Raw genomic sequence first — 56,664 nt, 5'->3', positions numbered from 1 at the left:
TGACGGAGATGGCGTGGCCCACGCGCATCGTCTTCGGTGCCGGTGCCCTCCAGCGCCTGCCCGCGCAGGTGGCTCGGCTGAAGATGACGCGTCCGTTGGTGGTGACGGATGCGGGCGTGGTGAAGGCGGGGCTCGTCTCGCGCGTGTTGGAGACGCTGAAGTCCGCGGGCGTGACGTGCGCTGTCTTCGACCGCGTGGAGCCCAACCCCACCGAGGCCGATGTCTTCGCGGGGCTGGAGGCCTATCGGCAGAATGGCTGCGATGGCGTCATCGCGCTGGGAGGTGGCAGCGCGCTGGACGCGGGCAAGCTGGTGCAGTTGCTCACCACGCACGAGCCGCCGCTCAGCCGCTATGACGACGCGACGGGCGGCGACCAGTTCATCCGCGAGGATGTGCCTCCGCTCATCGCCATTCCCACCACGGCGGGGACAGGCTCGGAGGTGGGGCGCTCGGGTGTGGTGACGCTGAAGGACACCGGCCGCAAGACGGTCATCTTCAGTCCGCACCTGTTGCCGCGCGCGGCCGTGGTGGACCCAGAGCTGACGCTCGGGTTGCCTCCCGCCATCACCGCCGCCACGGGCATGGACGCGCTCACGCACTGCGTGGAGGCCTATGTGGCGCAGGGCTTCCATCCCTTGGCGGATGCGGTGGCCGTGGATGGGATGACCCGCGTGGGGCGCTCACTCGTCACCGCGGTGCGCGAGGGCGAGGACCTCGCCGCCCGCACGGACATGATGGTGGCCGCGATGGAGGGCGCCATGGCCTTCCAGAAGGGCCTCGGGGCCTGTCACGCGCTGGCGCACGCGCTCACGCCCATCTCGGGTGTGCCGCACGGCCTGGCGAACGCCATCTGTCTGCCGGTGGTGATGGAGTTCAACCGCGCGGTGTGCACGGCGCGATTGGCGCGCGTGGCGGTGGCGCTGGGAGACACCACTCAGGCTCGCGAGGAGGTGCTCGCGGGCAACGCCGTCGAACGCGTGCGACAGCTCAACGCGGCGGTGGGCTTGCCCTCACGCCTGCGCGACGCGGGCGTGCGCGAGGCGGACCTGCCGCTCATCGCGACGAAGGCGTTCCAGGACGCCTCGCATCAGGGCAATCCGCGCAAGGTCACCGAGGCGGACCTGCTCGCCCTGGCGCGCGAGGCCTACTGAGCCCTCGCGCGCTCCGGTGACTCAGTCCTCCTCGGGCTCGATGGGGAGGACGGTGTCGGCGCCCGCGTCGGCGCTGGCGGAGGTGCCGCCATCGGACAGCACCACGCTGCCCGAGCCGCGCTCGTGGCCCGCGTCACCGCCGTCGTGCGGCGTGAACTCCAGCGTCTCCACGAAGACCTTGCCCGGCAGCCGCAGGTCCATGGCGCTGATGCGGTCCTGGTTGCGCAGGTCGAAGAGCTGCTGCGCCACCGGGCCCGCGGGGATGGGGTCATCCGTGAAGAAGACGAAGAGGCGCACCTTGCCTTCCTGCACTGGGATGCGGAAGCGCGTGTGGCCGATGGGCTTTTGGGGCTCGCAGCGCACGGACTGATTCTCGCGCGTCATGGTGAGCTGGCGGATGACGCCCTTCTCGGACATCGAATACAGCAGGCAGTAGGGGAGCTGTCCCTCCGCGGGGAGCACCTCTACCTGCGCGCCCTGGATGGCGCGGACCTGGGCCCGCGCCGAGCGCTCCGGTGGCTTGTTGTTGGTGCAGCCCGTGGCCAGCGCGGCCAGCGCCAGCGCGCCTGTCCAGCGCATCATGTGTCTCTCCTGGCCCGAGGGGTTCCGGGCGGTCGTCGCGAGCCTACTCGCGGTCCTCGGGTCGCTGGTAGACGACGACCTGCGGCGTCTCGTCCACGTACAGCCCCGTCACCGGCGTGCGCGTGCCGAAGGCCTGCCACGTGAGGAACTCGTGCTCGCGGAACTCCTGATGGTACTGGTACGCGACGATGTCCGCCTCGGCCGGTGAGCCCACCGCGCGCAGGTCCTCGCGCAGCATCCCGTTGCGCTGGTAGTCGCGGAACGAGAAGCCATTCACCTCGTGCAGGTAGAGGCGCGCGCCGGACTTCGCGTGGGCGTTGATCCACGGCAGCACGCCCGTCACGTGGCTGGACCAGAACTGTCGCTGCATGCCCAGGGTGGCCGCGCCGGGCAGTCCGCCCGCCAGCTCCGAGTAGTACGCCGTCCCGTAGGGGAACACGCGCGTCAGCGCCCACAGCGCGGGCGCGAGCAGCAGGGCGAACACCGGCACCAGCACCGCCACGCGCGGCACGGTGGGGCGGCGCTCCTTCACTTGTTCCCACAGCGCATCGCAGCCCCGCACCACGGCCGCGCCCGCGAGGATGCCCAGGAACGGCATGGAGGGCAGCCAGTGCTTCACGCCGCCGAAGTGCGGCACCTCGGGATGGCTGATGACGAGGATGGACAGCACCGCGTTGACGCCCACGAGCCCCTCGGCGGGAGTCGGGACGCGCACCCACTCACGGGCGCGCGGTGAGCAGGACAGCACGGCCCGACCGACGAGCGCGGCCAGTCCCGTCACCATGGGCGCGAAGAGGCTGGTGGGCACCGTCAGCGCCGTCTTCACCACGACATAGGTGAGCGGGAAGGGGGGCGCGCGCATGAGCGTGCCCAGATAGAACCAGGCGTAGTGGTTGTGCGTCGCGTGGAACGCCAGGTACCACGCGGTGCGCTCCACCGGCTGGTGCCAGAGATAGGGCCAGTGCAGGTAGAAGATGACGGGCCCGAACACCGCCATCGCCGCGAGCGGCACCAGCGCGCGCGTCACGCGAGGGTTCACCGGCTCCAGGTCCTTCAAGAGCCACGCGCCGCCCGTCGCCATTCCGACGAACAGCATCGTGTGCGGACTGAGCAGGAAGAACTTGCGCTGGAAGCCATCCAGTCCGCCCAGGCTCACCACGAGCAGGCCGTAGAGTCCGGCCACCGCGGCGAACAGGCCCACGAAGCGGAAGAGCCGCGCGCGGGCCTCGGGCTGGGATGCGCTCTCCGTCCAGGCGCGCCACAGCGCGAAGGGCGCCAGCGCGAAGGGCAGGAAGAGGGCGTTGTGCTTGGTGGCCAGCGCGAGTCCAAAGGCCACGCCGCAGCCCACGCCCCACCGCGCGTCCTCCAGCGCGCGCCAGAAGCAGTACACGACCAGCAGCCACATCGCGGCCACGGGCATGTCGAAGCACGCCAGCTCCGCGTTGAAGTACTGCCGTGGCACCAGGAGGAACGAGAGCGCCGCGAACAGGCCCGCCGCGCGGCCATACAGCGCGCTGCCCAAGAGGAAGCTCAGCGCGGGAATCATCGCCGCCAGCGCGAAGGCCGGCAGGCGGAACGCGGTCGCGTCGCGCATGAGGCCCAACGTGTCGTGGAAGAGCAGGTGGCTCAGCCCGAACAGCGTCTTCATCAGCGCGGGGTGCTCGTGGTTGTAGTCCCACGCGCGCACGATGGCCGCGTCCGAGAACGCCTGCGTCGGCGCATGGAAGAGCAACCGGAACCAGCTCGCGTAGCCCTCCGCCGCCGCGAAGTAGACGCTCTCGTCGCGGGTGAAACCCACCGCCAAATCGGTGAGGCACAGCGCCACGAAGGCCAGCGCCCACAGGGCCCACGCCAGTCGCTTCTCGTCGCGCGTGGCCGCTCGCCCCGTCATCCCCGTCCTCCCACCGCCGGCTCCAGCGCCATCACGTCCAGACACACCTGCCGCGAGTCCGCGTTGTCCGCCTGCACCCAGACCTTCACCGTGCGCGGCGCGCCGGGCGGGAGGATGATCTCCGAGGCCTGCACACCCTCACGCCCGGGAGGAATCGGCACCTCCAGCAGGCGCGCGTGGCTCGCGGCGTCGTCCACGCCCAGGTACGCGGTGCTCAGCCGCGGATCCTTCGAGTGCGCGAACTCGAAGATGATGCCGCCCTCGAGCCGCAGCCCGAGTCCGCCCGGAACGTCGTCGAACTCGGCCACCAGTCGCTGCGGCCCGCCCGGGGCGTGCATCCACAGGCAGTGGCGCGGCTCGTAAAGAATCTCGTGCCACTCGGGCGCGACGTAGAGGTACGGCGGGCCGGGACACCGGTGCGCCTGTCCGTCGAAGGGGCATTCGTGGCGCGAGCCGTCCTGCTGCTCCAGGTACACGCGCGCCCGCGCGAAGGCCTCCGAGGCCACCCATCGGCGCGGTCGGTATCGCCCGTTGTCGTAGAGCCCCAGCGTCAGCGTGCCCGCGTGCGTGGTGGGGCCCGCCGCCTTGCGTCCAGGAAGGAACGCGGCGTCGAACGCGGCGGCATCCGAGCGCGGAAGCTCCGGCTGGCCCAGCACCCAGATGCGCGGGTGCGCGGAGAGGTCCGCCTTGTCCGAGGCGAGCCAGCCGTAGATGGGAATCTCAGGGGGAAGGTAGAGGCGCGCGCGCTCGGCCCACCAGGGGAAGAGCAGCACCGCGTCCCCAGGTCGGGCCTCGGCCCGCAGTCGCTCCGCCACCGCGCGGTAGTCCGCCTCCGAGGGAAGGCGGCCCGGCAGCCGGAAGTGGAAGAGCAGGCACAGGAGCGCGACGAGAAGCAGGCCCCCCAGCTCCACGAGGGGCAGCGCGCGCGTCAGCCTAGGACTTCGCAAGGCGAATCTTCTGCTCGCTCTTTTCCCGGCAGAAGGTGCAGAAGATGGGCTCGCCCTGGCTGAACGACGGCGTCCAGGGCGGGTACATCGAGCACCGCGGGTCCAGGCAGTGGTGCAGCTCCCAGAGGTGGCCGAGCTGGTGCAACGCGTGCCGGGCCAGGCCCTTGTAAGCGCTCTCCAGGTCCTTGTGCGGATGGATGCTGAGCACCGCGCGGTCCTTGCCCTGGCGAGCAAAGCCCACGGTGGGCGCGGTGCCGCTCGGCAGCTCGCGGTCCTTGAGCTTGCGCGTGGTGAGCAGCAGGACCTTGTCGTCCGTGTAGGCGCGGATGCCCTTCACCGCGTCCACGAGCTTCTCCGCGTCCAACGGCTCGGACATGCCCGCGGGAATCTCCGCGCTGCCGCTGTGCTCGCTGCCCACGCCGAACGCCGTGTAGAGCGTCCGGTTGAACTTGGCGAGCTGCTTGTCGTCGATGGGGTCCAACGTCACGACGCGAATCACGGGGCGTCACCTCGGCGGAGGAGGGGCGGGGAGGCCATCACGTCACTCGCCCTCCGGTGGCTTCACCTTGGGCGGGCGACCGCGCTTCTTGGGAGCGGCGGGCGCGGCGGCCTCGCTCTCCGGCGGCTTGGGCTTGGGCGGGCGGCCCCGCTTCTTCGGCGGCGGAGGCGGCTCGGTGGACAGGACCTCGGGCTTGGGCTTGGGCGGACGGCCGCGCTTCTTGGGCGCAGCCGGGGCCTCGCCCTCGGGAGGCTTGGCCTTGGGAGGACGGCCGCGCTTCTTGGGCGCGGACTCCTCGGAGGAGGACTCTTCGGACTCCTCGCCTTCGCCTTCGCTCTCGCCCTCGGCGTTCTCCTCGGGCTCGGCGGGGGCCTCCTCTTCGGAGGGCAGGTCCAGCTCGCCGCCGTCCAGGCCCATGAGGTCGCCGTCGAGGTCCATGTCGCCGTCCTCGCCTTCGGGGCGAGCGAACTCGGCGGCGGTGCGCTTGGGGCGCTCGCGGCCGGGCGGGAACAGGACGATGTCGATGGAGTCCTCGGCGTTGACCTCGGCGGTGCCCAGCGCGGCGGCCACTTCCGAGACCAGCAGGTGCCGAGCGGAGTCGTACAGCTCACGCTCCTTGGTGGGCAGCGGGCGCAGCTCGCTCAGGACCTGCAGCGCCTTGACGACCTCGGCCAGGCCGAGGATTCCGCCCTGGGTCATGCGGTCCAGGTTGGTGCGCGCGCGCTGCTTCCAATCCAGGTCCGCCTTGTCGCTGTCGGAGCGCAGGAACGCATAGATGCGCTCGACGTCCTCGGCGGTCGCGACCTTGCGGACCCCGATGGCGACGACCTTGGCCTCGGGCACCATGACGACTGCACCGTCTTCCTCGCGGCGCATGGTGACGAACGTGAGCTTCTGGCCAGCGACTTCCTTGACGTCAATCGCCGTGACGCGACAGACCCCTTGGTTCGGGTAGACGACCCGGTCGCCGACCGCGAGCTGGAGTGCAGCGGACCCTTCAGGCATGTCCCCCTCGAGGGCGAGTGAGAGAAGAACCGACGCGGACGCCGGTCGTAGCATTGAGCCACGCCGGACGCCACGAGATTACCGGGGGAGGGTGGCCATCCGTTCTCCGGCGCGCTGGGACTCCAGCAGCCGGCCCAGCACCTCGTGCGTCTGCGCGTCCAGGGCCGCCTCGACCTGGGCATCGGTCGGACCCTCGCCCGCCCCAGACTGCTCGGTGCGTGCATCCACGCGGGACGAGAGCCCCGCCGTCGCCACCACCGCGAACACGATGACCGCCATCAGCTTCTTCATGTTGAGTCCTCCGTGGCGACCCAGGGTAGGGGGAGCGCCCGGTGGATCAACTTTTCGGCAACAGGTCGCTGCACCGCTGTAGCGCCCGGTGGCTCACGGGGACGGTGGCGGCTTGCCCGCAAGCGGCATCAGCACGGACACGTGCAGCGTGAGGCTGCCCGAGTTGTCGTCCGCCGCGTCGTCCGGGAACAGGAGCTGCAACCACCGCGCGCCGTGCACCAGCGTGGGGTGGTTGACCTCCAGCACCTCCAGCGAGTCTGGATCCTCGCCGTTGCCGTGCAGCGTGAGCACCTGTCCCACGGGCTCGCTGCCGGGGCCGCGCGTGCGGGCGGGCTCGGCGCCCTGGCGCACGAAGACCTCGTAGGTGGTGTCCGGATCCAACGCCCGCAAGGTGAAGCCCTCGGCGGGCATGGGCGTCACCGTGTTGCGACGCGAGTCCAGGAGCAGGGTGGTGAGGGCGCCGGTGGCCTGCTCGCGCACATGGACCTGGAGGGCGCCGCGGTTGTCGTCCACGCGCCCGTCCAGGAGGAAGACGTAGAGCACGGCGGCCTGGCTCACCTCGACCTCTTCGTCGGGGCCCACCACGCCGAACGTGCGACGCGCGGGCAGGGCGGTGCTGCCCTCGACGAACCACGCGGCCTGCGCGGTGGGGACGGGACCTCCCAGCGACACGCGGCCCTCGGTGCGCAGGCCATAGGTTCGCGATGGGTCCAGCCGCACGCGCGCGGCGGCCGAGGGCGGTATCAGCAGGACCTGGGCCGCGGCGGACAGCGAGGGCGATGCCGAGGGCGAGAAGGTCGCCTCGTGGGACGCGGCCTCCAGGGCCTGCGCATGCGACGCGGCCGGCGAGGCCGTGGGGGGAGTGCGTCGCCGCAAGCGGGCATGGACGGCCAGGGTCGTGCCTCGCTCGGCGTGCAGCCGCTGGCTCCACGGCACCATGCCCGGCAGGGTCACCTCCACGAGGTGCTCGGTGTCCGAGTCCAGATGCGTCACCAGGGTGGGCGTGGTGTCGGAGATCGGCCGGCCATCGACGCGCAGGGCGGCACCCGGCGGTGACGAACTCAGCTCCACGGAGAAGCTGTTCGTGCCTCCCAGGAACAAGCCCAGGCTGGTGGCCACCAGCGCCACGCCCACGGGCGCGAGCCACACGGCGCCCCGACGCAGCCGGATTCGCTGGGGCGCGGGGGTGGGTGTCTCGGGGATGGGCTGGGTGGTGCGTTCGCCTCGGGGGCCGGGAGTGAGCGGCTCGGCCGGAGCGGGTCGCGGCGAGGCGGGCTCGGGCGCGCCGTCGGCGGGGCGTGACCAACGGGAGACCTCGGCGAGGAACTCTCGCGGCAACTGGACGGGGCGACCCTCGGTGACGAGGTCGGGCTCGAACAGGTAGCCCATGAGGTGCGCCAGCGCGCTGGACGACACGTCCGGGGCGGCGAGGTGGAGGAAGCGCGCCAGGGCCTCGGCGAACGACTGCGCGGTGGGGAAGCGGCGCGCGCGCTCGGTGGCCATCGCTGTCAGCAGGATGCGCTCCAGCGCCGCGGGGATGCTCGGGTCCAACGCGCGGGGTGGGGCGAAGTCTCCTTGGACGATGCGCTGGAGCACCTGGTCGCGCGGACCCTCGAACGGCAGGTGTCCGCAGAGCAGCTCGTAGAGCACGGTGCCGGCGGCGAACACGTCCGAGCGGGCATCGAGTGCCTCGCCCCGGGCCTGCTCGGGCGAGAAGTAGAAGTACTTGCCCTGGGCGGCGCGGGCCTCGGCTTCGTGGTGCCCGGCCAGCCGCGCGCGGGCGATGCCGAAGTCCACCAGCTTCACCTGCCCCTCGTAGCTGAGCAGGACGTTCTGGGGGCTCACATCGCGGTGGATGATGTGCAGCGGGCGGCCGCCTTCGTCGAGGCGCGTGTGGGCGTAGGACAGACCCCGCAGCATCTCGATGCCCACCAGCACCGCGAGCGGCTGGGGCAGGGCCCGCAGGCCCTTGTCACGCGCGCGGCGAAGGACTCGCGACAAGGGGTGGCCATCCACCCATTCCATCGCGAGGAAGTACTCCCCCTCCACCTCGCCGAAGTCGAACACCTGCGCGATGTTCCCGTGACTCAGCCCCACCGCGATGTGCGCCTCGTTGATGAACATCGAGACGAAAGCGGTGTTTCCCGCGTAGTCCGGGAGAATCTTCTTGATGACGACAGGCTTGGTGACGCCGGCGGCAGCGGTCATCCGGGCGCGGAAGATCTCCGCCATGCCGCCCGTCGCGATGCGATCGAGCAACGTGTACTTCCCGAATGGCTGGCCCGCGGGAGGCGGCGGCACGTTCGATTCGGCTCCTTCGTTGGGCAGCCCTCACGAAGACCGAGGAACGCTATCATGGACCCTATTAGACGCCATGGTTGAAAAATTCCGTTGAGCACATCCATTCGACACTTGACTGTTGCGATGTTGTTGGTGTCCCCAGCCGCCCTGGCAGGTCCGGCCGTCTGGGTGGCGCCCGCCCTGGCGAGTCCGGAGGGGCTCACCCTGGAGGGCCGGGTCCTGAAGGACGCCCCGAGTCCGGGCAGCTCGCCGCTGTCGCGAAACCTGCGGCGTCTGCTGGCTCCGAACTGGGAGGGCGCGTCGGTGGAGGTGGAGTTCCAGGGCGTGAAGGCCACCGTGACGAGCGGCGACGATGGCGCGTTCGCGGTGGACCTCCGGCCTGGAGAGGGTCAGCGCTTCACGGCTGGCCCCTCCGTGGCGGAGGTGCGCGTGGCGGGGGCTCGGGCGCGAGCGCGGGTGGAGGTCGTCGCGGACGACGTGCCCTTCCTGGTGGTCTCGGACTTCGACGACACGGTGGCGGTGACGGGCGTGACGAGCACGAGGCGCCTGCTGACCTCCGCGCTGCTCCGGGACGGAGACACGCAGGAGGCGGTGCCCGGGATGGCGGCCTTCTATGGCTGTCTGCGAGCGGACTCCGCGCCAGCGTTCGCGCTCGTGAGCGGCTCGCCCATCCAGTACCTGCCCCGCGTGCGGACGTTCCTGGCGCATAACGGTTTCCCGTCGGGGTTCGGGGTGTACCTGCGCGACCTCGGGCCGGGGACGCTGTCCGGCTACAAGCAGCCCATCATCCGGCGGCTGCTGCGCCAGTTCCCGCAGCCGGTGGTGCTGGTGGGGGACTCGGGCGAGAAGGACCCGGAGGTGTATCGGCAGATCCGCGACGAGTTTCCCGGGCGCGTGAAGGCCATCTACATCCGCGACGCCGGCCACGCCGAGGACCCGAAGCGCTTCACGGACATGGTGCTCTTCCAGGACCCGCGCGTCGCAGCGGAACACGCGGCGAAGGCCGGGCTCGCGAGCGCCGCATGTCTCGCGGCCTCGATGCCCGCGACGAAGGACGCACCGTGATGCTCATGCGTGGGTTCGCTCCGTGGATCCGAGGCGCGAGATGCCCTGGCTTGATTGCAGGAAGGACGTCGCGCCATGATCGCCGTGAGTGAACGTGTGCGCTGGCTCCAAGGCGCGGTGGTCGCCACGGGGCTCGTTCTCTTGGGCGCGGGATGTCGTGAGGACAAGCCCGCGGAACCGCTGCGCTCGCTGGCGCCGGCTCCGCTGCCATCGCTCGCGAGTGGATCCGCTCATGGCTCGGATGCGGGCCGCGCGGAGGACGTCCTGGTCGACCTCGCGCCCGCGCCCGTGTTCGGTGAGTCCCTGCCCGAGGACGCCGTGACGGTGGTGCTCCACGGAGATGGCGCGCGCGTGGGAGGAGAGGACTTCGTGCCGGCGCGGCCCGCGGACGCGGCGCGACTCGGGGCTCGGATCCAAGGGCGCGAGGTGCTGGTCGTTCCGGACGCTGACACGTTCCTCGCGCAGGTCTCCGAGCTGTTCGCGGTGCTGAGAACGCACGCCGCCGAGGTGTGGCTGCAACACCCGGATGCGCCAGCGGCGTACCACGTCACGCTGCGCGACGAGGACGGCTTCCGGAGCTGGTTGGATGATGTCGCGCCCGGCAGGCCGCGCATCATCCAGCGCGCGGACGGCTTCGAGCTCTCCACGAGCGTGGGCAAGCTCCCAGGGCCGGATGCCAACGGGCCCTCGGTGCCGGTGCGAGGCGGGCGACAGGACATCGCCACATTGCGCCGAGGGCTGCGCTTGTTGAAGGGGCGGTTCACCACCACGGAGGAGCTGTGCCTGGTTCCCTCCTTCGGCACCGAAGTGGCTCAGGCCGCGCGGGCATTGGGCGCGGACTATGTCGCGCCCGGCGAGCCCACCTTCGAGTCGCTCTGCCTCGTCTACCCCACGCCACCTCGGCGCGCGGACGGGGGCTAGGCTCGGGCGCTCGCGCCCAGCAGGGCTCTCCCTGCCTGCTCGCCGCGGGTTGCCGAGGCGGGCGACCGTGCTGACTACCCCACGAATGTGCCCCGCCGTACATTGCCTCCCGGAGCATCGCGCGCGATGCCTCGCTCAGAGGAGTCATCCATGGTCGCTGTCGTCGAGTCCGCTGCCCGTTCCCAGGCTGCTCTCGCCGGGGGAATGTTCCTCGCCCAGGAGGTGGGGGCCACGCCCTTCGTCACCCCCGAGTCCTTCACCGATGAGCAGCGCCTCTTCTTCAAGACGGCCCTGCAGTTCTGTCGCGAGCAGGTGCTGACGCAGGCGGAGCGCATCGAGGCGAAGGACAACGCGCTCCTGAGAGACCTGCTGCGCCGCGCGGGCGAACTGGGGCTGCTGAGCGTGGACATCTCGGAGGCCCATGGCGGCACGGGCCTCGACAAGACGACCTCGCTGTTGCTGGCCGAGGCCATGGCACAGCTGGGCTCGTGGTCGGTGACGTTCGGCGCGCACACGGGCATCGGCACGCTGCCCATCGTCTGGTTCGGCAATGAGGCCCAGAAGGCGAAGTACCTGCCGAAGCTGGCCTCGGGCGAGTGGGTGGCGGCCTACGCGCTGACGGAGCAGGGCAGCGGCAGCGACGCGCGCGCGGCGAAGACGAAGGCGGTGCGCTCCGCGGACGGCAAGCACTACGTGCTCAATGGCTCGAAGCTCTACATCACCAACGCGGCCTTCGCGGACGTGTTCGTCGTCTTCGCGCAGGTGGACGGCGACAAGTTCACCGGGTTCATCGTGGAGCGCGGCACCCCGGGCTTCAGCGTGGGGCCCGAGGAGCACAAGATGGGCATCCGCGGCTCGTCCACGTGCCCGCTGTACTTCGAGGACGCGCGCGTGCCCGTCGAGAACCTGCTGGGCGAGCTGGGCAAGGGCCACCGGATCGCCTTCAACATCCTCAACTACGGCCGGCTCAAGCTGGGCGCGGGCGTCATCGGCGGCATGAAGCTTCAGCTGGAGAACGCGCTGAAGTTCGCGCAGGAGCGCCAGCAGTTCAAGACGCCCATCGTCCGCTTCCCGCTCATCCGCGAGAAGCTGGCGCGCATGGCCGCGCTCGTCTATGCGCTGGAGACGATGACGTACCGCACGGCGGGCCTGGTGGACGGGCGGCTGGCGTCCAAGGACCGCTCCGCGCCGGACTACGACGCGCACCTCATCGCGGCCATCGAGGAGTACGTCACCGAGGCCTCCATCATGAAGGTGTTCGGCTCGGAGGCGCTCGACGCGCTGGTGGACGACGCGGTGCAGATTCACGGCGGCGCCGGCTACATCGAGGAGTACCCCGTCGAGCGGGCCTATCGCGACGCGCGCATCAACCGCATCTTCGAGGGCACCAACGAGATCAACCGCATGCTCATCACCGGCATGCTGCTCAAGCGCGCGGTGAAGGGAGACCTGCCGCTGTTCGCCCTGGCGCGCTCCGTGGAAGAGGCCTTGTCGCGCGGTGAGCGGCCCCGGGCGCACACGCAGGACGCGCTCGCCGCCGAAGAAGTGGCCGCCGAGTGCGCCAAGCAGCTCGCCCTCCATGGCATGCGCCTGGCGACCGAAGCGTTCGGCACCGAGCTGGACCGGCACCAGGAGGTCATGGCCCTCCTGGCGGACGTGGTGATGGACGCCTTCGCGCTGGACTCGCTGGTGACGCGCACGCGGCAGGTCGCCGGTGACGGCGCGCTGGACCCCACGCGGGTGGCGCTGGTGCGGCTGTACGCGCAGGAGTCCACGACGCGCGCCTTCGAGCGCACCCGCCGCGCGCTGTGCTCCATCTTGAAGGGAGAGGCGCTCCAGGCGGAGCTGAAGCGGCTGGCCACGCTGGACGCCTTCAGTCCGTATGACCCCGCGGAGCTGCGCGAGACCGTCGTCACGGCCCTGGAGTCCTCGGGCGGCTATCCGTACAGCGCCGCGTGACGGGCTGGCTCAGGGCATCCGCGCCACGGCGTCCAGACCGAAGCTGACCCGCGCCTGCCACGGCGCGGGCGGGAGCGCCTCCAGCGTCATGAGCGCTTCGAGGCGCGCGAGCATCTCCGGGCGCAGCCGGCCGAACGTGGCGCCGAAGCCGGGCGTCACCGTGTCCGAGCGCTGCCGGGGCACGGTGGAGGTCCACACCACCTCACCGTGCAGCATCAGCGGCCCCTCGCGCATCTCCAGCTCCAGGAGGAAGGGCGCGCCAATCTGCACCATGCGCGGCAGTGCCGGGGCCTCCACCTCCAGGCCCACGCCGCCGCGCGAGATGTCTCGCACCACGAAGCTGGGGGACTGGGGCCGGTCGTCCAGGGCGCGCACGTGCAGGGGCAGGCGCGGGAAGCGCCGCAATCCCGTGGCGTCGTCCTGGGCGAAGATGTGCTGGAGCACCGCGTCCAGGCCGCCCCGCTCGTGGCCGGCGTCGTAGCGCACGGTGAGGCGGAAGCGGCTGTCTGCCAGGGGCTCCACCTGGACCACCTCTCCCAGCACCTCCACGGGGCGAGGCACGCCGCCCACATGCATCTCGAAGGTGAACAGGGTGCCCAGGGGCAGTCCGCGGCGTGTCTCCAGCGTGACGCCCCCCCGGCTCATGCTCCGGGTGTACTCGCCCACCAGTGACTGCGGGGTCTTGTAGGCCACCTTCAGTCGAACGTTCGTCGTCACGCTGTCCGACTCTCGGGCGGGGCGTGGAAAGAATCAAGTTCACCCCAGCTTGAAGGGTAGGCCACCGCACCGCGCCACCCGGGTGACGCGTCAGGTGAGGTGCCCCGGAGCACGGCCCTTTGCCGGCCCCCCGCTGTTTCAACCTGTTGCGGTTTCTTGACCCCCCTGGAGGGGCCGCGTATGAATGCCCCGTTGGGTGGTAAGGGGTGGGAAGGAGTGGCGCAGTTTCCCGTAGCGGGTTGAAAAGGTGGATCGTCCCGCGTGTTCCGAGGCGTCTATGAGCATCAAGTCGACGCGAAGGGGCGGACGAGCCTCCCGGCGAAGCTCCGGGAGACGCTGGTCGGCGCGTACGACGAGCGGCTCATCCTCACGACCGCGCTGGACCCCTGCCTTCATGCCTACCCGGTGCGGGAGTGGGAGGCCCTCGAGGCGTCCCTGGCGAAGCGCAACCCCATGGAACCTGGGGTCAAAACGCTGATGCGCCTGTACGTGGCCAGCGCGCAGGAGTGCCCCCTGGACAGGTTGGGGCGGCTGCTCATCCCTCCGTCCCTGCGCAGCTACGCGGGGCTGGAGAAGGACGTCGTATGGGCGGGGATGGTGAAGGTGATTGAGCTGTGGAGTCGCGAGGGCTGGGCGAAGGCGCAGGAAGCAGCGCGCCAGGAAGCCACCTCCGCGGACGTGATGCGCGTGCTCGCCGAGCTGCGCCAGCAGTAGGTCGGAAAGTCGACAGGAGCCGGAAGTACCGGGAGGGTGGCAAGCGTATGAACCAGGTTCTGGAGGTGCGGCGAGGCGCGGTGGCGGCGGTGGGAACCGAGCGGGTGGAGACGCTGATGCTGGAGGGCGAGCTGGGCGAGCAGGAGCTGACCGAGCTGTGCGAGGACCTCGGGCGCAAGCTGAACCGCGGCACTCGGCAGGTCGTGCTGGACTTCCACGAGGTGTCGCACCTGAACTATCGCGGCGTGAAGCCGCTGATGGCGCGCGCCGAGGCGTTCCGCCGCTCCGGAGGGGACCTCAAGCTGTCCGCCCTGTCGCCGTACCTGGCCGCCATCTTCCGCGCGGCCGGTGCGCACGACACCTTCGAGATGTATCCGCACATGAACGACGCTCGGGCGGCCTTCACGCTGTCGCGCGCACCCTTCGTTTGACCCCGCGCGAGCCTTTGGACTTCCAGCATCAGACCGTGCTCCTCCAGGAGACGGTGTCGCTGCTGCAGCCGGGAGCGGGGAAGGTGATCCTCGACGGCACCCTGGGGGGCGGAGGCCACTCGGAGGCGCTCCTCGCCTCGGGTGCGACCGTGGTGGGCGTCGACCGGGACCCTGTCGCCCTGGCCGCCGCCACCCAGCGCGTGGGCGGGAGCCCCCGCTTCCAGGCGCGCCAGGGGAACTTCGGGGACCTGCTCCGCGTGGCCGCGGACCTGCTGCCGGTGGACGGCGTGCTGGTGGACCTGGGCGTGTCGTCGCCCCAACTCGATGTCGCCGAGCGCGGCTTCTCCTTCTCCAAGGATGGCCCGCTGGACATGCGCATGGGGCCGGACGGGCCCACCGCCGCGGAGCTCATCGCCAGCACGGACGAGCGCGACCTGGCCTTTCTCCTCAAGGACCTGGGCGAGGAGCCCTTCGCCCGGCCCATCGCGCGGGAGCTCAAGCGCGCGCTGCCCACGCGCACGCTGGAGGCCGCCGAGGTCGTCAAGCGCGCGGTGCCGCGCAAGGCGTGGCCCACCCGCATCCACGTGGCCACCCGGACGTTCCAGGCGCTGCGGATGGCCGTCAACGGTGAGCTGGAGGCGCTGGACGCGCTGCTCGCCGCGCTGCCCAAGCTGCTCAAGGTGGGCGGGCGCGCCGCCGTCATCTCGTTTCACTCGCTGGAGGACCGCAAGGTGAAGGAAGCCTTCCGGTCGCTGGCGGGCCAGTGCACCTGTCCCCCGGGCTTGCCGGTGTGCGCCTGCGGGGGCGTGGGAGACTTCGCGCTGCTCACGAAGAAGGCCGTGGCGGCGTCCGAGCAGGAAATCGAGGCCAACCCCCGGTCTCGCAGCGCGCACCTTCGCGGCGTGGAGAAGATTCGATGAGCAAGACGTCCCCGCGTGGCTCCGTGACCCTGACGGGTGTGCTGCTGCACCTGCTGCCCGCCGTCTTCCTCTTCGCGCTGTTCGCCGCGGTGGGCATCCTCCACGTCACCAGCCGCGTGCTCGTCGTGGACATGGGCTACCGGCTGTCCCAGGAGGAGGGCGAGAGCCGTGCCCTGGCGCGGGAGAACGACCGCCTGAAGCTGGAGCTGGCCACTCTCAAGGGGCCGGTGCGGCTGGAGCGCGTGGCGCGTGAGCAGCTCGGCATGGCCATGCCCGCGGGTGGCGCGGTGGTGTCGCTGGGCGCGGATTCGCGCCGGCCCCCGGCGTCGGCGACTCGGGTGGAGGCTCGCGCCGCCGCGCCCTCGACCCGAGTGGCGGAGCGGGGGACGGCTCGGTGAGGGATTTCAAGGCCGCCAGGGCTCCCGAGCCCAACGCGAAGTGGCTCAAGCTTCGGGTCCAGCTGCTGTTCGGGCTGTTCCTGACGCTGTTGGGAACGGCCTTCGCGCGCGCGGTCTTCCTCCAGGTCTTCGAGCAGGCCAAGCTGCGCGGGCTCGCCCAGGACCAGTACGTCCGTCAGATTGAGATTCCCGCCCGCCGCGGCGACATCTTCGACCGGCGCGGCACGCCCCTGGCCCAGAGCGTGGAGGTGGACTCCATCTGGGTGGACCCCTCGCTCCTGCCGGATGTGCGCGCGGCCTCGCGCGCCATGGCCCGCGTGCTGAAGGTGGACGGGGACGAGCTGTTCGGCCGGCTGTCGCGGGCCAAGCGCTTCGCGTGGGTGAAGCGGCAGGCCAAGCCCCAAGAGGTGGAGGCCATCCAGGGGCTGGGGCTCCCGGGCCTGGGCTTCACCAAGGAGCCCCGGCGCTTCTATCCCCAGCGAGAGCTGGCCGCGCACGTCGTGGGCCTGGTGGGCACCGACGGCCACGGCCTGGAGGGCCTGGAGCTGGCCTTCGAGGACGAGCTGTCGGGACAGAACTCGCGCCTGTCCGGCTTCCGTGACGCCAAGGGGCGCAAGCTCCTGGTGCAGGGCGCGTTGGATCCGCTGGAGCGGCAGGGCGCCTCGGTGACGCTCACGCTCGACCGGCACCTGCAATACGTGGCCGAGAAGGCGCTGAGCAAGGCGGTGGAGGAGTCCCGCGCGGTGGCCGGGACGGTGGTGGTGTTGGATCCGCGCACCGGCGAGCTGCTCGCCCTGGCCAACAACCCCCGCTTCAACCCCAACGCTCCCGAGGGGAGCGACCGCGGCTCCATCCGCAACCGCGCCGCGCTGGACACCTTCGAGCCCGGCTCCACGATGAAGTCCTTCGTCATGGCGGCCGCGCTGGACCAGAAGCTCATCACCGCCGACTCGACGTTCTTCTGCGAGAACGGCGCGTGGCCGGTGGGCCGGCACACCATCAACGATACCCACCCCCACGGGAACCTGAACATCGAGGGCATCCTCCAGGTGTCCTCGAACATCGGCACCGCGAAGGTGGCCAACGTGCTGGGCCGTGAGCGGCTGGTGGCGGCCTACCACGCGTTCGGCTTCGCGGAGCGCACCGGCCTGGCGCTGCCCGGCGAGGGGCGGGGCGTGATTCCCTTCCCCAAGGCGGACGTGGCCCTGGCCACCCAATCTTTCGGGCAGGGCATGACGGCCACCGCGGTTCAGGTGGCGGCCGGCTATGGTGCACTGGCCAACGATGGCGTGCTCATGCGTCCCTATCTCGTCTCCAAAGTGGTGGACCCGGACGGGGTAGTCTTGCTGGAGAACCAGCCCACGGAGCTGCGGCGGGTGGTCTCCGCGAAGACGGCTCGGCAGGTGGTGGGCATGCTCGAGAGCGTCGTGAACAAGGGAGGAACCGCGCCTCGGGCCGCCATGGCGGAGTACCGCGTGGCGGGCAAGACGGGCACCGCCCAGAAGGCGGACCCGGTGGCGCGGGGGTACTCGGACAAGCGGATCGCCTCCTTTGTCGGCGTGGTGCCGGCCGAGGCACCGCGTGCTGTGATTCTCGTCGTAGTGGACGAACCGAAGACGGACGTATACGGGGGGCTCGTGGCTGCCCCCGCCTTCAAGGAAATCGCAACCGCCGCCATGGCCCACCTGGCTGTGCCCCCGTCTCGGACGGTGGCACCTCCAGAGGGAGTCGCGGCGGCCGTTCCCCTGGCGCCTCCCCCGGCGTCCAAGGCCTCGGCCAAGGCAGCCCCCATCAAGGCGGCCCTGGCGGAAGCGGTGACCGAGACCCCGGAGCCTGGCACGGTGCGTGTGCCAGACGTCCAGGGACAGGCGGGCCGTGACGCGGTGGTGCAGTTGTTGGCCGCGGCTCTGGAGCCACAGGTACTGGGCAGTGGACGTGTGGTGTCTCAAACCCCCGCCGCCGGCTCAATGGTGGAGAAGGGGGCCCGGGTGACGCTGGAGCTTGCCACGCGGCAATAAGGCCGCGCCCGCTCCAGGCCCCGCGCTTGCAATACGTGTGAAGGGGAAGAGATGAAGCTGACGGATGTCCTCGCAGGGTGTGGAGCCGAGCAGACCTCGGGCGGCCGTTCCGCGGTTGACGTCACCGGTGTGACGCAGGACTCGCGGCGCGTGAAGCCGGGGGACCTCTTCGTCGCCGTGCCGGGGACCAGGGAAGACGGTGCCCAGTTCATCGGGGAGGCCGTGTCGCGCGGCGCCGTGGCCGTGGTCTCCGAGAAGCCAGTGCCCGCGTCCCAGGTGCCTTTCTTCAAGGTTGGCAGCGCGCGAAAGGCGCTGGCGCTCATCGCCGCCAATTTCTACGGACGCCCCGCGGACAAGCTCACGCTGCTCGCGGTGACAGGAACGAACGGAAAGACGACGACCACGTACCTGCTGGAGGCCATGAGCACCGCGGCCTACGCGTCCACGGGCGTGATTGGCACGCTCGGGTACAAGTTCGGCGGCAAGACGGTGGAGAGCCCGAACACCACGCCGGATCCACTGGAGCTGCACCGGATCTTCCGGGAGATGGTGGACGCGGGCGTGGAGACGGTGGTGATGGAGGTCTCCAGCCACGCGCTCGCGCAGGAGCGGGTGCACGGCCTGACGTTCAAGGCCGCCGGCTTCAGCAACCTGAGCCGCGACCACCTCGACTACCACAAGGACATGGAGGACTACTTCCAGGCGAAGCGGAAGCTCTTCGCCGAGAACCTGTCCGCCACCGGCGTGGCCGTGGTGAACGGCGACGACACCTACGCCAGCCGCGTCTACAACGAGCTGCGCGGCCAGAAGCGCATGGCGTGGAAGTTCAGCCGCCTGGGCAACGGTGAGGTCTCCGCCACGGACGCGACGTTCACGCTCCAGGGCATCAAGGCCACGCTCAAGACGCCCGCGGGTGACATCCCCGTGAAGAGCAAGCTGCTCGGGCCCCACAACCTGGAGAACATCCTCCTGGCGGCGGGAATCGGCCTGGGCGCGGGCTTCTCGCGCCGCGATGTGCAGGACGGCATCGAGCGCATGTCGCGCGTGGATGGCCGCATGGAGCGCGTGGAGAACTACGGCCCCGGGCCGGGTCCCGCGGTCCTGGTGGACTACGCCCACACGGATGACGCGCTCAAGCGCTCCATCGAGGCGTCGCGCGCGCTGGCCAAGGGCCGCGTCATCGTGGTGTTCGGCTGCGGCGGAGACCGCGACAAGGGCAAGCGTCCGCTGATGGGCGCGGTGGCCGCCGAGGGCGCCGACCTGGCCGTGGTGACCAGCGACAACCCGCGCACCGAGGAGCCCGAGGAGATCATCGCGCAGGTGACGCCGGGCCTGGAGAAGGGCGGCCTGCGCCGCATCTCCGTGGGCAAGGCGAAGAGCGGCGAGAAGGGCTACCTGGTGGACGCCGACCGGCGCGCGGCCATCGAGCAGGCCGTCAACCTGGCGAAGGAGGAAGACGTCGTCCTCATCGCGGGCAAGGGCCACGAGGTGCATCAGGTCATCGGCGCCCAGAAGCACACCTTCGATGACCGCGAAGTGGCGGCCAAGGCGCTGGCGAGCCGTACGCCAGGCTGAGCCGAAGCCCACCCGTCGCCGCGCTCGCACACCGTTATGGCCGCTCGATTCTCCGACGACGAGGTGGTTCAGGCGACCGGGGCCACCCGGCGCGGCGAGCCGGTCCCCACCGGCTTCTCCGCGGTCTCCACGGACACGCGGACGCTCTCCCCGGGGTGCCTCTTCGTGGCACTCCAGGGCGAGCGGTTCGACGCCCACGACTTCGTGGACGGTGCGGCACGCGGCGGCGCGGCGGGCGCGGTGGTGAAGCGCGGGCGGGGGCTTCCCTCCCTGCCCGAGGGCTTCGCGCTGTTCGAGGTCGATGACACCCTGGCCGCGCTCGGCGGCCTGGGGCGCCACCACCGGATGCGCTTCGACATCCCGGTGGCGGCGGTGGGGGGCAGCAACGGCAAGACGACCACCAAGGAGATGGTGGGCGCCATCCTCGCCGTGCGCGGCCCCGCCCTGAAGACCGAGGGCAACTTCAACAACGAGGTGGGCGTCCCGTTGACGCTCTTCCGCCTCGAGCCTCAACACGTGGCGGCCGTCATCGAGGTCGGGATGAACCGGCCCGGTGAGATTGAGCGGCTCACCCGCGTGGTGCGGCCGGACGCGGGCGCCATCACCGTGGTGCAGCCCGAGCACCTGGAGGGGCTGGGCAGCCTCCAGGGCGTGGCGGACGCGGAGGGCGAGCTGTTCCGCGAGCTGTCCGCGCGCGCGACGGCGGTGGTGAACCTGGATGACGCGCTGGTGGCCGCGCAGGCCGCGGGCTCGCCAGCGAAGCGGCTGACGTTCGGGCGGGCCGAGGGCGCCGACGTGCGGCTCGTGGCCGTGGAGACGCTCGGGCGCGACGGCATGGTGGCCACGGTGCGGCACGCGGGCGTGGACTGGCGGGTGCGGCTGCACTTCGTGGGACCGCACAACGCGCAGAACGCCACGGCGGCCTTCGCGGTGGCGCTGGCGCTGGGGTACACGCCCGAGGAGTGCGCGCGCGGCCTGGCGCAGGCGCGGCCGTACTCGCGGCGCCTGAATGTGTTGGACGGGCAGGGCGGCGTGACGGTGGTGGACGATTGCTACAACGCCAACCCCGCCTCGATGGAGGCCGCGCTGGCGACACTGGCCACGCTGGTGCCCGAGGGCGGCCGGCAGGTGGTGGTGCTCGGGGACATGTTGGAGCTGGGCCCCGGGGAGCTGGAGGAGCACGCGAAGCTGGGGGTGCAGGCGGGGCGGCAGGTGTCGCTCGCGGCCTTCTTCGGGCCGCGCTCCTCGCGAGGGTTCGAGTCCGCGGGCCTGGGTGAGGCCGCGGCGCACTTCACGGAAGTCGAGCCGCTGGTGGCGTGGTTGAAGCCCCGGCTGCGCTCGGGCGACGTGGTGCTGGTGAAGGCCAGTCGCGGCATGCGGCTGGAGCGGGTGGTGGCCTCCCTGACGGGCACGGCCGCTCCTGGAGGGAGCCACTAAGTGCTGTATTTCTTGTACGAGGCCATCCAGAACACGGAAGCGGGGCGCATCCTCAACTTCCTGCGCTATCCGACGTTCCGCATCATCGCGGCGGGGGTGTTCGCGCTCCTGCTCGGCATGCTCATCGGGCCTCGGGTCATCGCGCGGCTTCGGCTCACCCAGCACGGGCAGAGCAACGTGCGCGAGGACACGCCGGACTCGCACCAGAAGAAGAAGGGCACGCCCACCATGGGTGGCGCGCTCATCCTCGTGTGCATCGCGGCCGGGACGATGTTGTTCGCGGACCTCAAGAGCCGCGCCGTCTGGGTGATGCTGCTGTTGACGTTTGGCTACGGCTTCATCGGCTTCCTGGATGACTGGCTCAAGCTGTCCAAGCGCAACTCGAAGGGCCTGGCGGGCCGCAAGAAGATGGTCCTCCAGACCTTCTTCTACCTGGTGGCCGTCTTCGGGCTCTTGTGCACGTGGACGAAGGCGGATGGCTCGTTCGGGCCCACGCTGCTCATCGACACGCGCCTGACGTTGCCGTTCATCCCGTCGCACTGGTTCAACCCGGACCTGGGCTGGTTCTACGTCCTGTTCGGCTGGCTGGTGGTGGTGGGGACATCCAACGCGGTGAACCTCACGGACGGCCTGGATGGACTGGCCATCGTGCCCACCATCGTGTCGGCCGTGACGTTCTGCGTGCTCTGCTACGTGGCGGGCACCACGCTGCACATCGCGGACACCGAGACGGTGAACGGGGTGGCGCGCCTCACGGCCACGCCGCTCTACAAGTACCTGGGCATCCTGCAGGTGCCGGGCGGCGCGGAGCTGGCGGTGTTCTGCGCGAGCATCGTGGGCGCGGGCATCTCGTTCCTGTGGTTCAACACGTATCCGGCCTCGGTCTTCATGGGCGACATCGGCTCGCTCGCGCTGGGTGGCGCGCTGGGCGGGCTGGCGGTGCTGTCGAAGAACGAGGTCGTGTCCGCCATCATCCACGGCATCTTCTTCGCCGAGGCCCTGAGCGTGATGATCCAGGTGGCCTCGTACAAGATGACGGGCAAGCGCGTCTTCAAGATGGCGCCCGTCCATCACCACTTCGAGTTGAAGGGGCTGGCGGAGCCGAAGATCATCGTCCGCTTCTGGATCGTCGCCATCCTCTGTGGCGGCGTGGCGCTCCTGTCCCTCAAGCTGCGCTGAGCGCGAGCGAGGTTTCGCAGGCCATGACGACGTCGCTGTCCGGTCGGAAGGTGTTGGTGTTCGGGCTGGCCAAGAGCGGCGTGGCGGCCCTCCGCCTGCTGCTCGCGAAGGGCGCCCAGGTGACCGCGCTGGATGCGCGCTCGCGCGAGGCGCTGGGCGACGTGGCGACGGAGCTGGAGTCTCGGGGCGCGACGCTCGTGTCGGGGGCCACGCCTCCGGGACTGCTCGAGCGCCAGGACCTGGTGGTGGTGAGCCCCGGCGTGCCGCTGTCGCTGCCGGAGCTGCAGGCCGCGCGCGACGCCGGCGTGCCCGTCTGGGGCGAGGTGGAGCTGGCCGCGTGCTTCCTCACGGTGACGCCGCTCATCGGCATCACGGGCACCAACGGCAAGAGCACCACCACGGCGCTGACCGGTGAGCTGTATGCGCGCGCGGGGCTGCGCACGTTCGTGGGCGGCAACCTGGGGCGGCCCTTGGCCGAGGCCGCGCTGTCCCCCGGTGACTGGGACTCGCTCGTGGTGGAGCTGTCCAGCTTCCAGCTCGAGGGCATCCACGCGCTGCGGCCTCATGGCTCGGCGCTGCTCAACCTCACGCCGGACCACCTGGACCGCTACGCGAGCCACCAGGAGTACGGCGAGGCGAAGGCGCGCATCTTCCGCAACCAGCACGGCACCGACTTCGCGGTGGTGAACGCGGACGACGCGGACGTGATGCGGCTGGCTCAGGCCGCGCGCGTGCCGGTGTATGGCTTCAGCCTGACGGGCACGCCGGTCGCGCCCGCGCCGAAGCTCGCGGGGCTGGCGGTGGCGGAGCCTGGGGGCTTCCGCCTGGACTCCCTGGGCGAGCGCTACACGCTGACGAACCGCGCGCTGCGCGGGGCGCACAACGCGCAGAACGCCATGGCGGCCACGCTGCTGGCCCGGCTGGGCGGGGTGTCCTCGGCCGCGGCGCAGGCGGGCCTGGACAGCTACCCGGGCCTGCCGCACCGGCTGGAGAGCGTGCGCGTGTTGGACGGCGTGGAGTGGGTGAACGACTCCAAGGCCACCAACGTGGACTCGGTGCTGGTGGCGCTGCGCGCCTTCGCGGGCGACCTGTGGCTGGTGGCGGGCGGCAAGGGCAAGGGCGCGCCGTACGAGCCCATGGTGGAGGCGGGGCGGGGCAAGGTGAAGGGCGTCTTGACCATCGGACAGGACGCGGACGTGATTGCACGGGCCTACGCGGGCGCGGCGCCGGTGCATGCGTGCGGCACGCTGGACGCGGCGGTGGCGCGGGCTCGCGAGCTGTCTCGGCCGGGAGACACGGTGCTCCTGTCGCCCGCGTGCGCGTCGTACGATCAGTTCAAGAACTTCGAGGACCGGGGCGACGTGTTCAAGCGCCTGGTCAGAGCGCTGTGACCCGATGAAGACCTCTCCTCCCACCGCCGCGCCCGCGCCGCCTCCCGTGCGGTTCGACCCGCTGCTGTTGTGCGCGGTGCTGGGGCTCGTGTCGCTGGGCTTGGTGATGGTGTACTCGGCGAGCGCGGTGCTGGCGCAGGACAAGCTCGGCGACAGCCTCTACTTCCTCAAGCGGCAGCTGAGCGCGGCCGGCATGGGGCTGGTGGCCATGGCGGTGATGATGAAGCTGGGCTGGCGCCGGCTGGCGCGCCTGGCCTACCCGCTGCTGCTCCTGGCCATCGTGCTGCTCATCGCCGTGGCCATTCCGGGCATCGGGACGACGGCGGGTGGCGCGCGCCGGTGGATCCGCCTGCCGGGCTTCAGCCTCCAGCCGGCGGAGATCGCCAAGTTCGCCTGGGTCGTCTACCTGTCGTACTCGCTGGCGAAGAAGCGCGAGAAGGTGGCCACGTTCTCCATCGGCTTCCTTCCCCACCTGGCGCTGTGCGGCATCCTGGTGCTCTTGTGCATGCTCCAGCCGGACTTCGGCAGCAGCGTGCTGCTCGTCTTCATGCTCTTCGTGCTGCTGTTCGCGGCGGGCACGAAGCTCAGCTACCTGGTGGGCTCGGTGCTGCTGGCGCTGCCCATGGCATACGTCGCCATCGCGACCAGCCCGTACCGCATGAAGCGCATCCTGGCCTTCCTGGACCCGTGGGCGCACCGGCACGACGTGGGCTATCAAGTCGCCGAGTCGCTCATGTCCATCGGCTCGGGCGGCGTGACGGGGCTGGGGCTGGGTGACGGGCGGCAGAAGCTGTTCTTCCTGCCCGAGGCGCACACGGACTTCATCTTCTCCATCCTCGGAGAAGAGACGGGGCTCATCGGCGTGGGGCTGCTGGTGCTGCTGTACGGGGTGGTGCTGTGGCGGGGCGTCCGCGCGAGCCTCGCGGCGGGCGAGACCTTCGGCACGTACCTGGGCCTGGGCATCACCTCCATCATCGCGTTCCAGGCCACCGTGAACATGTCCGTGGCCATGGGCCTGTTGCCGACGAAGGGGCTGACGCTGCCCTTCGTGTCCTACGGAGGAACATCCCTGGTGGTGCTGATGGCCGCGGCCGGTGTGCTGTTGTCGTTGAGCGCGAGCGCGCAGGGAGCGGTCAATCGCCCCGTGCGGGCGGGTTCGGATGTTCGGGGGGTGACCGCGTGAAGGTACTCATCGCCGGCGGTGGGACGGGCGGCCATCTGTTTCCGGGCATCGCGCTCGCGGAAGAGGTGGTGACGCGCCACCACGCGAACGAGGTCGTCTTCGTGGGCACGGAGCGCGGGCTGGAGTCCCGCGTGGTGCCGCGCGAGGGCTATCCGCTGGAGTTGGTGAAGGTGCAGGGCCTCAAGGGCAAGGGACTCGTGGGCCTCTTGAAGGGGCTGCTCGCGCTGCCGCTGGCGTTCATCGAGTCCTTCCGCATCCTCGCGCGCCAGAAGCCCGACGTGGTGGTGGGCGTGGGCGGCTACGCGAGCGGGCCGGTGGTGCTGGCCGCGTGGCTGATGGGCATCCCCACGGCCATCCAGGAGCAGAACGCGCTGCCCGGCATCACCAACAAGCTGTTGGGGCGCGTGGTGCGCGTGGTGTTCACCGCCTTCGACGAGGCGCGCCGCTTCTTCCCCGAGAAGAAGGTCCAGCTCATCGGCAATCCCATCCGCCGCAAGCTGATGGACAACTACCTGCGCAGCAGCGCCGCGCATGAGCACTTCTCGCTGCTCATCTTCGGCGGCAGCCTGGGCGCTCGCGGCGTCAACGCGCGCATGTTGGAGGCGCTGGAGCATCTGGGCGACCTGAAGGAGCAGCTCTCGTTCTTCCACCAGACGGGGAAGAACGATGTGGAGAGCGTGCGCCAGAGCTACGCGGACAAGGGCTTCCACGCGACGGTGGTGGACTTCATCGATGACATGTCCTCCGCGTACGCGCGGGCGGACCTCGTCGTGTGTCGCGCCGGAGCCACCACGCTGGCCGAGCTGACGGTGTGCAAGAAGGCCAGCATCCTGATTCCCTTCCCGCAGGCCACGGACAACCACCAGGAGGTCAACGCCAAGGCCCTGGTGGACGCGGGCGCGGCGATGATGTTCCGCGAGTCGGAGCTGACGGGGCAGAAGCTGGCGGAGACGCTCCGCGCGCTGATGTCCGAGCCGGCGAAGTTGAAGCAGATGGAGAAGCGGGCGGCCCTCTTGGGTCGGCCCGAGGCCGCCAAGGAACTGGCGGACGTGTGCGTGGACTTGATGGTGCAGGCCTACGGCCCCTCGGGCCGGGACCGCGGCGCGCGAGAAGAGAAGAAGGCCCCCAGGAGCGAGTCGTGACCCGGTCCCCCCCCAGCAAGCCTGTCAGCCTGTTCAAGACGCGCCACGCGGCGCATGTGCACTTCGTGGGGATTGGCGGCATTGGCATGAGCGGCATCGCCGAGGTGCTGCTCAACCTCGGCTACCGCGTGTCCGGCTCGGACATGAAGGAGAGCGACATCACCCGGCGGCTCGCGAAGCTGGGCGCCACGCTCTTCGAGGGGCACCGCGCCGAGAACCTGGTGCACGCGGACGTGGTGGTCATCTCGTCCGCCGTGCGCAAGGACAACCCCGAGGTGGTGGCGGCGCGTCAGCGGAAGATTCCCGTCATCCCTCGCGCGGAGATGCTCGCGGAGCTGATGCGCCTGAAGTACGCCGTCGCGGTGGCGGGCAGCCACGGCAAGACGACGACGACGTCCATGGTGGCCACCGTGTTGTCCGCCGCGGGGTTGGATCCCACCGCGGTGGTGGGCGGCAAGGTGAACGTGCTCGACTCCAACGCCAAGCTCGGCAAGAGCGAGCTGATGGTGGTGGAGGCGGACGAGAGCGACGGCAGCTTCCTCAAGCTGCACCCCTCCATCTCCATCGTCACCAACATCGACCCGGAGCACATGGACCACTACGGGACGCTGGACGCGCTCCAGACGGCCTTCGTGGAGTTCTGCAACCGGGTGCCCTTCTACGGGCTCAACGTGCTGTGCCTGGACAACCCCAACGTCCAGGCGCTCCTGCCGCGCATCGAGAAGCGCTTCGTCACCTACGGCAGCTCGCACATGGCGGACTACCGGCTGGAGGGCATCTCGCTCGACGGCTTCACCACCACCTTCCATGCGTTCCGCCGCGATGAGCCGCTGGGCGAGTTCCGCGTCCGCATGGTGGGCGCGCACAACGCCTTCAACGCGCTGGCCGTCATCGCCGTGGCGGAGGAGATGGACATCCCGCTGGAGACGGTGCGCGGCGCGCTCGCCGAGTTCGGGGGCGTGCAGCGGCGCTTCACGGTGCGCGGCGAGTCCGCGGGCGTCACGGTGGTGGATGACTACGGGCACCACCCCACGGAAGTGATGGCCACCCTGGCCGGGGCGCGCAAGGCGTTTGGCCGTCGCGTGGTGGTGGCCTTCCAGCCGCACCGCTACACGCGCACGCATGACCTGATGAAGGAGTTCGCCACGTCGTTCAACGACGCGGACGTGCTGTTCGTCACCAGCGTCTACGCGGCGGGCGAGGAGCGCATCCCGGGCGCCACGGGCGACGCGCTGGCGGATGCCATTCGCGCGCACGGACATCGAGACGTCACGTTCGTGGAGAAGCGCACGGACCTGGCGCGGGCGCTCCAGGAGCGGCTGCGTCCGGGTGACCTTGTGCTCACCCTGGGCGCGGGCGACATCACCCAGGTGGGGCCGGAGCTGCTGACGCTGCTCAACGCCTCCGGGCTGGCGAAGGCATAGACCATGGTCGAGGCGGGCGTGAGCACCGCTCTGGCCGCGCGCGTGGCGCGGCTGGAGGGTTGTGAGGTGAAGGCGGGCGAGCCCCTGGCGCCGCACACGAGCGTGCGCGCGGGTGGGGCGGCCGAGGCGCTGGTGCGTCCCCGCTCACCCGACGCGCTGGTGGCGCTGCTGCGGCTCGTGCGCGACGAGGGCATGCCCCTCACGGTGCTGGGCGGCGGGGCCAACACGCTGGTGGGCGACGGCGGCGTGCCGGGCGTCACGGTGCGCGTGCCGGGAGACCTGTTCCCCGAGCAGGTGGACGTGGGGCCCGAGGAGGGGCGGCTGACGCTCGGCACGGGCTCGGCCATCGTCCGGCTGGTCAACCTGATGCGCGCCAACGGCCTGGTGGGCGCGGAGTTCCTCGCGGGCATCCCCGGGACGCTGGGGGGCGCGGTGGCGATGAACGCGGGCACGAAGAACGGCGAGTGCTTCCGCGTGGTGGAGGCCATCGAGGTGGCCACGGCGGATGGGGTGGGGTGGCTGTCCAAGGCGCAGGTGCCGCACGAGTACCGGCACGCCTCGCTTCCCGAGGGGGGCGTGGTGACGCGGGTCCGCTTCGCGCTGCGCAAGGGCGACGTGGTGGCGAGCAAGGCGGCCATGGACGCGGACCTGGGCTACCGCAAGCGGACGCAGCCGCTCAGCCAGCCCAACTTCGGCAGCGTGTTCACCAACCCGCCGGGCGACTTCGCGGGCCGATTGATTGAACTCGTGTCCCTGAAGGGGCACACCCTGGGGCGCGCGCAGGTGTCCACCTTGCACGCGAACTGGATCGTCAACCTGGGCGGCGCCGCTGCCCGCGACGTGCTGGGCCTCATCACCCTCATGCAGCAGCGGGTGCACGAGGCGACGGGCGTCGACATGAAACCCGAAGTCAAGCGCGTGGGAGTGTTCCTGCCATGACCCGAGGCACCCGAGGCTTCACCCAGGCCGAACTCAAGACGAAGCGCGTGGCCGTCCTTCAGGGCGGTCTGTCCGCGGAGCGCGAGGTGAGCTTGCGCACCGGCGCGGCCGTCTCCGGGGCGCTCAAGGGGTTGGGCTACGACGTGGTGGACATCGACGTGGGCAAGGACCTGCCCGCGCGCCTCCTCGCGGAGAAGGTGGACGTGGCGTGGCTGGCGGTGCACGGCCGCTACGGCGAGGACGGGTGCCTCCAGGGGCTCTTGGAGTGCATGTTCATCCCCTACACGGGCAGCGGAGTGATGGCGTCCGCGGTGGGCATGGACAAGGTCTACGCGAAGGAAATCTTCGTCGCGCGCGGCATCCCCACGCCGCCGTACCGGGCCTTCCAGACGGCGGAGGCGGCGCTCGCGGCGGTGGACTCGCTGCCCTTCGGCTTCCCGGTGGTGGTGAAGCCCAGCCGCGAAGGCAGCAGCGTGGGCGTGCACATCTGCAAGACGCGCGAGGCGTACGTGGCCGCGGTGGAGGACGCCGCGAAGTACGCGGGCACCCTGCTGGTGGAGCAGTTCATCAAGGGCCGTGAGGTGCAGGGCGCCGTGCTGGACAACGAGGCCCTGGGCGTCATCGAGGTGCGCGCCGCCCGCGAGTTCTACGACTACGAGGCCAAGTACAAGGCTGGCAGTGGCACGCAGTACCTCTTCCCGGCCCCGCTGGAGCCCGCGCAGTACGAGCGGGTGAACGCGGTCTGCCTCGCCGCGCACCAGTCGCTGGGGTGTGCGGGCGCGTCGCGCTCGGACGTCATCGTGACGGAGAGCGGAGACGTGTTCCTGCTGGAGATCAACACGCTGCCCGGAATGACGGCCAGCAGCCTGCTGCCCAAGATTGCCGCGGGGCGGGGCATCGACTTCCCGGCCCTCTGCGAGCGGCTCCTGCTGGGCGCGTCGCTCAAGGCCTGAGGGGCGCCGTCCGCGTCCCTCGATGTATCCGGGGCGTCCCCTGCGCCCCTCCGCGTGGATGAGGCGACCTCAGCGCTTCAGCGGGTCGCCGAGCTTGTTGTTGAGCGCCACGGCCTCGCGCAGCAGCGTCGCGAGGGAGGCAGGGAGCTGCTGGCCGGAGCGGAGCCGCACGAACCGCATCCCTTCGCCGTCGCCCTCCAGGATGTGGTCCGGGTCGCGGAGCTGGCCACCGCGCCAGAGCCCGATGGTCAGATGGGCCTTGGCCGGCTTCGCGAGCACGAAGGGGCCCGCATGGTCCCAGATGGGGTGGCCCCACTTCACATAGGCCGAGGCCTTCGGTGCCACGGAAGCGACGAGCGCCGAGAGGGCCCGCGCGAGGTCCTGCTGCCACGGCTCCATCTTGGCGATGAACGCATCCACCGCCGCGCCCTGGGACGGAGAGGCCTTGGTGGTCGAGGGTGCCTTGGCGACCTTGGGGGCGGGCTTGGCCGCCGCGGGGCTCTTCTTCGCGGCGGGAGCCTTCTTCGCGACGGGGGCCTTCTTCGCCGTGGCGGCCTTGGGGGGGGCGGTCTTCTTCACGGTCTTGCGGGGGGCGGTCTTCTTCGCGGTGGCCATGGATGGGGTCTCGGTTGGGTTGGAGTCGCCGTTTCATGGTGACGTCGAATGACCCTTCAAGAGATCGACATGCCTCCTGAAAATTCTCGCGACCGCACTTCGAGGGTGTACCCCTCCATGCTCGACCCACGGCACGGCTCACTCCGCGGGCGGTGGATTGTACTCCCATCGCCACGGCATGTCGGTGGGGCCCAGGATGGCCTCCACGAGCGCGGGAAACACCTGAGGGCCCTTCACGCTGTTCGAGAGCATCAACACGCAGCGCTGGCCCTGTTCCAGGCAGAGGACGAAGTTGTCTGTCCATTCGTCATGGCCGCCCTTGAAGTACGCCGGGCCCGCACGCCCGTGGAACACGACGACCCCCAGCCCGGCCGACAAGGCGATGTCCTGATTGCGAGCGTCGGTCTCGGTGAGCAGCGTCGGAAACTGGTGCGCCGTGGAGATGGCGAGCTGCGAGGTCAGCATCTCCGCGTGGGCCTTGGCGGAGAGCCCCTCGCCGCGGACGAGCACTGAGAGAAACCGCGCGTAGTCCTCCACGGTCGTGTCCATGGAGCCCGCGGCGCGGACGCTCTCCCGCCGCTTGTGGACCTGCGCGGTGCCGTGCTCGTCGTAGCCGGTGACGACGTTGGACTCGAAGTCGTCGCGCCAGACCATGCTGGTGCGGTGCATTCCGAAGCGGTCGAAGATGCGGCGCTTCATCTCCTGCCCCACATCGAGCCCCAGCCCCGCGTCCTCCAGGACGAACTGCAGCAGGTTGATGCCTTCGCCGGAGTAGGCGTAGCGCGTGCCCGGGTCGAACTTGAAGTCGAGCTTCCCGTCTGGATTGAGGAAGCGGAAGTTGGGGAAGCCGGACGTGTGACTCAACAGCATGCGCGGTGTGAGCTGCTTCCAGCGTGGATCCCCCGCGAGGTCCGCGTACTTCGGATACGAGGGCAGGGGCTTCTTCAGATATCGCTCGATGGGCGTGTCCAACGTGAGCACGCCTTCGTCGACGAGCTGCAGGACCAGATAGGTGAACACGACCTTGGTCAGCGATGCGCCGTACATGACGGTGTCGGTTCGCAGCGGAGCGGATTGGCTCACGTCCCGGACGCCATAGGCCTTCAGCGACTGAACCTGTCCATCCTGGAGGATGGCGACCGCGAGCCCTGGGAGCCGGGCCTGCGTCATGAGGCGATGGACCGTGTCATCGAGGTCCGCGCCCGACTTCACTCGGACCTCCGCGGCGGGTGGCTTCGGCGTGGCCACGGTCTGGGTGACGCAAGCCGAGGAGAAGGACGCGAAGAGCAGCGACGCGAGCGTGCCGAGGTTCATGGAGGCCATGGCTCGAAGCATCGGCAATGAATGGCATGCCCGCAACGTGGAGGGAGACCGCGGGGGCGCGAGCTGGGATGGAGACATGAGGTTCCCTTCCTACTCGCGAGCCACGGGGTGATTGCGCTGGGCCTGGGGCTCCGTGGACACCCGTGCGCCGAGGTTGGGATGCGATTCGTGTGCGGACCCGCACCCGGTCGAGTCGGCCACACCGCGAAGAGCCGGTGGCACCCGCGTAGGGAACTCTCCATGACGAACGTGTCACGAGTGGACGGGCCCACGCGCGCGTCCCCAGAGTGAAGCGCGCTCTGCACCGGTCTTGCACAGAGCCCGAGCCTCAATCGAGAAGGAGAACCGCATGCGACGAATGCATACGTTGACGGTCGGTGTGCTGGCGATGCTGGGGGGCTGTACCGAGAGCAAGGTGGCACAGGACCAGGACATCGTCTTGAGTGGGCGGCTCCTGGACGAGGCCGGTGCGCCGCTCTCGAGCGCGTTGCTGAAGGTCTACCGCAGCGAGAACTCCTCCTGTGCGTTCGCGGCGTTCACGTCGAGCTGGCGGTCGGCGAAGACTGGCTCCGACGGCACGTTCAAGATGGACCTGCTGGGCGCGGACACGCGCAATGGGAGCATCGCGCGGTGCTTCGTGGCGCGCTCACCCACGCAGACGCAGGGCCGAAGTGTCTCGGCCTTCTTCCTCATCCAGCAGTTGGACTACGCGCTGCCCGCCCTCCAGGAGTGGACCGGCGGACTGACCTCCACCGTGGATGCGCAGGGCGTGAGCGTGGGCTTCCGTCCCTTGTCCGCGACGCACGGGGCCGGCACGGATGAGCATTCGCTGATGCTCGGGCCTTCGAGCGTTCAGATGGCCTGGCAGGTGGCCAAGGCGTCCTCGCCGACGCATGTGAGCGACTACGTCCTCGAGGACATGGACGGCCTCAAGGCCACCCTCAGCGTCGAGCGCACAGCGAAGGTGGGGAGCGAGACCCTCACGATCGCCTACTCCAGCGATGAGCTGGCGATGCCGCGCCGTGCCCGTGTTCCAATCAGCCGTGGCGCGACATGCGTGTACCAGGACGCGGGGACGCCCTGCGCCCTCACGAACGGTGGCCTCGCGGGGCTCGTGCTCTTCAAGACGGGGGTTCGAGACGTCTCGCTGCGGCTCGCGCGGCCCGCGGTGCTGCGCAAGGCCGTGCTGCGCAACTTTGAAATCGCGGGCACCATGACCGAGGTGGTGTTGGAGGGAAGCGTGGATGGCACGCAGTGGTTGCCCCTGGCGAACCTCCTGGCCGGCACGGGCGTGCAGCGCTTCATGGAGGTGGACCTCACGGGCGCGACGGCGGTGTCGCAGGTCCGGCTGCGCGCGACCCCGAAGGACACGACGGCGGAGCTTCGCTCGCTCGGGCAGCTCTCCGTCTTCGAGTAGCACCGCGCACGGCCTCGGTCGCATCGGACTCCCACGACACCCTCGTCTGGGCGTCCGCTGCTCTCGCTGAAGCAGGTCCCCGAGCGGCCCGGTGGATGGTTGGTGTCTGATTGACACTAAGCTGGGATGCTGCGACAGTGGCGGCGTCATGGACACTGCCTTCGTCGCCTTCATCCCGCTCTCGAACTGGCTGCGCGGATTTGATCGCTACCGCATGCGGTACTCGAAGGCGCTCATCGCGGAGTCGACCTTCCCCGGTGCGTTCTACATGTTGAAGGAGGACGAGTCCTGGGTGCCTGGGCTCGAGAAGGCTCGACGGTTGGTGGCGAAGCTGGGGCGCGCGAAGGATCGCGTGGTCGCGTTGCGCGCACGCCTGCCGACCTCGGGTGCCCATGCCATGCGCACCAACGACGTCACGGGGACGGGAATCGGCTGGCACTGGCCCTCTCCGGAGGTGCCGTTGAGCGGTGTGGCTTGGGTCGCGGACGACGGAACGCTGCGTCCCACGATTCACGAAGAGGTGACCGCTCAGGCCTTCATGCTCGACGACGCGGGGCTGACCCCTTGGGCAAGCTGCAGGCCTCGCAGCTTCTCGGTGCTGCCGGTGGCGCGGGCGTGTCAGGCGAAATGTGCGTTCTGTTTCTCGAAGGCCAGCGTCTCGGACCTCGCGCGGCAGCGGAGTGCCTCGCTCGAAGTCCAGTTGGCGTGGGCGGACCTCGCTCGGTCACGCGGGGCGGAGCGCGCCGTCATCACCGGAGGCGGCGAGCCGACGCTCTTGGCCTGGAGCCAGTTGCGCGCCTTGGTCCGGGGCCTCGCCGAGCGATATCCCAAGACACTCCTCATCACGAACGGCGCGCGCCTCGACTCGGAGCAGGTGCGTGCCCTGCGTGACGAGGGGCTCACCACGCTGGCCATCAGCCGGCACGGCGTCACGCGCGAGGACGACGCGCGCATCATGGGGTTGTCGATTGACGCGACTCCGCTCGCGAGCACCCCAGGGCTGCGCACCCGAGCCATCTGCGTGCTTCAGCGTGGCGGCGTGGATGTCGTGTCCAAGGTCCGTGCGTATCTCGAGCGCAGCGCGCGCGAAGGGTTTCACGAGGTCTGCTTCAAGGAACTCTACGTCTCCAGCCTCTCCGAGAGCGCCTGGGCACCGAGCTCGGTGAATCAGTTCTGTGCCGCGAACCAGGTGCCTCTCGAAGTCGTGCTCCGCGCGATGGATGAAGCGGGCCTCCGACAGGTGGCCGAGTTGCCGTGGGGGAGCCCGGTGTTCGAGGGAGAAGTCGCGGGCCGAGTGCTCCGCGTCGCGGCCTATACCGAGCCCTCGGTCGGTTGGGAGCGAACGAATGGCCGGGTGCGCTCGTGGAATCTCATGAGTGATGGAACCTGCCTGGCGTCGCTGGAAGATCCGGCCTCGGAGCTGCACCGATGAACCACGACGCCTTCCTCGCGCTGCGAGACTCGTTGCGCGCCAGCCGCCCCGAGCTGGTGGACCTGTCGGAACTCAACGTCTACCGGAGCCTGGCGTCGTCGTTCGCCGCCATCGCTCCGTCGGCACATCCCGAAGCGCCGTATCGATGTCACGTCGCGGAGCGATTCCTCGCGCAGCTCGGGCTCGATGCCGGGCTCAAGTCCCGCACTCAGGTGAGTCACGGCGTGCGCCGCTCCTTGCGAGCGCTGTTCGGGTGGCTCGCATCGCGCAACGCTCGGGTGGCAATCCCCGCCGACGTGTATCCGGTGTACCTCCGGCTCGCCGAAGAGGCAGGCGTGCATGTCCTGCGCTTCTCCGCGAGAGAGGGCCTGCCGCCGCTCGACCAGTGCGAGGCGCTCCTCCTCTGCGAGCCGCTCAAACCGTGGGGCCTCACGCCGCCGCGCGAGGACGCAGAGAAGGTGGAAGCGTGGGTCCGCGCGGAGCCGAACAAGCGAGTGCTGCTCATGGATTCCGCATACGCGACACCGCCGACTCCGTGGGTGCTTCGGCTGTTGCAGGAGGAACTCGCGTTCGTCCTCGTCTCGCTCTCGAAGGGGTGGCTCATCCCCGACCACGTGGGGTTGTGCCTCACGCCCGAGCGATGGCGGGAGGAGGTGCGCTCCGTCTTCGCACCGCTGCCGAAGGACGAGCAGAAGCTGCGCATCGGCTACGCGGCCCTCACGGAACACGCCTCGCGTCCGCAACAGGTCCGCGCGCTGCTCGCCGAGCGTGCGCGCACCCTGGATGCCTCCACGGCCCGCAGGCCCGAGCTTCGTGCCTCGCGCTGCGTCGGGTACTTCGCCACGTCGCCGTGCTCCTTCGATGAACTGCTGGCGCACGGAGTCCTCGGAGTGCCTGCCTCGGTCTTCGGCGGTCCCTCGCGGATGAGCATCCTGTCGAGCCTGTCCCCAAGCCCGAGCGCAGTGGCCTCCTGACCTGCACGCGTGCTCGCGCGAGGGGCGGAGGGCTCATGCGTTATGCTCGGGCGCAGGAGGCTGTAGCGACCCCTCATGACGAAGTACTTCGTGAATCTCTCCGCGGCGCCCTCGGGGCATGACGTTCCAGCCTTGCTCACGAAGTTCGGTGCCTGGGTGGCTGAGCAGGACCACGGCTCGCTGGGCTCATTCGATGGACTGGCGGCCGAGGCCATCCCCACGGAGTGGAATCCGGCGAAGGCGGAGCGGCTCCGGCGTGATGGCTTCATGTTCCTGGGGCTTCCAGATGGTTCGTTGGTCGCGCTCATCCGCCCGGAGACGATGAAGCGAGCCGCGGTGGCCTTGCTGGGCTCGGAGGGCGAAGCGAGGACGGTCGCGAACAGCCTCGAGGAGTTCCTGTCGCTGTGGGCGCAGGGCGAGACGGGGCTCGACGAACTCGATGAAGCGGATTCGTCGGGTCGCGCGGCGCTGGTCGCGTGGCTGAAGCAGCACAAGGTCAAGGTTCCGAAGGGGGAGGACTTCGACTTCGCGGCCTGGCTCGATGGCGATGCACCGCTGGCCTCGGGCGCGGTGGCTGCTCCGCGATTCACTCCGACGGAGGTGCTGGCGAAGCTGGGGCCGAAGACGCAGCGCCTGGCCGGGGTGCTGGGACGGCGGGCCGATGCGCCCGAGGTCATCGCCTACGTGACGGAGGTGCTGGGCAAGAAGGTGCCCCGGTCCACCTCGGAGAATACGGACTCCGCGAACGTCTCGGCTCCCAAGCAGGGCGTCGAACTCGTCTTCTCGCACGACATCCTCAACGACGCCTTTCCTCCGCAGCAGAAGACGGCCAAGACCTTCATCCCGTATGTCTCCACCGCGTGGGTTCGCGCCGCGGTGGGAGAGACGGTCCTGGGTGTGCCCTGGAAGGCGGCCTCGGAGGACGAGGTCGTGCGGGTGCTGGGACCGCCGACGGGCCGCCGTGCCGCCTTCGCGGACGAGGATGAGCTGACCGTGGCGTTCTGGACCTGGGCGCTCGACACCGATGGGCACCTGGAGCTTGAACTCGAGTTCGATGACGGCGTCTCGGCCACCCTCTCCGTGAGGGGCGCGAGGGCGCTGGCGCGCTACCCGGACATCACGACCGGACTCTTCGTGGGCTACGCCGCCACGCGAGGCCTGCTGGTTCCCGAGCGCTTCCCGGCGCATCAGGAGCTGCTCGCCGCGGTGGCGCGACGGGAGGTCCAAGGGTCGCGCTTCGTCAAACAGGCGCTCCCGCGGGGCTTGTGGGACGACCACCTGCGGGACGCGCCGGGACTTCGAACTCTGGCCTACCGCTGGTTCCACAACATGAATGGTCTCTGGCTGACGGAGGACCTCAAGGCGACCTTCGGCAGTCGTCGAGGGCCTTTCGGGCACGATGAGCCCGTGCTGGATGACGACACCTGGGAGGCGGTCGACCAGGCGGCGCCCGTGCTCGATCGACGCTTGGGTGCGTGGCTTGGAAAATCGCCTCGCTAAGAGGCATCTGCGGTGTGTGTGCTCGCGTAGTCGGACACGGTCCAGTCTTGAGGTGATGCGTGGAGGAGGTTGCTGTCAGAGTCATGCTGTTCTGCAGCTGGGGGCTGTTCGCGTTCCTCGGCTGGTTCATCCTGTCGCGCTCGATTCGGGCGCGACAGCGGGACGAGCAGATCCGCCAGACAGGAGAGCCGGCGGAGGCCACGGTGCTCCAGGTGCAACGAACGCAGCTGCGCATCCACGGCACGCCCGTCTTCGCGGTGACCTTGGAGGTTCGACGCGCGGGGCATGCGCCGTTTGAAGTGCGGTTGGAGGACCGATTGGACGCCTGGGATGTGCCGGCGATGGAGGCCGGGCGGCGGGTCAAGGTGCGGCTGGACCCGAGCGAGCCGCAGAAGGTCTTCATCGTGGGGGCGGACCCTGTGCAGGCCGTGAGTGCCCCGGCTCACGGAGACCCCGTGAAGGCCCTGGCGGACCTGCAACGGATGGCCAACGACGGACTCATCACGTCCGAGGAGTTCGCGCGCAAGCGCGAGGAGATTCTCGCCCGGCTCTGACCCGTGAGAGTCTTTCGCGGCGACGCATCCTGTTGCGTTGCCGTGACGCTCCGAAAGACATCCGCACAGGGTTGAGTCTGCTCGGACTGCTCGCTTCGCCTCGATGCGGGAACTCAATCGAACGCATCGAAAGTTGCTGAGACGCACGGTGAACCCTTTACACTGTTCACCATGTCACGATGGTTGATCGCGCTGCTGATGCTCTCAGGATGTGCGGATTCCACCTCGCCGTCGGATGCGGGGACGTCGACGGACTCCCGCGATGCGGGCGCAGATGCAGGGATGCCCTTCGACGGAGGCGTTCGCGACGCTGGGACTTCTCCTGGCTGGGGCCATGGCCCCAATACCGGCACGTACTCCAATGACGTGTGGACGCCCGGGCGCGACAGCGCTGGGCACGTGAATGAATCGAGCTGGGCGCTCGTGCCGCGCGGTCGCTGGGTGAGCGTCTCTGGGACGAAGCTGGAGTCGCTGGGTGCGCAGATTCAGGCCGCCATGCCCGGGTGGAAGGACTACGGCACCAGCTCCTGGGGGGGCGTCACCGAGGCCTGGAACGCGCCGGCCTTCGACCTCGCCGGCCGCCGGCTGTGGCGTCATGGCGGAGGCCACAGCGACTCGAGCAACAACGGCATCTACCGCTTCGACCTCGACTCGATGCAATGGTCGATCGAACACATGCCGAGCGACTCCCGGCTCTGGAGTCAGGCGTACCGCACGTCAGGCACCTTCGCGGGCTGCCCCGAGTCGAGCGCGGCCTACAACGGGGAGGTCGACGCGGGGACGTGGTCTCAGCGCGACCACTGGTACTACGACGAAATCTTCTGGGACCGCACCGCGAGCGACCCCATTGGAAACCCCACGGCGCGCCACGTCTACGACGGCTTCGTCTACGTGCCCGAGAGTGACGAACTCATCGTCGCGTGTCGCCGGCTGTGGCGGTACTCGTTGGCGAACCACAAGTGGACGCTCAAGACGCACCCGCGCGCCAACGGTGACAGCACCGCGCTCACGGAGGAGGTGATCGCGGTCCTCGACCACGAGTCGAAGCTGGTCATCGGGTCTTGTGGTTCCAGTGGTCCCTTCGCCGCCGACTACGACTTGCACACCAACACCTGGCTCGCGCCGCGCGCCACGTGGGGGAGCTGGGACTGGAGCGGTGGCGCCTATACGCAGGAGGGCGACATCGTGACGATCTTCGTGCCGCCCAACAGCTCTGGGACCTATGCCTCACCGGGCCGGTGGCAGCGCTACGACGTGTCCACCCATTCGGTGCTCGCGTCGGGCTCGACGTGGAACTACGAGGGCGGCCTGTCGCTCGCCTCGTTCCCGGACACCGCTCACGCCACCGATGGGCACGGCATGGTCTATGTGCCGACCGAGGGCGTCTACTGGGTCTACACGAAGCTCAACAGCGGCATGACCTGGCTGGAGCTTGACCTCAAGACGACGCCTGCGACGCTGCGGCCGAAGACCTTCGCCAACGCCGCGCCGGCCTTGCAGAGCGGCATCGCGCGGCGCCGGGCCATCTACTTCCCCAGCCTCGATGCCATCGTGTGGATGAGCCCCGGGGACAAGGACGTCCTCGTCTTCCGGCTGTGAGGCCGAGGGCGTGAGGCCAGCGAATCCGCCCGGTGACGGAGTCGTCACCGGGCGTGGAGTCCATCGGCTCAGTCCACGATGAAGAGCCGAGCGCCCGTCGCGGTCGACGAGCGGTGGGCGCCGTCGTCGTCGGCGACCTCGTAGCTCATCATGGGGCCCAGCTCGAAACGCCGGCCGTCCTGCAACTCGGTGACGAGCGTCCCTTCGAGCACGAGCAGGATGTGTCCCCGGCGGCACCAGTGGTCCGCGACGTAGCCGGGCGTGTACTCGACCATCCGGACCCGGATGTCTCCGGCCTGGAGGGTTCTCCAGAGCGCCTTCCCTGAAGTGCCCGGGTGCTCGGTGGGGGCGAGGGTCCCCCAGTCCGTGGTGGTGAAGGGAATGTTCGCGATCTTCAAGGGAGGTTCCTTTCTGCGACGGCGCCTTGGCTGTTCGAGCGGGTGGCCAAGGTCTTAACCCACGCAGGGGCAGGGGGCCGTGACGCAATCCTGCATATCGACCTGCACGGAGCCGCATCGGCTCCGCGCTCCGGCGTGGAATGCATCGGATGCTTCACGGGTTCCACGCCGCGAGGGTGCCTTCTAGAGTGGACTCCCGTGAAGGGACTCGACGACCTCGCCGGAAGCGGATCCACGTTCCCTGCGGATGTGCCGCGCGCGCTCGCTTCACGCTGGCGTGGCCCCGTGCAGGTGGTGGCCGCGTATGCGCTCCTCGCTTTCATCTACGGCGTGCAGCTCTCCGTCTATCGGGCGTCGCGAGGCGAGCCGGCTGGCTTCGGTGAGTCGCTGCTGTCGGGGGTTCTCGTCTGGGGCGGCTGGGCCCTGCTCACCCCGCTCATCCTCGCCGTGGCCCAGCGCGTGCGAGGCCCAGGGCGACCCTGGCCGCTCCAACTGGTGCTGCACCTGCCGCCCGCGTTCCTCTTCGTCGCGGTGCACCTGTTGCTCTTGGCGGGCCTGCGGCAACTGCTGCTCCCGCCTCCTGAGGGAGGTGGCCTGGCCGCCGCGTGGACCCACTTCACGTGGCTCTTGTCGAAGACCACTGACTACGACGTGCTCATCTATCTGTCCGTCGTGGGGCTCGACGCGGCGCTTCGCTCCTCGCGACAGGTCCGAGAAGAAGCGGTGCGAGCCTCGCGCCTGGAGGCACAGCTCGCGCAGGCGCAACTGCACCTGCTGCGCAGCCAGCTCCGGCCTCACTTCCTGTTCAACACGCTGCACGCCATCTCCACGCTCATGCACCGCGACGTGGCCGCCGCGGACCAGATGGTGGGTCAGTTGAGCGAGCTGTTGCGCGCGAGCCTGGAGCGCGATGGCCGCCACGAGGTGCCGCTCTCCGAGGAGCTGGAGCTGCTGGCGCCCTACCTCGACATCGAGCGCACCCGCTTCTCCGACCGACTCCAGGTGGACGTGGAGGTGGCGCCCGAGGTCCGCGATGCCCTGGTGCCACCGCTCCTGCTCCAGCCGCTGGTCGAGAACGCCATTCGGCACGGCATCGCTCCGCGTCGAGGACCCGGCCGCGTCTGGGTTCGCGTCCAGCGCGTGGGCGAGCGCGTGGCCTTGGAGGTCCGCGATGACGGCGTGGGCCCACCCGCCGAGGGCGCTTCGCGTCTGAGCGAAGGAATCGGCCTGGGCTCGACACGCGCCCGCTTGGAGCGTCTCTACGGTGTGGCCCAATCCCTCACGTGGGCGGCGAATGTCCCGCGCGGCTTCGTGGTCTCGTTGTCGCTGCCCTACCGGAGTGCCCGCGCATGACGGTCCGTACGCTCATCGTCGATGACGAGCCCTTGGCTCGCGAGCGCCTGCGGATGTTGCTGGCTCGGGAGACGGACCTGCATCCCCTGGCTGAGTGCGGCGACGGACAGGAGGCGCTGGAGCTCATCGCCCGAGAGAAGCCCGCCCTCGTCTTCCTCGACGTGGAGATGCCGGAGCGAGACGGGTTCGGCGTGTTGGCGGATTCGGTGCCCACGCCGCCTGTCGTCGTCTTCGTGACCGCGTGGCCCCAGCACGCGCTGCGCGCCTTCGATGCCGCCGCCGTGGACTATCTGCTCAAGCCGTTCACGGTGGAGCGCTTTCGCCGCACGCTGGCGCGCGTGCGGGAGCGCCTGGCGGCTCCACCTGGAGTCCTGCGCGAGCAGCTTCACCAACTCCTCCAGGAGCTGCGCCCACCCGCGACCGGGACGGACCGGCTGGTGGTGAAGACGGGCATTCAGACGGTGCTGGTGCCGGTGGAGGAACTCGACTGGGTGGAGTCCGCGGGTAACTACGTCACCTTGCACGTGGGCGCGCGGACGCACCTGCTCCGCGAGACGATGGCGGAGCTGGAGGCGCGCCTCGCCACGCGACGCTTCGCCCGCGTCCACCGCTCCGCGCTCGTGAACGTGGACCGCATCGTCACCCTGTCTCCCACGCTGTCGGGAGACCATCGCCTGGTGTTGCGCGATGGCCAGGAGCTGACGCTGAGCCGCACCTATCGAGCCCGACTGGAACAACTGCTCGGCCATTCGTTGTGAGAGGAGCGGGGCAGGGGCGCACGCGGCTTGTCCCTTGCGATTCGCGGCCCATCCCCTGTCTTGGCGACTCGTCCCATTCTCGCCCCTTCGCGCGAAGCCCTCTCTAGCGTTCCTCTCGCCGGGAGCTTCCCGGGCACTTCGTGGGGAGGATGTCATGAGGCAATTGGCAGGGGCTGTGGTCCTGACGGCGCTCGTCACGGCATGCGCGTCCGGAACCGTGGCGCGAGGCCGGGACAGCAGTGGGGCGCGGAACGAAGGTCGCCGCTTCACCGAGTCCGCCGTCGCCGTGATGCAGGCGTATGACTTGGAGAGCCGCTTCCAGGAAGCGGCGGTCCTGGGCCGCTTCGCCAGCGAGCGGGCGCGACTGCTGGGAAATCTCGCGGGCGAGGCGCGGCTCCAGGCGGAGCTCGGCCGCGTCTTGTCCCGACAGCTCCAACATGAGCCGGGCCTCGACGCCGCGCAGGTGCTGGAGTTGCTGCGGCGAGCGCGGCGGCTCGCGGAGGACTCGGGAGATGCCCATGCGCGGGTGGCCGCGCTCGACGCGGAGGGCATGTTTCACTATTTCAACAAGCTCCTCGCGGGGAAGGGCGAGTGGGCACCCATCGCCGAGCAGTTCGAACAGGCCCGGGCTCTGGCCGAGTCCTCCGGTGATGCGCGCGGACACTCCGAAGCGCTGTTTCACCTGGGTCTCACCCGGCAGTTCCAGGGAGACGCGGCCGGTGCGAGCACCTTCTTCGAGCGCTCGCTGGCCGTGGCGCGTGCCTCCGATGATGCGCTGATGGCGTCGTATGGGCTCAGGCACCTCGCGGGGCTCGCCGAGGAACGGGGCGACTTGAAAGAGGCCCTGGCCGGGTTCGAGGAGTCGCTGCGCCTCCGGGAGCAGGTGGGATACCGGAGTGGGCAGGTGTTCGCGCTCGTCGCGGTGGCGAGTGTCCGCTCGCGCCTCGACCCGAGAGGCACCTCCGCGCTCGAGCCCGCGCGCAAGGCATTGGAGCTGGCCTTGCTCCTGAAGGACCCCGCGAGCGAGCGCGAGGCACGCGCCAACCTGGGCCGCATCCACCTGCGGCGAGACGACGCGACGGCTGCGCTCCCGTTCCTGGAGCAGGCCCTGGCCAACGCGGAGTCTCATGAGGACTGGCTCACGGTCGTGGAGGTGCTCCTGGACTTGGGGAAGGTCCATGCCATGCGAGGCGAACCCTCGCGCGCCGGGGAGCGGCTGCAGCGCGCTCGCGCCGTGGTGACGGACCATCGGTTGACCGGATCGCTCGCGCAGGTGGAGCAGACCGAGCGGGAGCTGGGCGCCAAGGCTCGCGCTCACTGAGCGCGGTCGCTGACGTGCTTCGTTTTCTTGAATGACCCGGGTGAATTGCCTTTTCGAGAAGTCATCGCGTTGGCGCGCGATGGTGGTTAGAAGAAGGAGCACTCATGAGCAAAGACATCCAAGCTGTGACCCAGCTGATACAGACGTACTTCGACGGGCTCCATGAGGGCGATACACAGAAGCTCGGCACGGTCTTCCACGAGTTGTGCAACGTCTACTCCATCAACGAGGAGGGGGGCGTTCGGATCGTCCCTCGCACTCAGTGGCTGGAGTTGGTGGCGAGCAGGCCCTCACCGAAATCGCGAGGGATCGCGCGCACGGATCGCATCGTGACCCTCGACATGACGGGGCCGGAGATGGCGATCGTGAAGGTCGAGCTCTCCATTCACCCGCGCTACTACACGGATTGCCTTACCTTGCTTCGCTCGAATGACGGCGGCTGGAAGGTTGTCTCCAAGACCTTCCGCATGGACGTGAAGGAGTAAGTCGCAGGCCTCCCTCCGCAGCGGGATGGAGCGCTGCGGAGGGGGCTGTATTCCAGGGACAGCTCCTAGTTTTGACTCGGGCCCGTCGTCGGTTTCCGGGTGGCGCGGTTGATGGCGCTCCGGGCGATGTTGCCGGCGCTGTCCTTGTACGTCACCCGTGTCGTGATCTCATCCGGCGCGAAGGACTCCACGATGGTCGCGCTCTGATGTCCGGCGGGGCTGAGCAGGCTCCAGGTCAACTCCTGTCGAGCCGCATCCCAATGTCCTTCAAACTCGTTGACCAGCCCGATCGACGAGAAATACCAGCGACGATAGACATCCTTGTCCGGGTCATACCCGTACACGATGGAGTACTCCTCGCGCGTTGAGCCATTCGAGGTCTGGCCGTTGACGCGGATGAACTGCCCATGGAGCTGCGGCTGGCCGTTCGCGGTTCCGGTGAAGTGCGCGCCCTGCGGAGACTGGGCGCTGGGTGCCACCTGGATGTCGAGCGTCCAGCTTCCCACCCAAGGAGCAAGTGCCTGCAGCTGCGCGGGAGGCGCGTTGCCAGCGTAGGGAAGCGAATCCTCTGGAGCCACGGGGGGCGCATGCGCGGCACAGGAAATGGCTGACGCTGCCAGGGCGGGCAGCAAGAGGCTTCGGGGCGAGACTCGAATCAGGGGGAGGTGAAGGCTCACGGGTGTGGGGCTCCTGGAATGCGCGTGCAACGCTCATTCCGCCGTGCCATTCCCGTCAAGATGATCCGCTCACCCTCCTCGTCTTCATCAGGCGGAGCGTTGCCGCAAACGATCGCGCTTTGTTCAGTTCTGCCATGTTCATGCGGGGGCGGGGCAGGGACGTGAGCGGTTCATTGCCAGTGCTGAGTGGAGTTGTTACGCCAAGGCTGTCGCTGTGATTGCGAGCAGATGTTTGTGTTGACGGATTGGGCGAAGTTGGAAAGGAGAGCCGATGTCGGGGTCGAATGGGGACGCGGTCAGTATTGTTTTGGTTCACGGCGGATTCGTCGATGGCTCGGGTTGGGCCGGGGTCTATCGCATCCTGGCGAGCCGGGGCTTTCGGGTCAGCGTCGTCCAGAATCCGACGCTGTCCTTGGCGGATGACGTCGCCGTCACGCATCGAGCCATCGCGGACGCGGGTGGCCCGGTGTTGCTCGTGGGCCATTCCTACGGTGGGGTGGTCATTACGGAAGCCGGCATGCATCCCCAGGTGAAGGGGCTCGTCTATGTCGCCGCGTTCGCCCCGGACCGAGGAGAGTCGGTGTCGAGTCTGATCAAGGACCCACCTCCGGGCGCCGCCGTGCCGCCCATCCTGCCGCCGCGTGATGGGTTCCTGTTCCTCGACAACACCCGGTTTCACGCCTCGTTCGCGGCCGATCTCGACGCGGAGACGGCCGCGTTCATGGCCGCCTCGCAGGTTCCCTGGGGCGTCGCCGCGCTCGCGGGCGCGGTCTCCGAGCCCGCGTGGCGACACAAGCCCAGTGACTACCTGGTCGCGACGGATGACCGCATGATTCCGCCGCCTGTGCAGCGCATCATGGCCACGCGTGCCGGCTCGAACAAGACGGAGATGCCTGGCAGCCACGCGGTCTATGTCTCGCAGCCGAAGGCGGTCGCGGAAGTGATTGGCGCGGCGGCGAAGCGCCTGGGTTCCGGTCGATAGAAGAATCAGCTCGGGCGCTGGCGCCGCCACGCGCCCGGGCTTGTTCCGACCGCCCGCGTGAAGGTTCGCGTGAAGTGACTCTGATGGGCGAACCCGCACGCGACTGCGATTTCATTCAGTGACTGCGTGGACGTTGCGAGCAGGTGTCGGGCCTTGTCCAGCCGCCGCTCTATGAGCCAACGGTGCGGCGGCTGACCGGTGCTTTCGCGAAAGGCGCGCGCGAAGTGTCGCTCCGAGAGCCCGCAGGAGCGGGCAAGCTCCGCGAGCGACACCGCTCCGTCCAGGCGAGAGTCGATGAGTTCCTTCACGCGTCGCACGTGCAGCGGAGTCAGGCCGCCGCGGAGGTGGGTGCGCGCCGCGCGGACCGCTCCGTAGGCGCTCGCCAGATGCGAGACGAGCGCGAGGGCCACGTGGTCTGCATAGAGCGAGCTGACCTCCTCTGGAGCCGTCAGCGCGGGGCGCAGGGAGAGCAGCAGATGTTGCACGACGGGATCCAAGAATCCGACGCCGGGTTGGTGCCGCAGGTCCTCGAGTGAGGGCGCTCCCGCATCCTCGGCATAGGCGCCGAGGGAGCGGCGCGGCAGATAGATGCTGACGTAGTGAAACGGTCCCACGTACTCCGAGGTCAGCTTCGAGCGCAGGTCGACGATGCCTGCGTGGCCCGCGTGGAAGTTCTCCGGCTGAATCCAGCGGTTCTCCGCGCGCATGGCGCCGCGAGGCCGCTCGCGCAGATGCAGCGTGAGCACGTAGGCCTCGCTGCGTGGCACCGCGCCGGTGACGAGTTCGTTGGGGGCGTCCGAGCGGAACTCGCCCGCAATCAAGTTCGAACGCTGGAGGACGCGGGACTCGAGCTGGGTCGCAAACGTGAAGGGCCGTTCAACCCGTTGCGCTGAGCGTGAGTCAGTCATCGCGTGCGTCTCCGCAGAGCCCTGTGTGACGAGAAATCCTATATGTGCCCGACATCTCAGTAAACGTTGGGAGTTCCTCACGGACGGGCCAATAGACAGACATGTCGTGACGCGACCTGAGTCCTGGACCCGGAGCCGCGCGGTCCCTCCGCGGGGCTGGGCCCCCGGGCATCGGTAGTTCGACCGGTGGCGCTTCATTCTGGAACCGCGAAGGATGGCGGGCGCCTCGCATTCGCGCGGGCCTGTTCCCATTCCTGGAGCGCACTCGATGGTCGTCTCCGCCCTGCTGTCCGTCTTCACGAGCGCGTGGGTGTTCGCGGCGGCGCCGTTCACCGTCACCCTCAAGTCCGTGGGTTACTCGGCTCGCTCCGATGGGGAGCAGGTGACCGTCTCCCGCGTCGAGCAAGGCAGCGTCGCCGACCGTGCAGGGCTCGAGCCGGGAATGATCCTGGTGCGAATCAGTGAGCCCCCGCGAGGGTTCACCTCCCGCACCCCGCTGGCCCAGCTCAAGGAGGCCGACCTGCTGGACGCGCTGACGCCGCAGCCCGCGGAGTACCTCGAGCTGAAGGTGAGGGCAGAGGGAGCGATGAAGAGGTCACGGAGCCGCGTCATTCTCCAGAGCCCGGAGCCGCTCCCCGACAATCCCTTTCCCACGGTCCCCTTGCCGCCGGAGCAGATGGCGCGACTGACTCCACGGCAGCTGAGCCTCTACTTCGCGCGTCTCGCGGTGGCCGGCAGCGAAGCGCGGAACAGACCCCGCCTCCAGGTCTCCCAGGAGACGACGGCCCATGTCGTGAAGGGCCGGCTGGCGGGAGTGGATGGGGGTGGGTTTACTCCCCTCTGGATCCATCCGAGCCTGGTCCTGGATGCCGACTGCCACGGCCCTCTGCAAGAGGTGGCGCTGAGAGGGGGAGAGGGGGGCCCGTCGCGCACGCTGAAGCCTGATTCCATGGGCCGCACGCAAGAGCGCTTCACGGTGGACCTTCCCCTCTGGTCCACGCGAGAGGTCATTCAGGGGTGTTCCAAGGAGGGACCTGTCTTCGAGCGTCGCCTCCACGCCAGCCTGTCCTGCCAGGGCAAGCCCACCCTGGAGCAGGACATTCCGGTGAAGTTGACGGTCCGCTGCGCGGACGCGCCACCGAGAGGTTTTGTCGCCAGGCGGCTCCTCTTGTTCCTGGATGAGCCCACCGCGTTCCTCGTGGGCGACCAGGCTTCGGTGCAGGGCGAGGTGGACTTCGACAAGATTCTGCCGAGGCCCGCGGAGGCCGCGCTGGTGGAGTTGGATGCCGCGGGTGCGGTGAGTCGGCGCATCCTGGCCATCCCGATGGACTCGAAGACTCGGCCCAAGGCGCAGGCCCCTCTGGATACGACGAACGCGCGGACGGTTCGCCTGGCCATTGAGGCGCGCTTCGCGGATGGCAGCACCTGGATTGGAGAGCCCCAGACTCGGGAGATTCGCACCCCTGCGCAGGTCGAGGCGCTGAACCAGCGGGTGACCGAGCACCGTGCGAAGCTGGATGCGTTCGAGAAGCGCTTCGCCGCGCAGTTCGATGATCCCTGTCAGAACCTGTCTGCGACGATGACGTGGCTCCGGGCGCAGGACGAGCTGGAGTACGCGTCCGCCGAGGACGACGGACACTCCTTCTCCTACAACGTGAAGGGAGGGCTCGCTCCGGTGATCTTCAATTGTCATCGGTGGGAGTGAGCGCTGCGCGGCGAGTATGCCTCGCGGTTCCGCTTGACGCTAGGATGCTAGCATCCTAGGTTCATGCGCATGGCAGGGGACGTGAAGCAGTTCAATGTGTATCTGCCGCCCGAGTTGATTCGCGAGCTCAAGCACCACGCCATCGAGACCGAGCAATCGCTGTCGGCGCTCGTGGCCGCGGCGCTTCGCGACTACCTCGACGCGCAGCGCCGCAAACGGAGACCGCATGGCAACTGAAGGCATCGAAGGTCTGCTCATCGAGACCCACAACTGGGGCAAGACGGTCGCGTTCTGGAAGGCGCTGGGCTACGAGGTCGAGTTCGAGACCGACCACCACTCGGGGCGGCTGCGTCATCCCTCGGGCGGGCCCTACCTCTTCGTCGCCGAGCGGCCGCCCGACCAGGAACTCAAGGTGGTGCCGGCGGTCGCCGTGAAGGATGCCTCGCGGTTCTCGCCGCCCAGCTCCGCCACGGTCCTTCGTCCATTCGCGCCGCAGCATTGGCCGGCGCTGGAGATGCTGCTCGCCGACCCCGATGGTCGCGACCTCAGCGTTCAGGCGCCGCTGCCCGCGAGCCACGGATAGGAGCACCATGGCTCGCAATCCCAAGGTGGAAGCCGAGAACACCGCGGTCCGCGTGGCCCTGTGGCGGGCCTTGCACGTCCAGGCCGATCCCCCGCCTCACGTGTTCCACGACGAGCTGGGCCTCGCGCTCGCCGCGCCGGAGCAGGGCTGGCAGGCGCGCCCGGACATGAGTCCCTTCACGCGCCCCTTCCGTGCCTCCATCGTGGCGCGGGCGCGCTTCATCGAGGACCTCGTCGAGGAGCATGCCGGGCAGGGCGTCGAGCAGTACGTCATCCTGGGCGCGGGGCTCGACACCTTCGCTCAGCGAAAGCCCGAGCTGGCTTCTCGGCTGAGAGTCTTTGAGATCGATCAACCCGGCCCGCAGGAATGGAAGCGCCAGCGCCTTCACGCGCTCGGCTTGGGGGTGCCAGCATTCTTGCGCCTCGTGCCGGTCGACTTCGAGGCGGGGGATGACTGGTGGGCGCGGCTCGTGGAGGCGGGGTTCGATGCCTCGAAGCCGGCGGTCGTGGCGTCCGCGGGCGTCAGCATGTACCTCACCCGCGAGACGATCGCGGCCACGCTCCGTCAGGTCGCGACGCTCGCCCCGGGCTCGACGTTCGCCATGACCTTCATGATGCCCATCGAACAGTTGGATCCGGAGGTGCGCCCCGCGGTCCAGCGCGCGGCGGACGGCGCACGTGCCAGTGGCACGCCGTTCATCAGCTTCTTCACGCCGGACGAGATGCTCGCGTTCGCCCGTGAGTCTGGCTTCCGGCGCCCGCGGCACGTGTCGATGGCGACGCTCGCGGAGCGCTACTTCTCCGGGCGGAGCGATGGCCTTCGCCCGCCGAACAACTCCGAGGAGTTCCTGGTCGCGACGACGTAGTGGCGGGGCCATCCATACCCAGGTGGTAATGCCAGACGGGTAGGGAGGGCCCGCGAGTCCTTGGTTCCCCTGGCATGGAGTGGCTAGCATCCGGCTTCCGTCACGGGGAGGGCCGCCTTGTCACAGCAGTGGATGCTTTCCGGTGGCGGAACCTCCTACGTGGTTGTCTGGTGGAACGACGCGGAGGCGAAGGACAAGAGCCGACAGGTTTCGCCCGCGCGCATGCGGATGTCCCTGGATGGATGGCTGCGCACGCAGCGGCAGACCCTTTGGGACATGTACAACGCCGTCACCCCAGCGGCGAGCCGAGGGGCTGGGCAGGCGCAGCTCGATGAGCAGATCAAGCAGCACCTGTCCGATGCCTTCATGACGGGCCGGCTCGTGGGGCTGACACCCTCCACGCTGCTGATGTTCACCGACGCCCCGCCCGACTCGCTCATGTCGTGGGTGGGCGGGACCCCTGCGCCCGCGCACGGTGTAGCCGTCGTCGTATGGGACAAGCAGCCTCCGCTCGCGCTGCGCTCCAGAGCGGAAGCGGGTAACAACGTCCTGTCCACGCTGGAGTTCAACACGCCCGTGCAGGTCGTCGCGCAGATGCCCGGGAACTGGCTGTCGGTGAGCACGCGGGATGGGCGCGTGGGCTTCGTCGCCGCGGACTCTGTCTGGGGAGCACCGCGCCACCCGTTGCCCGAGCCAAACGCCCGACTCCATCGGGTTGCCTCGGGCGTGAAGGGCACGGCCATCGCCATCGCCGAGACGTACTATGGCGACGTGGCGCGCACCTGGGGCTCGGACCTCCGCTTCTTCGTGGCGGTGCTCGCGCAGGTGAATCGACAGACCATCCCGGCCACCACGAATGGGTGGAGGTCTGTTGCGTTCAAGGCCGACACGTTCATCTGGATTCCCAGCACGGACTTCGCGAAGGGACTGCGGGGGACGGTCAACTCCGGCTCGTACTCGTTCAATGCCTTGGATGCGTTGGGCATCGCATCCGGCTTGCAGTGGATGGATCAACTCCTGCGCGACATCGAGCAGGCCATCCGGCTGTCCCTTCAGTACATCCCCAAGGCGGTGGCGGCCCACGTCGAGGACGCGGCGATCTCCATTCTCGTCGCGCTCCTCGAGATGGCGGCGGGCGCCATCCTCCTCCTCGCCATCTGCACGGCGGTGGGGGCCGCGCTGGGCGCGCTCGTGGGTGGAGCGGGAGCCGCGCCCGGAGCCGCCGTGGGCTTCGAGGTGGGCGTCGCGCTGCTGGAATGGATGGGGTTGGCGTTCCTCGCCAAGTGGATCCTGGATTCGCTCCAGAAGGTCGGCGCGGCGTTCGCGAAGTTCTTCAGCTCGGTGTGGCAGGCGCGAGGGGATGCGCAGCAGCTCGACCAGGCGGCGCGCGACCTGGCCGAGGCGATTGGCGTGCTCGCGGGCGTCCTGGTCGAGGCGCTGGTGATGTGGGTCATGGCGAAAGGGGCCGGCGTCGCGCTCCGGATGTTGAAGGGCACCGCCGTGGAGCGGGCCTTCGGCTCAACGCGACTGGCCTCGTGGCTCAAGGAGCGCATGGCGAGGCGCGCCGCGGGCAAGTCGCCCTTGCCCCGTTCGCGCCGGGACGCCGAACTCCTGGACGAGCGAATGAAGGGCCCCCCGCCGACCCTGCTGCAACTCGCCGAGAAGGCCATGCCCGAGTACGCGAAGCAGCTCGAGCCCGCGCGCGCGAAGGTGACCCAAATCTTCCAGGGGCTCGGAGAGATCCGCGCGAGGGCGAAGGACCCTGTCTCCGCGGTGAATCGCTTGCAACGCGCGATCACCCGATTCGGCGCGAAGGTCACCACGGTCAAGGAGGTCATCACCCACCTCTGGGATGCCATTGGGACGCGACTCATCCTGTCTGACACCTCGCCTGCGATGATGAATCGCGTGGTGACCCGGCTCGCCGAGGCCATTCAGCGAGGGGAGTTGGAGGTCGAGGTGATCAACAACCTCCATGGGCCGGGCGGCCAGCCCTACTTCACGGCGCAGCATCTGGAGACACTTCAGTTGGCAGCGGCCCAGGCCGGAAAGCCATTGCGGATCAACGGCTCACAGGTGATGGAGACCGGCTACACGGTGGTGTGTGCCTATCTGAAGCACGCCAACGGGGTTCACGGAGAGCTCCAAATCATTGGGTCGCGTGTCCTGGAGTTCGCGGATGCCGAGCACATTCCCTACGACGTGGAGCTGGGCAAGCCGCTCGTGCGCAACGTGCCCGAGGCCGCGGAAGCGGAGCTCAAGGCCCTGGTCAAGCCCGTGGAGACCGCCATGGCCTCGCTGACCCCAGAGCAGAAGACGCAGTACTTTGACTACTTCAACAAGTGCTACATCCACATGCGCATGCTGGAGCAGAACCGGCCGTCCACGCCGCCCCCGCTACCCGAGGGATTCAACAAGGTCCTGGGCTTCGAGCAGCTCCAAGCGCTCAAGCGCGCCATCTCGGCGATCGAGGCGCGGTACAAGTCCCGCTGAGGAGCCCCATGCCGATCGTCCAGGATGAGAGGAAGCTGCAACAAGCGATTGGCGCCGCGCTTCTGACCTTGTCGGAGCGCGCGCGGGCGTCGTTGCCCGACACAGGCGGGTTTGCCCCGATCCTCGCTCGCTTCTCGTGTGACTCACTCCTCCAGAACATGGGCGAGGCCGAGCTGAAGATTGCCCCCGTGGGCGGGGATGCGAACGCGAAGGAGCGCTTCCTCGAAGCGAAGGTCGCCACGCGCAGCGCGGGCAGTCACTCCGCGGAGTGGGTGTTCTACGGGAGCTCGGCCGCGCTCAAGGCGCTGCTCCAGAACCTGCCGCACCTCCAGGCCAAGGTGCGCGCGACCCTCGTGGCGGGCGCGGAGTCGCTGCTGCGCAACGAGCTTCCGTGAGGCGCGCCGTCACGGCTCGGTGAAGGTCGCCGTCAGGGCATGATGGTCGGAGGCCGCTCCGACCTCTACCACGTCCGAGCCCACGAGCCGTCGCGCGAGGGCCGGCGAGGCGAACACGTAGTCTGTGCGGAAGTCGAGGACCTCTCCCTCACGCTCGCGCCGCGCGGTCACCCAGCGGCGCGAGGCGGGCTTGCGGCGCAGCGTGTCCACCCAGCCAAAGTCCTCCAACTCGTCGATGACATCGAAGCGGGGAGGGTGGCCATACTTGTCCACCCGCGCGCGCCGCACGCGGTCCGCGAGGTCCACCGGATAAGGGTCCGCGCGTGACAATGCATTGAGGTCCCCCGCCAGCAGGGCGTCACGTTCGGCGAAGTCCCCGGCGTTGAGCAGCGAGCGCAGGTAGCGTGCTTCCACGAGGCGCAGGTCCTCGTTGTGCGAGTCGAAGTGGGCCGCGAAGAGCGTCAACGTTCCCATCTCTGTCTCCAGCGCGCACTCGAAGAGGCAGTGGCCGATGACACGGGCATCGGCGTGCGGGCGGGCCGAGTGCAACGGAGGGCGGCTCGCGACAGCAACGTGGTAGCGGCGGCCACTGGGGCGGGGCCGGGCGAGGCCCAGCCGCACGTGCGACTCGGTGGCCGGGAGGTTCAGCGCGGCAGCCACCTGGCCGAGCCGCACGCCATCCTCCCAACCCAGACACTCTTGCAGCACGAGCACGTCTGGGTTCTCACGGGCGATGAGGGCCAGGAGCCGCGGCATCCGCTCCTCGCCCCCCATCAGGATGTTGAGCGTCATCACCTTCAGCGACATGCCGGGCAGACCCTCTTCCTGGACACCCTCGCGAGTCCTCCGCCGCGCTCAGTGAGGCGTCTGCAAGGGCTTGCGCTCCTTCACGCAGACCTGGATCAGGTCCAGCACGCTCATGCGGGTGCCATCCACCTCGAACTTCTGGTCCTTGAAGTCGGGGTAGCGGTTCTCGAGGATGCGTCCCTCCGCGATGCACTCGTTGAGCTTGGTGAGCGCCTCGTCCTTGCGGCCCGAGGAGAGGAGCGGCTTCGCCGAGTCGTAGGCCTTCTTCGGACCTTCCTGGAACCGGAGCTGCGCGTCGGCGCGCTTCTGGGGCTCCTGGAGCGCGTCGGCCTTCTGCGCGCATTGCGCCATCACCTCCTGCGGCCGGGCCGGGACACCCGCGACGAGCACGTCGATGGTGGCGAGGCTGACGTTCTCCTTCACCATCCTCGCGCCGTCCTCCTGGCAGGCCTTGAGCTTCTCCAGCGCGCCCGCGTACAGCTCCTTGCGCTTGCGCAGGTCCGCGGAGGCGGCGGCGGTCTCCGCGGTCTGGGTGGCCGAGGCCAGGGCCTCGGCGGTCATCCGGCGCAGCGCCCGCGCCTGCCGAGCGAACTCGAGCGACTCCATCAGCTTCTGCACCTCGGTGCGTGCCCGCTCCGCGTAGGACGCATAGCCCGCATCCTGTCGCGTCAGCTCCGCGCGCGAGTCGAACAGCTTCACGACCTCCTCCATGTTCTTCGTCGCGGTCTCGACGTCACCGTCGGTGGAGGAGACCAGCTTCGCGGCGTCGATGCTCTGCCGTGTCGTGGTGATTCGCTCGGTGAGCTGAACGCGGGCATCCGCGGCGGCCATGACAATCTTCCGCCGGTTGATGCGGTCGCTCAGCTCCGCCATGCGCTCCTTCGTCTCCTTGGCGTAGATGGCATAGTCGCGGTCCTTCTTGACGAAGGCGACGCCGGCCTCCAGCACCACGCCAATCTGCTGGACCGCCTTCTCGGCGTCCTGGATCTGCGCCTCCGAGGGCTTCGGCTGCTGGACCTGGGCGACCATGGCCGTCGCGTTCTTCCGCGCCTCGTCGACCTTCACGCGCTGCTGCAGCAGGTCGACCTCGTATCGGCGTCGCTCCAGGGTCGCCCGGCCGTCCTTCAGGAGCTGACGCGCCTCGGCGGCGGACGGGCTGATGGCGGGGTTCCTCGGCTGAACCGTCTCCAGCGTCTTCTCCAGGACGACGAGCGCCGTCTTGGTCTCTTCGAACTGCTCGGCGGTCGCGGAGCGCTTCTCGATGTTCCGCAGCGCCTGCGTGACCTCGGCGCGAGCCGCATCGAGGCTGCGGACCTGGAGGGCCACCTCCACCTCCGCCAGCGTGTTCTTGACCTCGGCGATGTACTGGCCGATGGGCTGGCTCCGCGAGGCCTGGGGCTCGTACTTCTCCACCAGCTTGCGGACGACGAACGCCGCGGTCTTGGCCTCGGCGAACTGCTCGGGCGTGGGGCGCTTGGCGCGGAGCGCCTTGGCGGTCGTGACGAGCTCCTCGTGGGCGGGACCCATCTCCGCCTTGACCCGCGAGACGCCTGCTTGCACCACGAGGTCATCCATCTTGCGCCGGGCCTGCACGAGTTCGCCGCGAGCCTTCTCCGCCTCGCCGCGATACGTCCTGTCGCGCTCCTCGAGCGGCTTGCCCTCGTCGAGTTGCTTCTGCAGCGCCAGCACCGCCTTGTCCGCGACGCTGAACTTGTCATCGGACCAGGCCGGGGCCAGCTCGGTGAGGGCGGTGGACAGGGCCTTGCGGCGCTCGTCCAGGAGTCCGCGCTGCTGCTGGGCCGACTGCTGCAGCCACTTGTCATCGAGCGTCTTCGTGTGCCGGGCGATGGTCGCGTCGACCTCGCTGAGATAGGTGGCGAACTTGGGATCCTGGCTCGTCAGGGAGCGGTTCTCGTCCGCCAGCTTCTTGAGCGAGGCCACCGAGGCGCGGGTCTCGTCCATCGACTTGGCGTCGAGGTCCTTGTCGGCGAGCTTCGCCATGCGCTCATTCAGAGGCGCGAGCGCGGCATCGATGCGCCGGCGGGACTCGAAGATGTGAATCTTGGCGCGGCGCTCTTCGACGTACTCGCGCTGCGTGCGCAGTTGCTTGCGCGCGACCAGGACGGCCTTCGCGTAGTCGAGGTCCTGCGTCTCGAAGTCCACGCCCGCGTTGAGCGCGTCCTTGAGGGCCTCCACCGCCGCGACGGCGGCATCGAGGTCCGCGTTGCTGGGCGGATCCTTCTCGATGCGCTGAACGGCGGTGGCGAGGGTGGAGCGAGCGCTCTCCAATCGCTTCGATGCGTCCTGGACGGACTTCGCGGCGCCTGCCTCGGGAGGCGCGGCCATGGCGGCGGCGGAAGCGAAGGTCAGGAACCCAATCAACACCAACACGGGGGGGCGTACCATTCGCGGCAACTTACTACGGCGACGGTGGCGTGACGGGAGTTCCGTGTTCGTCTCGCACTTTGCGTGGTCCTCATTCATCCAGTTCCGGATGGGGCACAGCCCCGGAGCAGGCGTCCTTGCGTCGGAGTGGCCACGTGTCGTGACGCCGCGGGAGCGCCGGTGAATCAACCGAGCGTTCTCGCGGCTCCGGAGAATTCCGTTCGTGGCCGCAGTGGAGGTGTGGGCCGAGATGAAGCCTCGCTGCGCCGTTCCGTGGGCTGTTTCTCCAGCGGCGTGCGGATCCGCTGTGCTATGCGGCTCCGCGAAGGAAATCCAGACACGGAGTCAGCCATGCGAAGCCTTATCTTCTGGACCCTGCTGTTGTGCTCCACGACCGCGCTGGCGACCGAGACTCGGCTGGTCGTGAGGGCGCGTGCCCGAGATGGCAAGTTCGTCGGGACAACGATGGGCGGCGTGCGCGTGGTGCTGAAAGACGCGCAGTCTGGCCAGGTGCTGGCCAGCGGCGTCACCGCCGGCTCGACGGGCAACACGCAGACGCTGATGAAGCAGCCGCAAGTGCGAGGGGCGCCGCTCGCGGACGAGGCCTCCGCGAAGTTCACGGCCACCGTGGACATCACCGAGCCGCTGCTGGTGACGGTGGAGGCGTCAGGGCCGCTCGCGCAGCGTCAGGCCCTGGTTACCAGCACGACCCAGCTGTGGCTGCTGCCCGGAAAGCACATCGAGGGCGATGGCATCATCCTGGAGCTGCCGGGCTTCGTGGTGGACGTGCAGACGCCGTCCGCGCACGAGTTCATGAAGCTTGGGGCAGACAAGAAGCTCACGGTCCCGGTTCGAACCAACGTGACGCTCATGTGCGGTTGTCCGACGGAGCCCAAGGGACTCTGGGACTCCAGCCGGTATGAGCTGCAGGCGACGGTGAAGTACAACGGGAAGCCGCTCACCCAGTTCCCGATGAAGTTCGCTGGGAAGACCAGCACCTACGAGGGCGCGCTGACGGTGCAGCAGCCAGGAGCCTACGAAGTCACGGTGACCGCCTACGACCCCGCCACGGGCAACGTCGGAGTGGACGCCACGACCTTCATCGTCGAGTCGTAGCCCGAGCGCCTCCGAATCGAGCACGGCGCAGTCCGGCTGACCCGAATGGCGACAGAGGACCTCCTTCGGGTTCAGCTTCGACGAGATGTGTCTGTCTTCTGTTTGCTCGTGGTGCGCTGAACTCCGGACTCCCGCGCCTCAAGCGTCTTCGCTTCGGTGAGCAACCACTGTCGCACGGCGCTCAGCCGCTCGGCATGCCGTGGCGTGTCCACGTAGACGAGGTGGTAGGCGAATCCTCCTAGGTCGGGCCCGAATGGCTGCACGAGCGCCCCGCTTGCCAATTCCTCTGCTACGAGCACGAGGCTGACCATCGCGATGCCTTGCCCGGCGATCGCTGCCTGGATGGCATGTGATTCGTCGGTGAAGCGCAGCTCACCGCTCGGGGCTCGGTAGCGCCGTCCGATGCTCCCGAACCACCGGCTCCAGGTCGGCGTTGCCTCCTCGACGCGGCGCCACTCGAAGTGGATGAGCGGATGCCGGCTGAGATCCTCCTGGCTGCGCACGCCCAATCGCGGACTGCACACGGGCGCGAAGCGGTCCTGGCACAGCAGCTCCGAGCGCAGGCCCGCATGGGCTCCTCGGCCGTAGCGGATGGCCAGGTCCACGTCGCCCGCCCGTAAGTCCACGGCCTCATCGGAGGCGTGAAGTCGCAGGTCCAAGCCGGGGCACGCGGCCCGGAACGCGGGCACACGCGGCACCAGCCATTTCGACGTGAAGGCGACCGTGGAAGAGAGCGTGAGGACCTCCTGGCGGGGCGCCGCCCTGATCGCGTCGATGCCACGGACCAGGGTGTCGAAGCCCTCTCTCAGCGAAGGGAACAGCTCTCTTCCTTCCCGAGTCAGGGCCACCCGACGAACTTGCCGCTCGAAGAGCTGAAGCCCCAGCCACTCCTCCAGCTGACGGACCTGGTGGCTGATGGCCGTAGGTGTCACCGAAAGCTCCTCGGCGGCCTTCTTGAAGCTGAGGTGCCGCGCGGCCGCCTCGAA

General features: G+C 69.1%; 52 protein-coding genes (2 of these 52 cut by a window edge). 36 read left to right on the top strand and 16 right to left on the bottom strand.

Translation table 11 applies throughout. The features are described 5' to 3' along the window. On the top strand, positions 1-1,151 hold the 3' portion of the coding sequence (locus JGU66_00495; protein ID MBJ6759218.1) for an iron-containing alcohol dehydrogenase. Its footprint begins 34 nt before the window's first position; only the last 1,151 of its 1,185 coding nucleotides appear in the window; its start codon lies beyond the left edge, outside the window; it ends in the stop codon at positions 1,149-1,151. A gap of 21 nt (positions 1,152-1,172) precedes the next feature. Here JGU66_00495 and JGU66_00490 read toward each other — a convergent pair whose 3' ends face one another. From JGU66_00490 to JGU66_00460, 7 genes are all read right to left on the bottom strand, one after another. Continuing rightward, the gene (locus tag JGU66_00490) at positions 1,173-1,733 is read right to left on the bottom strand and encodes a hypothetical protein (GenBank protein ID MBJ6759217.1); all 561 of its coding nucleotides are present in this window, start codon (positions 1,731-1,733) and stop codon (positions 1,173-1,175) included. Positions 1,734-1,776: 43 nt separating this feature from the next. After that, a complete protein-coding gene (locus tag JGU66_00485) occupies positions 1,777-3,624 on the bottom strand; it encodes a glycosyltransferase family 39 protein (GenBank protein ID MBJ6759216.1) in 1,848 nt (615 codons plus the stop codon). Next, positions 3,621-4,571 (bottom strand): hypothetical protein, encoded by a 951-nt coding sequence (locus JGU66_00480; protein MBJ6759215.1) that lies wholly within the window; start codon positions 4,569-4,571, stop codon positions 3,621-3,623. Before JGU66_00480 ends, JGU66_00485 begins: the two co-directional genes overlap by 4 nt. Next, complete coding sequence (locus JGU66_00475; protein MBJ6759214.1) at positions 4,558-5,070, bottom strand: hypothetical protein; 513 nt, start codon at positions 5,068-5,070, stop codon at positions 4,558-4,560. The genes JGU66_00480 and JGU66_00475 overlap by 14 nt, the downstream gene beginning before the upstream one ends. Before the next feature lie 42 nt (positions 5,071-5,112). Further along, positions 5,113-6,075: a transcriptional regulator gene (locus JGU66_00470; GenBank protein MBJ6759213.1), complete on the bottom strand. Its 963-nt coding sequence runs from the start codon at positions 6,073-6,075 to the stop codon at positions 5,113-5,115. A 78-nt stretch (positions 6,076-6,153) separates the two neighbouring features. Continuing rightward, positions 6,154-6,366: a hypothetical protein gene (locus tag JGU66_00465; GenBank protein ID MBJ6759212.1), complete on the bottom strand. Its 213-nt coding sequence runs from the start codon at positions 6,364-6,366 to the stop codon at positions 6,154-6,156. Positions 6,367-6,459: 93 nt separating this feature from the next. Continuing rightward, positions 6,460-8,667, bottom strand: a complete 2,208-nt coding sequence (locus JGU66_00460; GenBank protein MBJ6759211.1) for a protein kinase — start codon at positions 8,665-8,667, stop codon at positions 6,460-6,462. 123 nt (positions 8,668-8,790) lie between these two features. On the opposite strand from JGU66_00460, the gene JGU66_00455 reads away from it, so the two are divergent. The 3 genes from JGU66_00455 (at position 8,791) to JGU66_00445 (ending at position 12,612) form a co-directional block, all read left to right on the top strand. After that, the gene (locus JGU66_00455; protein MBJ6759210.1) at positions 8,791-9,732 is read left to right on the top strand and encodes an App1 family protein; all 942 of its coding nucleotides are present in this window, start codon (positions 8,791-8,793) and stop codon (positions 9,730-9,732) included. Positions 9,733-9,807: 75 nt separating this feature from the next. Further along, positions 9,808-10,653, top strand: coding sequence for a hypothetical protein (locus tag JGU66_00450; protein MBJ6759209.1), 846 nt, complete (start codon positions 9,808-9,810; stop codon positions 10,651-10,653). 150 nt (positions 10,654-10,803) lie between these two features. After that, positions 10,804-12,612 (top strand): acyl-CoA dehydrogenase family protein, encoded by a 1,809-nt coding sequence (locus JGU66_00445; GenBank protein MBJ6759208.1) that lies wholly within the window; start codon positions 10,804-10,806, stop codon positions 12,610-12,612. A gap of 9 nt (positions 12,613-12,621) precedes the next feature. Here JGU66_00445 and JGU66_00440 read toward each other — a convergent pair whose 3' ends face one another. After that, a complete protein-coding gene (locus JGU66_00440) occupies positions 12,622-13,329 on the bottom strand; it encodes a PilZ domain-containing protein (protein MBJ6759207.1) in 708 nt (235 codons plus the stop codon). Between the two features lie 261 nt (positions 13,330-13,590). Between JGU66_00440 and mraZ the strand changes: the two genes are divergently transcribed. Genes mraZ through JGU66_00370 form a run of 14 tightly spaced genes read left to right on the top strand, consistent with a single transcriptional unit; the run spans position 13,591 to position 29,033 of the window. After that, a complete protein-coding gene (gene mraZ / locus JGU66_00435; protein MBJ6759206.1) occupies positions 13,591-14,043 on the top strand; it encodes a division/cell wall cluster transcriptional repressor MraZ in 453 nt (150 codons plus the stop codon). A gap of 47 nt (positions 14,044-14,090) precedes the next feature. Then, positions 14,091-14,474, top strand: a complete 384-nt coding sequence (locus JGU66_00430; GenBank protein MBJ6759205.1) for an STAS domain-containing protein — start codon at positions 14,091-14,093, stop codon at positions 14,472-14,474. 14 nt (positions 14,475-14,488) lie between these two features. Further along, positions 14,489-15,394, top strand: a complete 906-nt coding sequence (gene rsmH, locus JGU66_00425; GenBank protein MBJ6759204.1) for a 16S rRNA (cytosine(1402)-N(4))-methyltransferase RsmH — start codon at positions 14,489-14,491, stop codon at positions 15,392-15,394. Further along, positions 15,391-15,792 (top strand): cell division protein FtsL, encoded by a 402-nt coding sequence (locus tag JGU66_00420; GenBank protein ID MBJ6759203.1) that lies wholly within the window; start codon positions 15,391-15,393, stop codon positions 15,790-15,792. Before rsmH ends, JGU66_00420 begins: the two co-directional genes overlap by 4 nt. Further along, positions 15,789-17,810 carry a transpeptidase family protein gene (locus tag JGU66_00415; GenBank protein MBJ6759202.1) on the top strand — a complete coding sequence of 674 codons (2,022 nt, stop codon included), beginning with the start codon at positions 15,789-15,791 and terminating at the stop codon, positions 17,808-17,810. The genes JGU66_00420 and JGU66_00415 overlap by 4 nt, the downstream gene beginning before the upstream one ends. Before the next feature lie 51 nt (positions 17,811-17,861). Next, positions 17,862-19,385 (top strand): UDP-N-acetylmuramoyl-L-alanyl-D-glutamate--2,6-diaminopimelate ligase, encoded by a 1,524-nt coding sequence (locus JGU66_00410; GenBank protein MBJ6759201.1) that lies wholly within the window; start codon positions 17,862-17,864, stop codon positions 19,383-19,385. 36 nt (positions 19,386-19,421) lie between these two features. Next, the gene (locus tag JGU66_00405; GenBank protein ID MBJ6759200.1) at positions 19,422-20,822 is read left to right on the top strand and encodes a UDP-N-acetylmuramoyl-tripeptide--D-alanyl-D-alanine ligase; all 1,401 of its coding nucleotides are present in this window, start codon (positions 19,422-19,424) and stop codon (positions 20,820-20,822) included. Next, the gene (locus tag JGU66_00400) at positions 20,823-22,001 is read left to right on the top strand and encodes a phospho-N-acetylmuramoyl-pentapeptide-transferase (GenBank protein ID MBJ6759199.1); all 1,179 of its coding nucleotides are present in this window, start codon (positions 20,823-20,825) and stop codon (positions 21,999-22,001) included. 23 nt (positions 22,002-22,024) lie between these two features. Further along, entirely contained in the window at positions 22,025-23,392 is a 1,368-nt protein-coding gene (gene murD / locus JGU66_00395; protein MBJ6759198.1) for a UDP-N-acetylmuramoyl-L-alanine--D-glutamate ligase, read from the top strand. Positions 23,393-23,396: 4 nt separating this feature from the next. Continuing rightward, on the top strand, positions 23,397-24,575 hold the full coding sequence (ftsW, locus tag JGU66_00390) for a putative lipid II flippase FtsW (GenBank protein ID MBJ6759197.1): 1,179 nt from the start codon (positions 23,397-23,399) through the stop codon (positions 24,573-24,575). Further along, a complete protein-coding gene (gene murG, locus JGU66_00385; protein ID MBJ6759196.1) occupies positions 24,572-25,717 on the top strand; it encodes an undecaprenyldiphospho-muramoylpentapeptide beta-N-acetylglucosaminyltransferase in 1,146 nt (381 codons plus the stop codon). Before ftsW ends, murG begins: the two co-directional genes overlap by 4 nt. After that, the gene (locus JGU66_00380; protein MBJ6759195.1) at positions 25,714-27,141 is read left to right on the top strand and encodes a UDP-N-acetylmuramate--L-alanine ligase; all 1,428 of its coding nucleotides are present in this window, start codon (positions 25,714-25,716) and stop codon (positions 27,139-27,141) included. The genes murG and JGU66_00380 overlap by 4 nt, the downstream gene beginning before the upstream one ends. 3 nt (positions 27,142-27,144) lie before the next feature. Further along, positions 27,145-28,080 carry a UDP-N-acetylmuramate dehydrogenase gene (locus JGU66_00375; protein ID MBJ6759194.1) on the top strand — a complete coding sequence of 312 codons (936 nt, stop codon included), beginning with the start codon at positions 27,145-27,147 and terminating at the stop codon, positions 28,078-28,080. Beyond that, positions 28,077-29,033 (top strand): D-alanine--D-alanine ligase, encoded by a 957-nt coding sequence (locus tag JGU66_00370; GenBank protein ID MBJ6759193.1) that lies wholly within the window; start codon positions 28,077-28,079, stop codon positions 29,031-29,033. The genes JGU66_00375 and JGU66_00370 overlap by 4 nt, the downstream gene beginning before the upstream one ends. A gap of 69 nt (positions 29,034-29,102) precedes the next feature. On the opposite strand, the gene JGU66_00365 is transcribed toward JGU66_00370, so the two are convergent. Then, positions 29,103-29,648, bottom strand: a complete 546-nt coding sequence (locus JGU66_00365) for a DUF1801 domain-containing protein (protein MBJ6759192.1) — start codon at positions 29,646-29,648, stop codon at positions 29,103-29,105. Positions 29,649-29,786: 138 nt separating this feature from the next. Beyond that, a complete protein-coding gene (locus JGU66_00360; protein MBJ6759191.1) occupies positions 29,787-30,971 on the bottom strand; it encodes a beta-lactamase family protein in 1,185 nt (394 codons plus the stop codon). Between the two features lie 358 nt (positions 30,972-31,329). On the opposite strand from JGU66_00360, the gene JGU66_00355 reads away from it, so the two are divergent. The 6 genes from JGU66_00355 (at position 31,330) to JGU66_00330 (ending at position 38,447) form a co-directional block, all read left to right on the top strand. Beyond that, entirely contained in the window at positions 31,330-32,388 is a 1,059-nt protein-coding gene (locus JGU66_00355) for a hypothetical protein (GenBank protein MBJ6759190.1), read from the top strand. Positions 32,389-32,536: 148 nt separating this feature from the next. Next, positions 32,537-33,820 carry a radical SAM protein gene (locus JGU66_00350; GenBank protein ID MBJ6759189.1) on the top strand — a complete coding sequence of 428 codons (1,284 nt, stop codon included), beginning with the start codon at positions 32,537-32,539 and terminating at the stop codon, positions 33,818-33,820. Continuing rightward, on the top strand, positions 33,817-34,794 hold the full coding sequence (locus tag JGU66_00345) for a hypothetical protein (protein MBJ6759188.1): 978 nt from the start codon (positions 33,817-33,819) through the stop codon (positions 34,792-34,794). Before JGU66_00350 ends, JGU66_00345 begins: the two co-directional genes overlap by 4 nt. Positions 34,795-34,869: 75 nt before the next feature. Continuing rightward, entirely contained in the window at positions 34,870-36,294 is a 1,425-nt protein-coding gene (locus JGU66_00340; protein ID MBJ6759187.1) for a hypothetical protein, read from the top strand. Between the two features lie 83 nt (positions 36,295-36,377). Next, positions 36,378-36,848: a DUF3592 domain-containing protein gene (locus tag JGU66_00335; GenBank protein MBJ6759186.1), complete on the top strand. Its 471-nt coding sequence runs from the start codon at positions 36,378-36,380 to the stop codon at positions 36,846-36,848. Between the two features lie 282 nt (positions 36,849-37,130). Next, positions 37,131-38,447, top strand: a complete 1,317-nt coding sequence (locus JGU66_00330; protein MBJ6759185.1) for a hypothetical protein — start codon at positions 37,131-37,133, stop codon at positions 38,445-38,447. Positions 38,448-38,515: 68 nt separating this feature from the next. Here the strand turns inward: JGU66_00330 and JGU66_00325 are convergent, their stop codons facing one another. Then, complete coding sequence (locus tag JGU66_00325; GenBank protein ID MBJ6759184.1) at positions 38,516-38,845, bottom strand: DHCW motif cupin fold protein; 330 nt, start codon at positions 38,843-38,845, stop codon at positions 38,516-38,518. Positions 38,846-39,043: 198 nt separating this feature from the next. Here JGU66_00325 and JGU66_00320 point away from each other — a divergent pair, with 198 nt between their 5' ends. From JGU66_00320 to JGU66_00305, 4 genes are all read left to right on the top strand, one after another. Further along, a complete protein-coding gene (locus JGU66_00320) occupies positions 39,044-40,198 on the top strand; it encodes a histidine kinase (GenBank protein MBJ6759183.1) in 1,155 nt (384 codons plus the stop codon). Continuing rightward, a complete protein-coding gene (locus tag JGU66_00315; protein MBJ6759182.1) occupies positions 40,195-40,956 on the top strand; it encodes a response regulator transcription factor in 762 nt (253 codons plus the stop codon). The genes JGU66_00320 and JGU66_00315 overlap by 4 nt, the downstream gene beginning before the upstream one ends. Before the next feature lie 154 nt (positions 40,957-41,110). Beyond that, the gene (locus JGU66_00310; protein ID MBJ6759181.1) at positions 41,111-42,277 is read left to right on the top strand and encodes a tetratricopeptide repeat protein; all 1,167 of its coding nucleotides are present in this window, start codon (positions 41,111-41,113) and stop codon (positions 42,275-42,277) included. Positions 42,278-42,381: 104 nt separating this feature from the next. After that, positions 42,382-42,762, top strand: a complete 381-nt coding sequence (locus JGU66_00305; GenBank protein MBJ6759180.1) for a nuclear transport factor 2 family protein — start codon at positions 42,382-42,384, stop codon at positions 42,760-42,762. Between the two features lie 65 nt (positions 42,763-42,827). Here JGU66_00305 and JGU66_00300 read toward each other — a convergent pair whose 3' ends face one another. Then, positions 42,828-43,340 carry a DUF1579 family protein gene (locus JGU66_00300; protein MBJ6759179.1) on the bottom strand — a complete coding sequence of 171 codons (513 nt, stop codon included), beginning with the start codon at positions 43,338-43,340 and terminating at the stop codon, positions 42,828-42,830. 370 nt (positions 43,341-43,710) lie between these two features. Here JGU66_00300 and JGU66_00295 point away from each other — a divergent pair, with 370 nt between their 5' ends. Next, positions 43,711-44,421 (top strand): alpha/beta hydrolase, encoded by a 711-nt coding sequence (locus JGU66_00295; GenBank protein MBJ6759178.1) that lies wholly within the window; start codon positions 43,711-43,713, stop codon positions 44,419-44,421. A 5-nt stretch (positions 44,422-44,426) separates the two neighbouring features. Here the strand turns inward: JGU66_00295 and JGU66_00290 are convergent, their stop codons facing one another. Beyond that, positions 44,427-45,242, bottom strand: coding sequence for a helix-turn-helix transcriptional regulator (locus JGU66_00290; protein MBJ6759177.1), 816 nt, complete (start codon positions 45,240-45,242; stop codon positions 44,427-44,429). Positions 45,243-45,597: 355 nt separating this feature from the next. On the opposite strand from JGU66_00290, the gene JGU66_00285 reads away from it, so the two are divergent. The 6 genes from JGU66_00285 to JGU66_00260 all read left to right on the top strand — a co-directional run bounded on the left by JGU66_00285 (position 45,598) and on the right by JGU66_00260 (position 51,370). Beyond that, on the top strand, positions 45,598-47,034 hold the full coding sequence (locus JGU66_00285) for a hypothetical protein (protein MBJ6759176.1): 1,437 nt from the start codon (positions 45,598-45,600) through the stop codon (positions 47,032-47,034). 69 nt (positions 47,035-47,103) lie between these two features. Then, complete coding sequence (locus JGU66_00280) at positions 47,104-47,271, top strand: CopG family transcriptional regulator (protein MBJ6759175.1); 168 nt, start codon at positions 47,104-47,106, stop codon at positions 47,269-47,271. Next, a complete protein-coding gene (locus JGU66_00275) occupies positions 47,261-47,617 on the top strand; it encodes a hypothetical protein (GenBank protein MBJ6759174.1) in 357 nt (118 codons plus the stop codon). Before JGU66_00280 ends, JGU66_00275 begins: the two co-directional genes overlap by 11 nt. Positions 47,618-47,624: 7 nt before the next feature. Then, positions 47,625-48,482 carry a class I SAM-dependent methyltransferase gene (locus tag JGU66_00270; GenBank protein ID MBJ6759173.1) on the top strand — a complete coding sequence of 286 codons (858 nt, stop codon included), beginning with the start codon at positions 47,625-47,627 and terminating at the stop codon, positions 48,480-48,482. Between the two features lie 117 nt (positions 48,483-48,599). Beyond that, a complete protein-coding gene (locus tag JGU66_00265; protein MBJ6759172.1) occupies positions 48,600-50,975 on the top strand; it encodes an SH3 domain-containing protein in 2,376 nt (791 codons plus the stop codon). 8 nt (positions 50,976-50,983) lie between these two features. Beyond that, positions 50,984-51,370, top strand: a complete 387-nt coding sequence (locus JGU66_00260) for a hypothetical protein (GenBank protein MBJ6759171.1) — start codon at positions 50,984-50,986, stop codon at positions 51,368-51,370. Between the two features lie 9 nt (positions 51,371-51,379). Here the strand turns inward: JGU66_00260 and JGU66_00255 are convergent, their stop codons facing one another. Together JGU66_00255 and JGU66_00250 are read right to left on the bottom strand one after the other, a co-directional pair. Next, a complete protein-coding gene (locus JGU66_00255; protein MBJ6759170.1) occupies positions 51,380-52,177 on the bottom strand; it encodes an endonuclease/exonuclease/phosphatase family protein in 798 nt (265 codons plus the stop codon). Positions 52,178-52,225: 48 nt separating this feature from the next. Beyond that, the gene (locus JGU66_00250) at positions 52,226-54,583 is read right to left on the bottom strand and encodes a hypothetical protein (protein MBJ6759169.1); all 2,358 of its coding nucleotides are present in this window, start codon (positions 54,581-54,583) and stop codon (positions 52,226-52,228) included. Positions 54,584-54,874: 291 nt separating this feature from the next. On the opposite strand from JGU66_00250, the gene JGU66_00245 reads away from it, so the two are divergent. Continuing rightward, on the top strand, positions 54,875-55,678 hold the full coding sequence (locus JGU66_00245) for a hypothetical protein (protein ID MBJ6759168.1): 804 nt from the start codon (positions 54,875-54,877) through the stop codon (positions 55,676-55,678). 71 nt (positions 55,679-55,749) lie between these two features. On the opposite strand, the gene gcvA is transcribed toward JGU66_00245, so the two are convergent. After that, positions 55,750-56,664, bottom strand: partial view of a transcriptional regulator GcvA gene (gene gcvA, locus JGU66_00240; GenBank protein ID MBJ6759167.1) — the 3' portion only. It continues 36 nt past the right edge of the window; 915 of the gene's 951 nt are visible here — the last part of the coding sequence; the start codon falls outside the window, past its right edge — the gene reads right to left on this strand; its stop codon occupies positions 55,750-55,752.

This window comes from Myxococcaceae bacterium JPH2 (assembly GCA_016458225.1).
Taxonomy (GTDB): domain Bacteria; phylum Myxococcota; class Myxococcia; order Myxococcales; family Myxococcaceae; genus Citreicoccus.
The sequence above is the reverse complement of the archived record's forward strand: the minus strand, read 5'-3'. Positions and strand labels throughout refer to the sequence as shown.

What these genes read in the sequence shown, in the direction of transcription:
- JGU66_00490 (MBJ6759217.1), bottom strand. Translation starts at nt 1,733, where the DNA reads ATGATGCGCTGGACAGGCGCGCTGGCGCTGGCCGCGCTGGCCACGGGC.
- JGU66_00485 (MBJ6759216.1), bottom strand. Translation starts at nt 3,624, where the DNA reads ATGACGGGGCGAGCGGCCACGCGCGACGAGAAGCGACTGGCGTGGGCC.
- JGU66_00470 (MBJ6759213.1), bottom strand. Translation starts at nt 6,075, where the DNA reads ATGCCTGAAGGGTCCGCTGCACTCCAGCTCGCGGTCGGCGACCGGGTC.
- JGU66_00465 (MBJ6759212.1), bottom strand. Translation starts at nt 6,366, where the DNA reads ATGAAGAAGCTGATGGCGGTCATCGTGTTCGCGGTGGTGGCGACGGCG.
- JGU66_00455 (MBJ6759210.1), top strand. Translation starts at nt 8,791, where the DNA reads ATGTTGTTGGTGTCCCCAGCCGCCCTGGCAGGTCCGGCCGTCTGGGTG.
- JGU66_00450 (MBJ6759209.1), top strand. Translation starts at nt 9,808, where the DNA reads ATGATCGCCGTGAGTGAACGTGTGCGCTGGCTCCAAGGCGCGGTGGTC.
- JGU66_00445 (MBJ6759208.1), top strand. Translation starts at nt 10,804, where the DNA reads ATGGTCGCTGTCGTCGAGTCCGCTGCCCGTTCCCAGGCTGCTCTCGCC.
- JGU66_00430 (MBJ6759205.1), top strand. Translation starts at nt 14,091, where the DNA reads ATGAACCAGGTTCTGGAGGTGCGGCGAGGCGCGGTGGCGGCGGTGGGA.
- JGU66_00420 (MBJ6759203.1), top strand. Translation starts at nt 15,391, where the DNA reads ATGAGCAAGACGTCCCCGCGTGGCTCCGTGACCCTGACGGGTGTGCTG.
- JGU66_00410 (MBJ6759201.1), top strand. Translation starts at nt 17,862, where the DNA reads ATGAAGCTGACGGATGTCCTCGCAGGGTGTGGAGCCGAGCAGACCTCG.
- JGU66_00405 (MBJ6759200.1), top strand. Translation starts at nt 19,422, where the DNA reads ATGGCCGCTCGATTCTCCGACGACGAGGTGGTTCAGGCGACCGGGGCC.
- murD (MBJ6759198.1), top strand. Translation starts at nt 22,025, where the DNA reads ATGACGACGTCGCTGTCCGGTCGGAAGGTGTTGGTGTTCGGGCTGGCC.
- ftsW (MBJ6759197.1), top strand. Translation starts at nt 23,397, where the DNA reads ATGAAGACCTCTCCTCCCACCGCCGCGCCCGCGCCGCCTCCCGTGCGG.
- JGU66_00375 (MBJ6759194.1), top strand. Translation starts at nt 27,145, where the DNA reads ATGGTCGAGGCGGGCGTGAGCACCGCTCTGGCCGCGCGCGTGGCGCGG.
- JGU66_00370 (MBJ6759193.1), top strand. Translation starts at nt 28,077, where the DNA reads ATGACCCGAGGCACCCGAGGCTTCACCCAGGCCGAACTCAAGACGAAG.
- JGU66_00365 (MBJ6759192.1), bottom strand. Translation starts at nt 29,648, where the DNA reads ATGGCCACCGCGAAGAAGACCGCCCCCCGCAAGACCGTGAAGAAGACC.
- JGU66_00360 (MBJ6759191.1), bottom strand. Translation starts at nt 30,971, where the DNA reads ATGGCCTCCATGAACCTCGGCACGCTCGCGTCGCTGCTCTTCGCGTCC.
- JGU66_00355 (MBJ6759190.1), top strand. Translation starts at nt 31,330, where the DNA reads ATGCATACGTTGACGGTCGGTGTGCTGGCGATGCTGGGGGGCTGTACC.
- JGU66_00350 (MBJ6759189.1), top strand. Translation starts at nt 32,537, where the DNA reads ATGGACACTGCCTTCGTCGCCTTCATCCCGCTCTCGAACTGGCTGCGC.
- JGU66_00345 (MBJ6759188.1), top strand. Translation starts at nt 33,817, where the DNA reads ATGAACCACGACGCCTTCCTCGCGCTGCGAGACTCGTTGCGCGCCAGC.
- JGU66_00340 (MBJ6759187.1), top strand. Translation starts at nt 34,870, where the DNA reads ATGACGAAGTACTTCGTGAATCTCTCCGCGGCGCCCTCGGGGCATGAC.
- JGU66_00335 (MBJ6759186.1), top strand. Translation starts at nt 36,378, where the DNA reads ATGCTGTTCTGCAGCTGGGGGCTGTTCGCGTTCCTCGGCTGGTTCATC.
- JGU66_00330 (MBJ6759185.1), top strand. Translation starts at nt 37,131, where the DNA reads ATGCCCTTCGACGGAGGCGTTCGCGACGCTGGGACTTCTCCTGGCTGG.
- JGU66_00315 (MBJ6759182.1), top strand. Translation starts at nt 40,195, where the DNA reads ATGACGGTCCGTACGCTCATCGTCGATGACGAGCCCTTGGCTCGCGAG.
- JGU66_00310 (MBJ6759181.1), top strand. Translation starts at nt 41,111, where the DNA reads ATGAGGCAATTGGCAGGGGCTGTGGTCCTGACGGCGCTCGTCACGGCA.
- JGU66_00305 (MBJ6759180.1), top strand. Translation starts at nt 42,382, where the DNA reads ATGAGCAAAGACATCCAAGCTGTGACCCAGCTGATACAGACGTACTTC.
- JGU66_00295 (MBJ6759178.1), top strand. Translation starts at nt 43,711, where the DNA reads ATGTCGGGGTCGAATGGGGACGCGGTCAGTATTGTTTTGGTTCACGGC.
- JGU66_00285 (MBJ6759176.1), top strand. Translation starts at nt 45,598, where the DNA reads ATGGTCGTCTCCGCCCTGCTGTCCGTCTTCACGAGCGCGTGGGTGTTC.
- JGU66_00280 (MBJ6759175.1), top strand. Translation starts at nt 47,104, where the DNA reads ATGGCAGGGGACGTGAAGCAGTTCAATGTGTATCTGCCGCCCGAGTTG.
- JGU66_00275 (MBJ6759174.1), top strand. Translation starts at nt 47,261, where the DNA reads ATGGCAACTGAAGGCATCGAAGGTCTGCTCATCGAGACCCACAACTGG.
- JGU66_00270 (MBJ6759173.1), top strand. Translation starts at nt 47,625, where the DNA reads ATGGCTCGCAATCCCAAGGTGGAAGCCGAGAACACCGCGGTCCGCGTG.
- JGU66_00260 (MBJ6759171.1), top strand. Translation starts at nt 50,984, where the DNA reads ATGCCGATCGTCCAGGATGAGAGGAAGCTGCAACAAGCGATTGGCGCC.
- JGU66_00255 (MBJ6759170.1), bottom strand. Translation starts at nt 52,177, where the DNA reads ATGTCGCTGAAGGTGATGACGCTCAACATCCTGATGGGGGGCGAGGAG.
- JGU66_00250 (MBJ6759169.1), bottom strand. Translation starts at nt 54,583, where the DNA reads ATGGTACGCCCCCCCGTGTTGGTGTTGATTGGGTTCCTGACCTTCGCT.
- JGU66_00245 (MBJ6759168.1), top strand. Translation starts at nt 54,875, where the DNA reads ATGCGGCTCCGCGAAGGAAATCCAGACACGGAGTCAGCCATGCGAAGC.